Source organism: Flavivirga sp. 57AJ16, assembly GCF_028736925.1.
Classification (GTDB): Bacteria; Bacteroidota; Bacteroidia; order Flavobacteriales; family Flavobacteriaceae; genus Flavivirga.
The window spans coordinates 1-57671 of record NZ_JAQZAT010000019.1; the positions used below are offsets into that span (position 1 = coordinate 1).

At 34.9% G+C, this 57671-nt stretch carries 54 protein-coding genes, 1 tRNA gene and 1 pseudogene (1 of these 56 running past the window's edge); 30 read left to right on the top strand and 26 right to left on the bottom strand.

Annotated elements, in window-relative coordinates; genetic code table 11:
- Both PQO00_RS17265 and PQO00_RS17270 read right to left on the bottom strand, forming a co-directional pair.
- A pseudogene (locus tag PQO00_RS17265) lies at positions 1-446 on the bottom strand (hypothetical protein); the annotation flags it as partial.
- Positions 447-521: 75 nt separating this feature from the next.
- Positions 522-1052 carry an RNA polymerase sigma-70 factor gene (locus tag PQO00_RS17270; protein WP_274186108.1) on the bottom strand — a complete coding sequence of 177 codons (531 nt, stop codon included), beginning with the start codon at positions 1050-1052 and terminating at the stop codon, positions 522-524.
- A gap of 588 nt (positions 1053-1640) precedes the next feature.
- Between PQO00_RS17270 and PQO00_RS17275 the strand changes: the two genes are divergently transcribed.
- From PQO00_RS17275 to PQO00_RS17305, 7 genes are all read left to right on the top strand, one after another.
- Positions 1641-2972, top strand: a complete 1332-nt coding sequence (locus tag PQO00_RS17275; protein ID WP_274186109.1) for a cytochrome ubiquinol oxidase subunit I — start codon at positions 1641-1643, stop codon at positions 2970-2972.
- Between the two features lie 3 nt (positions 2973-2975).
- Positions 2976-4049 carry a cytochrome d ubiquinol oxidase subunit II gene (cydB, locus tag PQO00_RS17280; protein WP_274186110.1) on the top strand — a complete coding sequence of 358 codons (1074 nt, stop codon included), beginning with the start codon at positions 2976-2978 and terminating at the stop codon, positions 4047-4049.
- Between the two features lie 11 nt (positions 4050-4060).
- On the top strand, positions 4061-4357 hold the full coding sequence (locus PQO00_RS17285; RefSeq protein WP_274186111.1) for a hypothetical protein: 297 nt from the start codon (positions 4061-4063) through the stop codon (positions 4355-4357).
- Between the two features lie 475 nt (positions 4358-4832).
- The gene (locus tag PQO00_RS17290) at positions 4833-5162 is read left to right on the top strand and encodes a hypothetical protein (RefSeq protein ID WP_274186112.1); all 330 of its coding nucleotides are present in this window, start codon (positions 4833-4835) and stop codon (positions 5160-5162) included.
- 3 nt (positions 5163-5165) lie between these two features.
- Positions 5166-5468: a hypothetical protein gene (locus tag PQO00_RS17295; protein ID WP_274186113.1), complete on the top strand. Its 303-nt coding sequence runs from the start codon at positions 5166-5168 to the stop codon at positions 5466-5468.
- Positions 5468-7135 (top strand): PepSY domain-containing protein, encoded by a 1668-nt coding sequence (locus tag PQO00_RS17300; protein ID WP_274186114.1) that lies wholly within the window; start codon positions 5468-5470, stop codon positions 7133-7135. The genes PQO00_RS17295 and PQO00_RS17300 overlap by 1 nt, the downstream gene beginning before the upstream one ends.
- A 401-nt stretch (positions 7136-7536) precedes the next feature.
- The gene (locus tag PQO00_RS17305; RefSeq protein ID WP_274186115.1) at positions 7537-8265 is read left to right on the top strand and encodes a hypothetical protein; all 729 of its coding nucleotides are present in this window, start codon (positions 7537-7539) and stop codon (positions 8263-8265) included.
- A gap of 89 nt (positions 8266-8354) precedes the next feature.
- Here PQO00_RS17305 and PQO00_RS17310 read toward each other — a convergent pair whose 3' ends face one another.
- Together PQO00_RS17310 and PQO00_RS17315 are read right to left on the bottom strand one after the other, a co-directional pair.
- Positions 8355-9071 carry a DUF4198 domain-containing protein gene (locus PQO00_RS17310; protein WP_274186116.1) on the bottom strand — a complete coding sequence of 239 codons (717 nt, stop codon included), beginning with the start codon at positions 9069-9071 and terminating at the stop codon, positions 8355-8357.
- Positions 9072-9184: 113 nt separating this feature from the next.
- Positions 9185-11524: a TonB-dependent receptor gene (locus tag PQO00_RS17315; protein ID WP_274186117.1), complete on the bottom strand. Its 2340-nt coding sequence runs from the start codon at positions 11522-11524 to the stop codon at positions 9185-9187.
- A gap of 78 nt (positions 11525-11602) precedes the next feature.
- Here PQO00_RS17315 and PQO00_RS17320 point away from each other — a divergent pair, with 78 nt between their 5' ends.
- The 6 genes from PQO00_RS17320 (at position 11603) to PQO00_RS17345 (ending at position 18367) form a co-directional block, all read left to right on the top strand.
- The gene (locus PQO00_RS17320; RefSeq protein ID WP_274186118.1) at positions 11603-12592 is read left to right on the top strand and encodes an AraC family transcriptional regulator; all 990 of its coding nucleotides are present in this window, start codon (positions 11603-11605) and stop codon (positions 12590-12592) included.
- A gap of 471 nt (positions 12593-13063) precedes the next feature.
- Positions 13064-13618 (top strand): NUDIX domain-containing protein, encoded by a 555-nt coding sequence (locus PQO00_RS17325; protein WP_274186119.1) that lies wholly within the window; start codon positions 13064-13066, stop codon positions 13616-13618.
- A gap of 25 nt (positions 13619-13643) precedes the next feature.
- On the top strand, positions 13644-14318 hold the full coding sequence (locus PQO00_RS17330) for a PrsW family intramembrane metalloprotease (RefSeq protein WP_274186120.1): 675 nt from the start codon (positions 13644-13646) through the stop codon (positions 14316-14318).
- A gap of 431 nt (positions 14319-14749) precedes the next feature.
- On the top strand, positions 14750-15238 hold the full coding sequence (locus tag PQO00_RS17335; RefSeq protein ID WP_274186121.1) for an acetyl-CoA carboxylase biotin carboxyl carrier protein subunit: 489 nt from the start codon (positions 14750-14752) through the stop codon (positions 15236-15238).
- Between the two features lie 42 nt (positions 15239-15280).
- The gene (locus tag PQO00_RS17340; protein WP_274186122.1) at positions 15281-16744 is read left to right on the top strand and encodes an acetyl/propionyl/methylcrotonyl-CoA carboxylase subunit alpha; all 1464 of its coding nucleotides are present in this window, start codon (positions 15281-15283) and stop codon (positions 16742-16744) included.
- Positions 16745-16825: 81 nt separating this feature from the next.
- Positions 16826-18367, top strand: coding sequence for an acyl-CoA carboxylase subunit beta (locus tag PQO00_RS17345; RefSeq protein ID WP_274186123.1), 1542 nt, complete (start codon positions 16826-16828; stop codon positions 18365-18367).
- Positions 18368-19424: 1057 nt separating this feature from the next.
- Here the strand turns inward: PQO00_RS17345 and PQO00_RS17350 are convergent.
- From PQO00_RS17350 to PQO00_RS20360, 9 genes are all read right to left on the bottom strand, one after another.
- Positions 19425-20516: an amidohydrolase family protein gene (locus tag PQO00_RS17350; protein WP_274186124.1), complete on the bottom strand. Its 1092-nt coding sequence runs from the start codon at positions 20514-20516 to the stop codon at positions 19425-19427.
- A gap of 69 nt (positions 20517-20585) precedes the next feature.
- Positions 20586-21116, bottom strand: coding sequence for a GNAT family N-acetyltransferase (locus PQO00_RS17355; protein ID WP_274186125.1), 531 nt, complete (start codon positions 21114-21116; stop codon positions 20586-20588).
- Between the two features lie 10 nt (positions 21117-21126).
- Positions 21127-21747, bottom strand: coding sequence for a DEAD/DEAH box helicase (locus PQO00_RS17360; protein WP_274186126.1), 621 nt, complete (start codon positions 21745-21747; stop codon positions 21127-21129).
- A gap of 183 nt (positions 21748-21930) precedes the next feature.
- Complete coding sequence (locus PQO00_RS17365; protein ID WP_274186127.1) at positions 21931-22509, bottom strand: YceI family protein; 579 nt, start codon at positions 22507-22509, stop codon at positions 21931-21933.
- A gap of 30 nt (positions 22510-22539) precedes the next feature.
- Complete coding sequence (locus tag PQO00_RS17370; RefSeq protein ID WP_274186128.1) at positions 22540-22893, bottom strand: nuclear transport factor 2 family protein; 354 nt, start codon at positions 22891-22893, stop codon at positions 22540-22542.
- A 97-nt stretch (positions 22894-22990) separates the two neighbouring features.
- On the bottom strand, positions 22991-23584 hold the full coding sequence (locus PQO00_RS17375; RefSeq protein WP_274186129.1) for a Crp/Fnr family transcriptional regulator: 594 nt from the start codon (positions 23582-23584) through the stop codon (positions 22991-22993).
- 1 nt (position 23585) lies between these two features.
- Entirely contained in the window at positions 23586-24032 is a 447-nt protein-coding gene (locus PQO00_RS17380; RefSeq protein WP_274186130.1) for a DinB family protein, read from the bottom strand.
- A gap of 101 nt (positions 24033-24133) precedes the next feature.
- Positions 24134-24427, bottom strand: coding sequence for an FKBP-type peptidyl-prolyl cis-trans isomerase (locus PQO00_RS17385; protein WP_337992857.1), 294 nt, complete (start codon positions 24425-24427; stop codon positions 24134-24136).
- The gene (locus PQO00_RS20360; protein WP_337992858.1) at positions 24424-24582 is read right to left on the bottom strand and encodes a hypothetical protein; all 159 of its coding nucleotides are present in this window, start codon (positions 24580-24582) and stop codon (positions 24424-24426) included. Before PQO00_RS20360 ends, PQO00_RS17385 begins: the two co-directional genes overlap by 4 nt.
- 128 nt (positions 24583-24710) lie before the next feature.
- On the opposite strand from PQO00_RS20360, the gene PQO00_RS17390 reads away from it, so the two are divergent.
- Positions 24711-25919, top strand: a complete 1209-nt coding sequence (locus tag PQO00_RS17390; protein ID WP_274186131.1) for a multidrug effflux MFS transporter — start codon at positions 24711-24713, stop codon at positions 25917-25919.
- Positions 25920-26513: 594 nt separating this feature from the next.
- Here the strand turns inward: PQO00_RS17390 and PQO00_RS17395 are convergent.
- The gene (locus tag PQO00_RS17395; protein WP_274186132.1) at positions 26514-28280 is read right to left on the bottom strand and encodes an ABC transporter ATP-binding protein; all 1767 of its coding nucleotides are present in this window, start codon (positions 28278-28280) and stop codon (positions 26514-26516) included.
- 237 nt (positions 28281-28517) lie between these two features.
- On the opposite strand from PQO00_RS17395, the gene PQO00_RS17400 reads away from it, so the two are divergent.
- Both PQO00_RS17400 and PQO00_RS17405 read left to right on the top strand, forming a co-directional pair.
- Positions 28518-30434: a DUF294 nucleotidyltransferase-like domain-containing protein gene (locus tag PQO00_RS17400; protein WP_274186133.1), complete on the top strand. Its 1917-nt coding sequence runs from the start codon at positions 28518-28520 to the stop codon at positions 30432-30434.
- A complete protein-coding gene (locus PQO00_RS17405; RefSeq protein ID WP_274186134.1) occupies positions 30435-31100 on the top strand; it encodes a 3'-5' exonuclease in 666 nt (221 codons plus the stop codon). It begins immediately after the preceding gene.
- A gap of 251 nt (positions 31101-31351) precedes the next feature.
- Here the strand turns inward: PQO00_RS17405 and acs are convergent, their stop codons facing one another.
- The 4 genes from acs to PQO00_RS17425 form a co-directional block, all read right to left on the bottom strand.
- Positions 31352-33259, bottom strand: a complete 1908-nt coding sequence (acs, locus tag PQO00_RS17410) for an acetate--CoA ligase (RefSeq protein WP_274186135.1) — start codon at positions 33257-33259, stop codon at positions 31352-31354.
- A gap of 489 nt (positions 33260-33748) precedes the next feature.
- Positions 33749-35446, bottom strand: coding sequence for a sodium:solute symporter family protein (locus tag PQO00_RS17415; protein ID WP_274186182.1), 1698 nt, complete (start codon positions 35444-35446; stop codon positions 33749-33751).
- Between the two features lie 19 nt (positions 35447-35465).
- A complete protein-coding gene (locus PQO00_RS17420; RefSeq protein ID WP_274186136.1) occupies positions 35466-35720 on the bottom strand; it encodes a DUF4212 domain-containing protein in 255 nt (84 codons plus the stop codon).
- Entirely contained in the window at positions 35707-37095 is a 1389-nt protein-coding gene (locus tag PQO00_RS17425; protein ID WP_274186137.1) for a sodium:alanine symporter family protein, read from the bottom strand. Before PQO00_RS17425 ends, PQO00_RS17420 begins: the two co-directional genes overlap by 14 nt.
- Before the next feature lie 790 nt (positions 37096-37885).
- Here PQO00_RS17425 and PQO00_RS17430 point away from each other — a divergent pair.
- The 3 genes from PQO00_RS17430 (at position 37886) to PQO00_RS17440 (ending at position 41001) form a co-directional block, all read left to right on the top strand.
- Complete coding sequence (locus PQO00_RS17430; RefSeq protein ID WP_274186138.1) at positions 37886-38260, top strand: TfoX/Sxy family protein; 375 nt, start codon at positions 37886-37888, stop codon at positions 38258-38260.
- 28 nt (positions 38261-38288) lie between these two features.
- Positions 38289-39410, top strand: coding sequence for a chromate efflux transporter (gene chrA, locus PQO00_RS17435; protein WP_274186139.1), 1122 nt, complete (start codon positions 38289-38291; stop codon positions 39408-39410).
- Positions 39411-39876: 466 nt separating this feature from the next.
- Positions 39877-41001, top strand: a complete 1125-nt coding sequence (locus PQO00_RS17440; protein ID WP_274186140.1) for a Fic family protein — start codon at positions 39877-39879, stop codon at positions 40999-41001.
- 191 nt (positions 41002-41192) lie between these two features.
- On the opposite strand, the gene PQO00_RS17445 is transcribed toward PQO00_RS17440, so the two are convergent.
- Both PQO00_RS17445 and PQO00_RS17450 read right to left on the bottom strand, forming a co-directional pair.
- A complete protein-coding gene (locus PQO00_RS17445) occupies positions 41193-42140 on the bottom strand; it encodes a phosphoribosylaminoimidazolesuccinocarboxamide synthase (RefSeq protein WP_274186141.1) in 948 nt (315 codons plus the stop codon).
- Between the two features lie 121 nt (positions 42141-42261).
- Positions 42262-43215, bottom strand: a complete 954-nt coding sequence (locus tag PQO00_RS17450; protein WP_274186142.1) for a PhoH family protein — start codon at positions 43213-43215, stop codon at positions 42262-42264.
- Positions 43216-43452: 237 nt separating this feature from the next.
- Here PQO00_RS17450 and PQO00_RS17455 point away from each other — a divergent pair, with 237 nt between their 5' ends.
- The 7 genes from PQO00_RS17455 to dnaN all read left to right on the top strand — a co-directional run bounded on the left by PQO00_RS17455 (position 43453) and on the right by dnaN (position 49271).
- Complete coding sequence (locus PQO00_RS17455; RefSeq protein ID WP_274186143.1) at positions 43453-44289, top strand: S-adenosyl-l-methionine hydroxide adenosyltransferase family protein; 837 nt, start codon at positions 43453-43455, stop codon at positions 44287-44289.
- A 2-nt stretch (positions 44290-44291) separates the two neighbouring features.
- Entirely contained in the window at positions 44292-44588 is a 297-nt protein-coding gene (locus PQO00_RS17460; protein ID WP_274186144.1) for a putative quinol monooxygenase, read from the top strand.
- 23 nt (positions 44589-44611) lie between these two features.
- Complete coding sequence (locus PQO00_RS17465; protein WP_274186145.1) at positions 44612-44761, top strand: isochorismatase family protein; 150 nt, start codon at positions 44612-44614, stop codon at positions 44759-44761.
- A gap of 443 nt (positions 44762-45204) precedes the next feature.
- Complete coding sequence (gene gldF / locus PQO00_RS17470; RefSeq protein WP_274186146.1) at positions 45205-45924, top strand: gliding motility-associated ABC transporter permease subunit GldF; 720 nt, start codon at positions 45205-45207, stop codon at positions 45922-45924.
- Entirely contained in the window at positions 45921-46406 is a 486-nt protein-coding gene (locus PQO00_RS17475; RefSeq protein ID WP_274186147.1) for a hypothetical protein, read from the top strand. The genes gldF and PQO00_RS17475 overlap by 4 nt, the downstream gene beginning before the upstream one ends.
- Entirely contained in the window at positions 46399-48066 is a 1668-nt protein-coding gene (gldG, locus tag PQO00_RS17480; protein WP_274186148.1) for a gliding motility-associated ABC transporter substrate-binding protein GldG, read from the top strand. Before PQO00_RS17475 ends, gldG begins: the two co-directional genes overlap by 8 nt.
- A gap of 86 nt (positions 48067-48152) precedes the next feature.
- Positions 48153-49271: a DNA polymerase III subunit beta gene (gene dnaN / locus PQO00_RS17485; RefSeq protein ID WP_274186149.1), complete on the top strand. Its 1119-nt coding sequence runs from the start codon at positions 48153-48155 to the stop codon at positions 49269-49271.
- A 36-nt stretch (positions 49272-49307) separates the two neighbouring features.
- Here the strand turns inward: dnaN and PQO00_RS17490 are convergent, their stop codons facing one another.
- On the bottom strand, positions 49308-50177 hold the full coding sequence (locus PQO00_RS17490; RefSeq protein WP_274186150.1) for a DoxX-like family protein: 870 nt from the start codon (positions 50175-50177) through the stop codon (positions 49308-49310).
- Between the two features lie 424 nt (positions 50178-50601).
- Between PQO00_RS17490 and PQO00_RS17495 the strand changes: the two genes are divergently transcribed.
- Entirely contained in the window at positions 50602-51828 is a 1227-nt protein-coding gene (locus PQO00_RS17495; protein WP_274186151.1) for a metallophosphoesterase family protein, read from the top strand.
- A gap of 180 nt (positions 51829-52008) precedes the next feature.
- On the opposite strand, the gene PQO00_RS17500 is transcribed toward PQO00_RS17495, so the two are convergent.
- From PQO00_RS17500 to PQO00_RS17510, 3 genes are all read right to left on the bottom strand, one after another.
- The gene (locus tag PQO00_RS17500; RefSeq protein WP_274186183.1) at positions 52009-52347 is read right to left on the bottom strand and encodes a DUF4870 domain-containing protein; all 339 of its coding nucleotides are present in this window, start codon (positions 52345-52347) and stop codon (positions 52009-52011) included.
- Positions 52348-52679: 332 nt separating this feature from the next.
- A complete protein-coding gene (locus tag PQO00_RS17505) occupies positions 52680-53141 on the bottom strand; it encodes a cytochrome c (RefSeq protein ID WP_274186152.1) in 462 nt (153 codons plus the stop codon).
- Positions 53142-53155: 14 nt separating this feature from the next.
- Positions 53156-53995 (bottom strand): universal stress protein, encoded by an 840-nt coding sequence (locus PQO00_RS17510; RefSeq protein ID WP_274186153.1) that lies wholly within the window; start codon positions 53993-53995, stop codon positions 53156-53158.
- Positions 53996-54485: 490 nt separating this feature from the next.
- Here PQO00_RS17510 and PQO00_RS17515 point away from each other — a divergent pair, with 490 nt between their 5' ends.
- The 3 genes from PQO00_RS17515 to PQO00_RS17525 all read left to right on the top strand — a co-directional run bounded on the left by PQO00_RS17515 (position 54486) and on the right by PQO00_RS17525 (position 56989).
- The gene (locus PQO00_RS17515) at positions 54486-54641 is read left to right on the top strand and encodes a hypothetical protein (protein ID WP_274186154.1); all 156 of its coding nucleotides are present in this window, start codon (positions 54486-54488) and stop codon (positions 54639-54641) included.
- A gap of 221 nt (positions 54642-54862) precedes the next feature.
- The gene (locus tag PQO00_RS17520; protein ID WP_274186155.1) at positions 54863-55915 is read left to right on the top strand and encodes a M28 family peptidase; all 1053 of its coding nucleotides are present in this window, start codon (positions 54863-54865) and stop codon (positions 55913-55915) included.
- A gap of 63 nt (positions 55916-55978) precedes the next feature.
- On the top strand, positions 55979-56989 hold the full coding sequence (locus PQO00_RS17525; protein ID WP_274186156.1) for a M28 family metallopeptidase: 1011 nt from the start codon (positions 55979-55981) through the stop codon (positions 56987-56989).
- 297 nt (positions 56990-57286) lie between these two features.
- Here the strand turns inward: PQO00_RS17525 and PQO00_RS17530 are convergent.
- Together PQO00_RS17530 and bshB1 are read right to left on the bottom strand one after the other, a co-directional pair.
- Positions 57287-57362: transfer RNA gene (locus PQO00_RS17530), tRNA-His, on the bottom strand.
- Between the two features lie 115 nt (positions 57363-57477).
- Positions 57478-57671, bottom strand: partial view of a bacillithiol biosynthesis deacetylase BshB1 gene (gene bshB1, locus PQO00_RS17535; protein WP_274186157.1) — the final stretch only. 523 nt of this gene lie beyond the right edge of the window; the window shows 194 of its 717 coding nt (coding positions 524-717); its start codon lies off the right edge, out of view; it ends in the stop codon at positions 57478-57480.

The window sequence follows — 57671 nt, forward strand, 5'->3', positions numbered from 1 at the left end:
CCCGATCGGTAGGGCCGTCCCTTTTCCAGGGCCACCTCGGAACCGTCCGCCAACGTCAGGGTCGCCCTGTCGGTGCCCGTACTTATATGGTTGTCCGCAACAATGGTGCCTACCGTCGGTGCTCCGTTTCTGTCCAGAAGGAACGTGGCGCCGAGCAGGATGGCCACGGAGGCAGCTACCGCAATGTACCGGCGGTCCCTGTTCTTCCTGGCGCGCCTTTCCCTGGCCCTGGCCATGATCGTATTCCGGATCTTCTGCTTGTCCAGTCCATCCATGAGCCGTGAGCGTTCTTCCCTTTTGCCCTTATCGGTTATATTGAGGAGTATGCGCTTTTTATCGTCTTCGGTAAACATATTAAATTCCTCTATATCAATGGGGTCTCCGCCCTTCAACAGCGAGGCGGCGATCTTCTCCGAAAGTAATTTGATCTTATCTAAACGGTCCATGGGCTAAGATATAGCGGTTGTATATTACTATAACGTAAGGGGAGGGAAAGGGAGGGGGTAAAAGTTTGGGGAATCTTATTTTGTCCTTAAGTGCCCCAGGGCCTTCCTCAGCTTTTTATAGGCGGTCTTCTTGTACTCCTTGACCGTATGGACGGATATGCCCATTTTTTCGGCTATTTCCCTGTTGGGGCAATCCTCCATGCTCAGCCTGATGGCCTCGGCACATCTGTCGGGGAGCGACCTTATTGCTTTTTCGATAATACCGGAGGTTTTTATTGTAGTAACTTCCGATAAGAAGTATACTTCGCTTTGTAGGACTTCCAGATCCTGCGGGGTACGGGCCTTGACGTCCCTGGCATACTTGCTCCTCAGTACATCGAGGGACCTGTTCCTGACCGCCGTATAGAAGAAGCCCTCGACCTTGTCCTTATCGGGAAAGGCGGTCCTCTCCGCCAATACCTTCGTAAAGACGTCCTGGACGATGTCCTCGGAAAGCCCCAGGTCGCTGACGTACCTATGGGCAAAAAGGCAGAGCGGGCCACATAGGCGCTCGAAAATGTCCTCGAACTCGTTCTGGGTCAGCCTGTATTTCCTGTCCTGGCGCATTTGTCTGTATAGGGTTTTTGGGCGCGCGTCCTTTTTGAGCGGAACGCACGCGGTACTGTCCTTAGGGGGAACGGATACTTCTTTCTTCCGGGGACCGCGGGTGCCACGGACGGTCTTTCCAAAAGGGCTGCAGGGGGTACGGGACCAAAGGGCCGTGCTCCAATGGTGATCGCCAATCTGGGGCCGGGGCCCGTCAGCAGTCCAAATTATCTTACAAGTTTAAACAAAAATAAACAGGTAAAAAAATTATATTTTTATGGGCCCGGCGATTATTTTGGACAAGAGGGCCTTGGTACACCTATGGCCAGGGTCGTTTGAACAAACGTAAAAAACTGTAATTGACCGAGTTATATGCACAGGCAAGGCAAGGGTCGCCTTCGATGGACCAATGCCCGTTTTAATGGGCCCTGCATGAAATATTTAGGGGCCGTGGGGCTGCAATTTTTTTTAATTTTGCCTATCTTTATGGTGTAAAATCAATATTACAAACCTTAAAAATTTTGCTCGTGCCAAACCCCAAAATGAATGTCTCTTTACTGCACTATTCTTCATATTCGAAGCCATTCACTTTCTTAAAAAACAAATAGTATGGAGGATATGATTTTTTACGATAGACTGCAATTTGCATTTACTATCACTTTCCACTATATATTTCCACAGTTGACCATGGGCCTATCGCTAATAATAGTCTATTTCAAAGGAAAATATTTAATAAAAAAAGTCGAAAGATATAATGATATTGCAAAGTTCTTGATGAGGATATTTGCTGTTAATTTCACCATGGGGGTTATTACCGGGATTCCCATGGAGTTTCAATTTGGAACCAATTGGGCCAAATTCTCGGAACTTACAGGAAGTATTATAGGTCAGACCTTAGCCATGGAAGGCCTGTTTTCCTTCTTCCTGGAATCCTCTTTCCTGGCTCTTTTTATTTTTGGAGAGAAACTCATGGGACAAAAATTACACTTTTTAACTGGTTTTTTAGTTTTTCTGGGGTCTTGGGGAAGTGGTTGGTTTATATTGGCTACCAATGCCTGGATGCAACATCCTGTGGGTTATGAAATATTGGATAACGGCAAATTTGTTCTAGAAAATTTTTCTTCCCTTTTTAGTAACCCCTGGCTGCTTCCCGCTTTTTTACATAATCAGTTTGCTTCTGTTGTAACGTCTTCTTTTGTTGTAGCTAGCATAGGGGCTTTTTATATCTTAAGGAACAAAAATTTAGAATATGGCAAACTGCTTTTAAAAACGGGTGTTGTTTTTGGATTGGTATCAAGCATCCTTTTGGCTTTCCCAACTGGGGATTGGAATGCTAAAAACGTAGCCAAATACCAACCGGCATCATTTGCTGCCATGGAAGGTATTTTTGAAACGGAGGAAGCAGGAGCTGAAATTATTCTAATTGGCCAACCCAATATGGTTGAAAAAAAATTGGATAATAAAATTGCCGTGCCAAATATATTAAGCTTTTTAACCTACCAAAAATGGGACAAGCAAATTCCTGGAATGGACAAATTTAGCCCGGAAGAACTCCCCGACAATATCCCGGCGCTTTATTACTCGTATCATATCATGGTAGGTTTAGGTACTATTTTTATTGGTATTATGGGCTTGGCAGGATTCTTTTTATGGCGAAGAAAACTTTTCGACATGAAGCCTTTACTTTGGTTCATCATGTTTTTAGTGCCTTTTCCGTATATCGCCAATATAACAGGGTGGTATGTTGCAGAGTTGGGCAGGCAGCCCTATTTAGTTTATGGCCTACTAAAAACGAGCGAAGGGATCTCCCCTACCGTTTCTTCGGGAAATACCTTATTTACACTATTGGGTTTTGTCGCTATATATCTATTACTGGGTCTATTATTTTTAATATTGGTCGGTAAAACGATTCATCAAGGCCCTAAACACCAAACACATTAAATTATGGAAATATTTTGGTTTATCATCATCGCTATTGTATTAATTGTATTTTTTGTGTTGGATGGTTACGACTTTGGAGCTGGCATCATTCATTTATTTTATGCTAAAACAGAAAAGGACAAAGAGGTTATTGTTAAGTCTGCCGGATTGTTCTGGGACTCCAATGAAGTTTGGCTGGTCGCTGCTGGAGGGATGCTCTTTATGGCTTTCCCAACATTTTACGCCTCTGTTTTTAGTGGTTTTTATCTGCCTTTAATGATTGTTTTATGGTTAGTTATATTTAGGGCCATAGGATTGGAACTTAGAGGCCAGTTTGATTATGAAATGTGGAAAGATATTTGGGACAAGGCTTTTGGGGTTTCGAGTTTCCTATTAGCATTGTTTTTTGGTATTGCTTTGGGCAATATGGTAAGGGGCGTTAATTTAGGAGGTGTCGAGAACGGTCTGTCTACATATGAAGCGCATTATTTTTTCCTGCCATTATGGAGCTCTAATTTTAGTCCTTTAAACGAGTCCCCAGGTGTGATCGATTGGTTTACGATTATTATAGGTTTAATTACGTTGGTTACTTTAGCCATCCACGGTGCCAATTGGATTATTTTAAAAACTAACGCCTCTATAAACAATCAGCTTAAAACGGTTATTTTAAGATTAAATATAGCCCTATCGATATTAACGGTATTTTCTTTAATGGTCTGGCAAACAATCAATCCGAATTCTTTAGATAATTTTATGGAGAGCCCTTATCTAATCATATTTCCTATCATTTATATTTCTGGGCTAATGGGCTTGTTTTTTATCAAAAAATTAAAAAAAGACATTTATGGTTTTGTATGCTCCACCTTGCTGATACTTGGGGGAATCTCTTCTTCCTTGGCATCTATATTTCCGGCCATGCTGCCTTCAAACAACACGGTAAATGAATCGTTAACCATTTACAATACCGCTGCGCCCGAATATGGATTGTCCGTGGCCCTTAATTGGGGCATTATTGGCTTTATTCTTCTGTTTATATATGTGATTATTCAGAAAAGACTCATGGGAGGAAAAATCGATACTATGGACTATGGTCATTAATACATATGCTTATGACAGATACTTTAATATCCCTAATAAGTATTTTAACTGGGATTATTGGGGGCCATATTACAGGCTCTATTTTTAAGGTATATTCATTAGGAACTATAGGCAATACCATCGCCGGTGTTTTTGGCTGTATCTTCTTAATTAAATTTTTAGGCGGGTTGGGCTTTGGTCCCAAATCGATCGTTCAATCTGGAAATGTTCATTTGGGTCTGCTTGTTCTAAATCTTTTTGTGTCTTTTATGGGTGGTGCTATGGCAGTGATTTTAATCCAGAAATTAAAAACCAGGATGAAACGTTAAGTTTTTATAAACTACTTTTAGGACAAAGCTATGAGGTAGTAAATTCCGAAAAAAGAAAAATGAAGCAATCCGAGCATTTTAGGTTTTCCATCTTTCTCTCTTCCTTTATAATAAGCCTTAATTTCTGGGTCGTTGTTTAAAGCAGCCATGGCCTACAAGTGTAATTGTTTTTTAAGGGCTCTATAATAACTTCATTCTCAAATAAATAAATATTTTATTAAAAAAAAACATAAAATATTATTCTATTTAGAATCATTCTTAATAAATTTGCGGATAATACACTTATTATTCTTATTTAGAATAGATAAGAACGCTATTTTTTAGTACAAGAAAAGAATAACTATAAATGAACAATTAATCCCTGATCATTCTCACTTTGCTATGGCCTTTTTCTTTTGCTCAAACTGGAACTGTAAGAGGAATTATTATAGACAACACACAAATACTTAAGTTGGGGGATGATTAAAAATATGATATGATAACAAGCAGTATATTATTCATTTTTGTTGGAAGTTTTTTTCTGTACAATGCATCAGAAAAAGTAGCAGCAAACGATGGCTTAAGAATTCAAAAAAGGATGCGCTCTAAACCTAAAATTTCAAAAGTCCTAGGGCTAGTATCATACATTTTGGCATTAATAATGGCTATAATATCTTTTGGTACCACTTCTGGAATATTGTTTTGGCTGTTATCATTGGTTTTAATTTTAGGGCTCACCGTGATAATGTCCCCTTTAAAGAAAGGACTTTATAAGCCTGTTTCTGTTTTGCTTTTCACCTTATTAATATTCGAATTATTTTTTTAAACTATGCCGGCAAATCTTAAATATTTAAATAAATCACCATGGCAACAATTCGCTAAAATCTCTGCAGGTATTTTAGGCGGTTATATTATTACTGCGCTTTTCCATATGTCCTTAGCACTTTGGTTGCCAAATCCACAAGGTATTTTAATTAGCTTTATATTCACTTTTTTTATTGTTTGGTGCACTTTACTAACGATTCCTTTTTTATTTAATAATGGCTGGAAAGCTTGGCTGCTTTATATGGGTATTATAGCTATCCTTTTGGGGGTCTACATTTTAGGAAATCAACACAACCCCTTTATATAATGAGCAAAAGAAATTATAATGTGTTCTTTAATACACATACTGTTAGTGGTATCGTAATTAGCGTCGCCCTATATATAATCTTTTTTGCGGGGGCTTTTGCTTTATTTAAAGATGAAATAGCCATTTGGGAAGATGGCAGCCCCATCCACCATATTGAAAGAAAGGATATTAATTTCGACCATATTTTAAAAAAGCTAGACCATAAACATAAATTAACAGGAAGGGATCTCCAATTATATTTATATAAAAAAAACGATAAGATCAGCATTTCTATAAGTGCCAGTAAAGACACCTTGGCCTCCGAAAAAGCAAAGCAAGGCCACTTTTTTTATGCTGATATAAATACGGTTGATACAAAAACATATTCAGAACAATATTCCTTAGGGGAGTTTTTATATCGTCTACACTTTTTTGCGCAATGGCCTAGATTCGGGATATATCTTTCGGGTTTTGTTGCCTTATTTTTCTTATTCGCTATCGTAACAGGTGTTATTGTCCATTGGAAAAAAATCATCCCTAACTTTTATACTTTCAATCCGCGAATAGCTTTAAAAAGGGTTTGGACTGATGCGCACACGGCTCTTGGAATTATCGGGCTTCCTTTTCAATTCATTTTTGCCGTCACAGGTGCCTATTTTTGTTTAAGTGTCTTAATATTGATTCCTGCCAATGCTTTATACAATAACAACCAAGCTAAATTAATGGAGGTCTTGCGTCCAGAAAGTCAAAACTATGAATGGATAGCTACAAGCCAAAAAGAGATTCCCAGTTTTAATGAATTTGCAAAAAAAGCAGCAATGCAATGGGATAACTTTCACTTAACAAGAGCGTATATTAAAAATTACGGGGGCTCCAATATGAAATATATCATAATTGGCGAGCTTCAAGCTAGTGAGCGTTTTATAAGTACTGGCCGTATTATATTTGATGCTTACGCAGGAAATATATTGGAAAAAAAATCACCTCATGAAGGTGTTTATACAGAAGATGTACAACATGTTATAAGACGTTTGCACTTCGCAGATTTTGGTGGCTTGCCTTTAAGAATCGTTTATTTTATTTTAGCACTCATTACCTGTTTTGTCATTATTACCGGTGTTTTAATCTGGATCGAAGCGCGTAACAAAAAAAGTATGACCATTAACCAAAGGCTATATACAGCTAAAGTTGGTCATATCTATTTAGCGATTTGTTTATCCATACTTCCAGTAACAGCATTGGCATTTTTATTTGTAAAACTTTCTAACGGTTATTTTGAAGATAAACAAACAGCCATATATTGGTTTTATTTCATATCATGGCTGTTTGCTATTCTATTTTTCAGATTTAAAAGGGACAATTACTTTACGAATAAATACTGTTTGTTATTTGGAGCCATTTTAGGTTATTTAATCCCTCTTACTAATGGGTTTATATCTGGTAATTGGTTTTGGGCAACCCTTGCACAACATCAATTTGATATTTTATTAATTGATGTTTTATGGATGCTCATTGCTTCCTGCTCCCTACTCTTCTATTTTAAAATTCAACCAAAAAATAAAATGCAAAGTGCTTTTAACAAAAATCCCATAGATTATAAAAATATTAAAGCCCTAAAAGCAGCAGAAGCTAAAGCGATAAGTAAAAAAAACGCGTTTAAAGATCCCAGAGCAAGCCTTGGAACCTGAAAATAGACTCCAGGGTCGAGGGATATTAAACCTGAGCCCCGATAAATACTAAAACATTTACCCTGAACTCATTTCAGTAAGTTCGGTACAGATAAGTTTTGCACATAAAGTAGAATGTCCCTACCATGACAAAAGCATGGACTAATAAAAGCCATCTACTTCATACAGAAAATAAACCACTATGGATTGGAAATCCATAGTTTTTAAACAAGCATGAAATTCTATTTTTGGTATAGTGTCATCCCGACGGAGCAAAGCGACGAGGAATCTCATAATTTTAATTTTATGATGTGATTCCTCTGCATTCGAAATGACAAAATACTCTTAAAATTTTATAGAAACTAAAGTAACTGCAATGAAATTGCAGGGTTTTAACCTTTAATACCAATTTGAATATAAATATGATCACTTTTTATGCTTCCCCTTCAGAAATCACTGTACAACACCGAATAACCGAGCACGTATTCAATCGTTTTGGAATAGATGCTAACAATACCTGCCAAATTATTGAAAACACGGCATTAACAGAGATAAACCCCGATTTTTTAGTTGCTATCCTAAATGTATTTTGTAATTATGAAGACGTTGACATTAATTTATTTTCAAAATATCCGGTTCCTGTCGTTGTAGACTACTTAGTACGTTCTCATAAGTATTATATGGAAAAGATATTACCGGAAATTGGGCAAAGTATTGCTATTTTACTTAGTAATTACCCTAAATCGCACCCACTACTGGAAAATTTATATAAATTTTATTTTAAATATAAGGTTGATTTACAAGAACATTTTAACGAAGAAGAAGATACATTGTTTTTGTATGCAAATAGTCTATACAAAGCTAGATTCTTTAAAAAAGAGATTTCTTTTTTTATAGAATTTTTACAGAAAAACTCTATTGATGATTTTGTAGAGACACATTCCGACACCGTTGAAAACCTATCAAATATAATAAACGTTCTTTTGCAATACGAACCACCAAAAACCAATAGATCTTCTTTTAGAATACTGCTTGAAAAATTAAAGAACTTTGAATATGACTTAAATATTCACGCATTTATTGAAGATAGAGTATTAATAACGAAACTCTATAATTTAGAGAAAAATATAAAGCTAGAAGTTAATAATTAAGCACAAAAAAGCATTAAATTAAATAGCCCTGAATATAAAAATTCAGGGCTATTTTGTAAATTATAGAGGAAAAAGACAACCAACTGTCCCTATAAAATACAGTATGTTACACAATGCCAAATAAACTCATAATCTTCTCCCTTATATTTACCGGGCACTTCTTCTTTAGTTGTTGTTTCTATTATATATTTTGTTTCCCATGGTAATTTAAAAGATACCAAGCCATTATCGTCCGTTTCTAAAGTTTTAGACCACAAATCGGACACATAAATCTTCACTTCGTTTTTTGCTAATGGCTTATTTTTATATAATACCTGAAGCTTTATTTCTTTTTTGTTTTCTGAAACGTCTTTCAAGGTTATTCCTTTACTGTTCAAAACTCTTGTTTGGCCTCCAGCATTCCCAACATTTACTTTAGCTACTGCATGGTAATGTGTTTTAAAAATACCAAAGTCGTATTGTGTATAATCAATAACATCGATTTTATCATTATTCAAAATAATAGTATAAGTTCCTTTTGAATCGGGCGTGAAAGTACCTAAATAGTAATTTTCTGTTGGGGTGACTTTTATCTGTGTTTTATTACCGGCTGCATCGACTACCCAAAGTTTAAAATCTTTTACTTTTGGAAATGCTTCTCCTTTTACTTCTTCAATAACTCCATAAGTATACTCTCCATAATATACCTTTACTTCTTGTTCTTTACCAATGGTCCCATTAGGATTGGTTTCTATCCATAAATAATGCGCAAAAGTTTGTGTTGTTGCGAATACGATGAATGCGATTGTTAAAATTGATTTTTTCATTTTTTCTTTGTTTTAAATTGTAAAAACAGCCTTCCTGTTTGGATAAGAAGGCTGTAAAAATTAAACTAACTCAATTATATTTCAAACTAACTCACTCAATTATGAAATATATCTTAAAACTTGTAGGTCAATGTTATTCTTCCGTTAATTCCAGGTTCAGATTGCCAGTATAAATAGCTCCCATAATTAGCACCAGAATACAAATATTCGTCTAAAATATTATTTAGATTTGCTTGTATCCTAAAGGTTTTATTCTGCCAAGATATACCGCCATCTAATCTAAAATAATCGGGCAAATCAGTTTTATTATCTGCTCCCCAGGCCCAACTAGAACGATCTACTTGATACTGGTAACCTAATGACACCCCAAGACCGCTTAATTTTGAGTGAGAGGCAAAATTATAATTTAACCAACCATTCGTAACATGCTTTGCATGCCCTGCTACTCTATTTCCCACATTATCTGGGTTAATATCTTTTGTAACCTCTACATTGGTATTTGCATAATTTAACACAGCATTTAATTCTGGGGTGATCTCTCCTTGAAGGTCAAATTCAATTCCTTTAGATTGTACCTCGCCTAATTCTATAACATATCTATTATCTCCAGGATCTGCAAATGCAATATTTTCTTTAGTTATTTGATAGACTCCCAACGTTGCCTTTAAACGCCCATTAAAAAAGATTTTCTTAAGACCTCCTTCAAGGTCTATCGCTTCAACAGGGTTTACTGCCTCTTCATTACTTGTTCTTCCATTTTGAGGTAAAAACGATTGATCGTATAAAGCATACACCTTTAATGAAGGCAAGACATCGACACTTAAGCCAATTCTAGGTGTAAATTCGGTATCGTTTTCATTTTTACCCACTGTAGATAAATTGGTATATCTACCAGCAAGTGTTAACCTTACCTTATCATTGGCAAAACCTACTTCATCTTGTAAATAAACAGATCGGTTTATAAAACCATTATAGGGCGTCCCACCATTTCTATGCCTAACGTTAGAAGTATCAAAGCTCGGTGTGCCCGTATTACCATAAACTGGGTTATAAATATTAAAAGGTGTGCTGGAGTCTACTACAAAAGGGGCTTGTTCAAAATCTGCCCAATAATTTTTATCTGTATAATCAAAACCAACTAAGATCTTGTGATTGATCCCGCCCGTATTAAATTTACCATGAACATATGTTTGGAAATATTTACCTAAAGATAAGGCATCCCAATCATATACATAACGTGTAGCATCACCTGTCTCTGTAATACTTGCCCAAGCAGAATTACCATCTTGTTCATATCTTAAATAAGCAAACTGAGTTTCAAAACTCCAATTTTCAGAAAATTCATGCTTAAAATTAGTAAATGAGGTAAATTGATTAATATCTGTTTCGGGGTAATTCGTATCTACAAATTTAAAGTTCCTGTCTAAGCTTCCAAAACCATCGGCTACTGGAGCAAATATATATGCAGAACCAATAAGGCTTTCTGCCTTTTCTATATTTGCCTCGGTTGTTAAAGATGTTTTTTCTGAAAAATTATATGTTATACCCGGTGCAATAGCAAAACGCTCTACATCTTCATCACCTCTATGTGAATCGCTTGTTTGATACATGGCATTAAAACGGTACAATAATTTTCCATTTTCAGTTAATTTACCTCCAAGATCTAAAGCGCCTCTATAAAAATCGAAACTACCGGCAGTAAGAGATATATTAGCTATTTTATTGGCTACTGGTTTTTTAGTAACTACATTATAAAAACCACCAGGTTCACCAGCAGAAAGCATAAAACCAGAAGGTCCTTTTACAAACTCAACGCTTTCCACAAGACTAATATCTTCGGATAATGGTCCCCAGGTATCGGATACATTAAAACCATTTCTAAAAGCTGGTAACCTAAAGCCTCTCATGTTTACACGCGCAAAATGTCCCCAGTGCTCTAACATAGTGACACCACTAACGTTTCTTATAACACCATCCATGATACTGGTTACTTGTTGATCCATAAGTAAATCACTGTTTATAACCTGTACATTTTGTGGAAGGTTCACTATTTCGGTTTTTAAACGGAGGGATCTTGATGGTGTTTTTACGCTATATTTATTTTTTTTATGCCCTTCTACAAAAATTTCATCCAATTTTTCTTCATCCTTCTGTAAAGTAATCGCTGGAAGCGTTGTAGTTTGGTTCTTTTTGACCAATACTAAAACCTCTTCAGATCTATAGCCAACAAAAGAAACTTTAAGTGTATAGTTACCTGGTTTTATATTTTCAATTAAATAATCCCCAGAGCTATTTGTCATAGTTCCCTTGTTTGCTTTTTCAATTAAAATATTGGCATTTTCAATCTCATTCCCTTGTCTTGAAATGACCTTTCCTTTAATTTTTCCAACCTGCCCATATGACCATGTTGTTGAAAAAATAATTATTAATAGTGGTAGTAATTTTTTAATCATTATTTTTGTTATTTATATTTAGTCTAAATAAATTTAATGCAAAAATAGAATGGTTTTTCTATAAATAAATGACGTGATTTGAAGAAAAAAAGACGCAATACAGAAAATTATGAACTTATAAATTTAACAACATTAAAAACAAATTTAAAAGAACATATATCTGAAGGTATTTATAAAATTGAAGAAAATGGGCTTATAGAGATAAAACGTCATGTGATACCAAAATATGGCAAAGGAACGATTATTGAATTTTATTTTAATAATGTTGTCGTTTCTATAAGTAGGTATAGGTTAAACCATGATTTTATAATTTTTAACCAGGAAGAAAAAAATAAACTACAATTATCCTTTCTACTAGAAGGTGAAAAAATAATAGGTTTAAACAATTCAATCGAAGAACTTCCTTATGAAAGTCAAGAGTGCTACATGGCATATATTAAAACGTATTCTGGATACAATAAGGTATCAGGAAATAAGCCCTTTAAAGAAATCAAGATTACTTTATCGGAATCATTTCTCATGCAACATGGGATAGATAAAGACATTAAGTTTAAAAAATTAACCGATAACAATTTAATTATTCCAGTAACAAACGATTTATTTTCAGTTTTATCTGATTTAGAAACAAAAAAGATAAAAGGAATTTCACAAAAAATATATTTAGAAGCTAAAGTATTGGAGATCCTAGCCATCCAAATTGATAATTATAGAAATATAAATCTTAATAATTTAAATGCTCAGCACAATAAACATATAAAAAAGCTATATAAGCTTAAACAGTTTTTAAAGAATAATTTGGATAAAAATTACACCATTAATGAATTGGTAAAACAAGTTGGACTAAATGAAAATGTACTGCGAAGTGAATTCAAGAGAGTATTTGAATCTACCATTTCTAAATATTTTGTTGAAGAAAAAATGATTAGAGCTAAATACCTCTTAGAAAGTACAGAATTACCGATATATGAAATAGCTGAGTGTGTTGGATATAAAAATGCGACACATTTTACTGCTGCTTTTAAAAGGTTTTATAATGAAACACCTAAAGGATGTAGAATTAAAATATGAGTTTGGTCAACGTGAGTTCTATGATATAAGTTTTATTGAAAAGAATCAAATGAACCACTTGAAATACAGTCTTTTTTAAATACCTGTTTACCAATTTGTAATATATCGAACTGACGTTACATATTACTAATCTTTATAATGATGATTTCTTTCTATTAATTCTCAATAAACTTTAGTAGTTTTAACCTAAATTAAAAGTGAACCCCTAGGGCAAGCCCTGGCCCCTGAAAATCGACCCTAGGATCGAGAATTAATCTGGGCAAAGGGATTCGCCTGTCACGACAAAGGCGTGGTTCAACGATCTGTTTTGAATGCATTGCTTCGCAACTTTTCAAAACAGAGTTTTTCTGCCATGCTATAAGCGTAGACTAACAAAACCTATGTATGCTGTTACAACATCAGAAATATGTATTTGAAATTTCTCGAGAAATCATCTATTTAAATATAGTCCATCTACAAAATTTATAATATATGGACGAATACATAGATATAGTCACTAAAGAAGGAAAGCCTACTGGAAAATCCGAATTAAAATCTATAATTCATCAAAAAGGCTTTTATCACAATACAGCCCATATTTGGTTTTATACCAAAAAAGGAACCATCTTATTATCTCAACGTTCCGCAAAAAAAACGATTTGTCCATTGCTATGGGATGTATCTGTTGCCGGTCATGTAGATACAGGCGAAACTATAAAACAAGCGGCGATAAGAGAAACCAGGGAAGAAATTGGACTGTCCATTTCTGAAAATGATTTAAAGGATATAGGTGTTTTTGAATGCTTTCAAACCTATGAAAATGGTATTATTGATAATGAATTCCATAATACGTTTATTTGTGAGTTGAAAGTTCCTATTTCAAAATTATCCCCTCAGGAAGAAGAAGTTGAAGCGCTTAAATTAGTTTCCTTTGCCGATTTTAAAGCACTCATTAAAAATATTGGAAATAACGACAATCACTTTGTCCCTTCAAACAAACCATACTACAAGTCGGTATTACAAAACATCATTGAAATTATAAATTAACCCCTTATTTAAACACCTTTACAAAATGAACTTATTACTTATGGCCATTGCTCCTGTACTCATCATTATTATATATATCTATTTTAAGGATAAATATGAAAAAGAGCCCAAACGCTTGCTTTTTTATAACTTTCTTTTAGGAGCAATAGTCAGTGTCGTAATAACAACTATTTTATATTATGTATTTGATATCGTCTTACCTCTTCCTAACGACACCAGTATTTTTCAACAGTTCATTAAAGCATTTTTTGTTGTTGCTTTAACCGAAGAATTTAGTAAATACATCATTGTTCTCTATTACGCCCAAAAAAACAAAGAATTCAACGAGCCTTTTGATGGCATAGCTTATACCGTTATGGTATCTATGGGTTTTGCTGCTACAGAAAACATTTTCTATATACTAGAGGGCGGTTATCAAACAGCCTTAATAAGAGCTTTTACTGCAGTTCCTGCACATGCAACATTTGGAATCCTAATGGGCTTTTATATAGGAAAAGCAAAATTTTCGAAGCATAGAATTGGTTTAAACCTTATCGGTTTGCTGGCTGCTACTATATTTCATGGGGCTTACGACTTTTTCTTGTTTATAGATTTTGTACCAGGTGTATGGATAGGTGCATTTATATCACTTCTTATTGGAATCTTTCTCTCCCAAAAAGCCCTCAAGCGCCATCAAATAAATTCAAATTTTAATGTTTGATACGTTTTTTTAAATCACTTCATGACTTATCTCATAAATTAGGTGCTATCTTTTTGCTAGTTTAGCATAGCGTCGTTATGGTTATACCAAATGAATTTTAAAATGATAGGAAATAAATTTAAAATATATTTTCTTTAGATGTGATAAAAAACATATGCATAGCCTAGTTATGGTTATGGTTATGTTTTTTATTGAAATTTAAAGGAAATTGTAATCGAAGATCCATGAACACCAATTATAAAAATAAATGATAGTGAGCTAAACGGATTTAACCAGTTATTTTGAAGTTTTTTTGGTATTATACCATTTTCACTTGAGAATACGTGAAACGATTTATATGTACTATTTAAATCCAAATGGGATAAGCTTTACAAAACAAAATTTGGTATATAAAATTCATATATTTACTACAAATTAATTCAAAAACACCAATGAGTGACACTTTCAAAACTTCCGTAAATAACACTTTTGATTTTGAAATTAAGCATAGTGATATCTCAAATCTTGACGCTATACAAACTTCAGGATCAAAATTTCATGTTCTTAAACAAAACAAATCGTATAAAGCTGAAATTATACGATCCGATTTCAATAAAAAATTATATGAAGTAAAAGTTAACAATAATACATATAATATTAACATTTCAAATGATTTAGACATTTTAATAAAAGAAATGGGATTTGCCATGGGATCTACAAAGCATATAGATTCTGTTAAAGCACCTATGCCCGGACTTATTCTAGAAATAAATGTAAAAATAAATCAGAAAGTGAAAGAAAATGACCCTCTTTTTATTCTTGAGGCCATGAAAATGGAAAATATCATTACATCACCATGCGATGGAATTATCAGGTCCATTTCTGCAAATAAAGGGGATGCCGTAGAGAAAAATCAACTCATCATAGAGTTCGACGCATAATACGTATTCAACAATGTGTATTCGTAGTTCAATTTATTTATTATGAAAAAAATACTAGTAGCTAATAGAGGCGAAATTGCCATAAGGGTTATGAAAACTGCTCAAAAAATGGGCATAAAAACAGTCGCTGTATATTCCGCCGCAGATAGAAACGCCCCACATGTAAAATTTGCAGACGAAGCCGTATGCATTGGGGAAGCACCATCTAATCAATCTTACCTTAAAGGTGATAAAATCATTGAGGTTGCCAAACAACTTCATGTAGACGGGATACATCCGGGATATGGCTTTTTAAGTGAAAATGCTGGTTTTGCAGAATTATGTGAACAAAATAGTATCGTTTTTATTGGTCCAAGATCTAAGGCCATTAAAATCATGGGGAGCAAACTAGCCGCAAAAGAAGCTGTTAAACATTATAATATTCCTATGGTTCCTGGAATTGATGAAGCGATAACAGATGTTGCCAAAGCTAAAACCATTGCTAAAGAAATAGGGTTCCCCATACTTATTAAAGCATCAGCTGGGGGCGGTGGAAAAGGCATGCGAATAGTAGAAAAAGAAAGCGATTTAGAATCTCAAATGAATCGAGCCATTAGTGAAGCGACTTCTGCTTTTGGAGACGGTTCTGTTTTTATTGAAAAGTACGTAACCTCTCCACGTCATATAGAAATTCAGGTAATGGCAGATAGCCATGGAAGTATACTGCACTTTTTTGAACGTGAATGTAGCATCCAACGTCGTCATCAAAAAGTAGTCGAAGAAGCACCATCATCCGTTTTAACTCCAGAATTAAGAGAAAAAATGGGAGAAGCTGCTATTAAAGTGGCCAAATCTTGTGATTACCTAGGTGCAGGAACTGTCGAGTTTTTATTAGATGCAGAACATAACTTTTATTTTTTGGAAATGAATACCAGGTTACAGGTAGAACACCCCGTTTCTGAATTAATTTCTGGTGTTGATCTGGTAGAGCTTCAAATACTTGTGGCCCGTGGTGAAGCCCTTCCATTAAAGCAAAGTGATTTAAAAATTAACGGACATGCCTTAGAATTACGTGTTTATGCCGAAGATCCATTAAATGATTTTTTACCTAGTGTTGGACATTTAGATGTTTATAAACTGCCTTCCGGGGATGGTATTCGCGTTGATAATGGTTTTGAAGAAAATATGGATATTCCTATTTATTACGACCCCATGCTTTCTAAATTGATTACTTATGGAAAAACAAGGGAAGAAGCTATTCAACTTATGATAAAAGCTATTGATAATTATCACGTGGAAGGCGTTCAAACAACCCTTCCTTTTGGGAAATATGTTTGCGAACATGAAGCCTTTCGTTCTGGAAATTTTGACACCCATTTTGTTAAAAATTACTATGCGCCCGAAGCTCTAAAAGAAGAAACAGAAAAAGAAGCTGAAATTGCGGCTTTAATTGCTGTTAAACAATATATAGAAGACCAAAAACTATTAAGAATACCTAATAATGGTTATTCCGCATTCCCTTACTGATCACAATTGAAGTTTGATGCTGAACGCCATAAACAATAAAATAGATTCTGTGCCTAGCGCAGAACAACAAAGCACTAACCTATGGATTCAAAAATAAAGAAACTAAACGAACATATGGCTTTAGCCTATTTAGGCGGGGGCCAAAAACGTATTGATAAACAACACCAAAAAAAGAAGCTCACAGCTAGAGAACGTATCAATTATTTTATGGACGAGGGCTCTTTTGAAGAGATTGGTGCTCTAGTCACTCATAGAACTACGGATTTTGGTATGGAAAATGACATCTATTTTGGTGATGGGGTCATTACCGGCTATGGCACCGTAAATGGTAGATTAGTATACGTGTATGCACAAGACTTTACCGTTTTTGGGGGTGCTTTATCTGAAACCCATGCTGAAAAGATATGCAAAATCATGGATCTAGCTGTTAAGGTTGGCGCTCCGATCATTGGACTAAACGACTCTGGTGGCGCACGTATTCAAGAAGGTGTTCGGTCTCTTGGTGGCTACGCAGATATATTTTATAGAAATGTACGAACCTCTGGGGTAGTCCCCCAAATTTCTGCTATTATGGGCCCTTGTGCCGGTGGCGCTGTCTACTCCCCTGCCATGACGGATTTTACAATAATGGTAGAAAACACAAGCTATATGTTTGTAACAGGTCCAAACGTTGTTAAAACGGTTACCAATGAAGAAGTCACTAGCGAAGAATTGGGCGGCGCCCATACGCATGCTTCAAAATCCGGTGTTGCACATAAAACCTCCGCAAACGATATTGAGTGTTTGGAAGATATAAAAAAACTATTGAGCTACTTGCCTCAAAACAATACAGAAACGCCTAAAAAATGGCATTATGAGCTAAAAGATGAAGTCAGAGACGTTTTATCGGACATAGTGCCAGACAATCCTAATAAACCTTATGATATGCATACTGTTATCTCTGGCATTATTGATGATGGCTCTTTTTATGAAATTCATAAAGACTATGCCGAAAACATCATTGTTGGTTTTGCAAGACTTGGTGGACGAAGTATTGGTATCGTTGCCAATCAACCCCTATTTTTAGCAGGTGTACTAGGGGTAAAAAGCTCAAAAAAAGCAGCACGTTTTACACGGTTTTGTGATTGTTTTAATATCCCGTTGTTGGTACTGGTAGACGTTCCCGGCTTTTTACCGGGTACCGACCAGGAATGGAATGGCATTATTGTTAATGGGGCAAAATTATTATATGCCCTGAGCGAGGCCACCGTGCCTCGGGTAACTGTTATTACAAGAAAAGCCTATGGTGGTGCTTACGATGTTATGAATTCTAAACACATCGGGGCCGATTTAAATTATGCGTGGCCAGGAGCAGAAATTGCTGTTATGGGAGCAAAAGGCGCCAGTGAAATTATATTTAAGCGAGAAATTGCTGCTGCTGATAATCCTGCTGAAAAATTGGCAGAGAAAGAAGCCGAATATGCAGATAAATTTGCTAACCCATACAAAGCTGCAAGACGCGGCTTTATTGATGAAGTCATTTTACCCGAAAACACACGAAGAAAGCTTATTAAAGCTTTTTCTATGCTAGAAGACAAACATGTTGACACGCCTAAAAGGAAACACGGAAACATACCTTTATAATACCATTTCTAATTTAAAAGGAGCCTGAAAACAGACTCCTTTTTAGCAATCTTGTAATATCCTCATGCAAGGCATATTACCATTTTCACAGGAAAAGCCATACAGAAACAGCTTTTCATGCTCCTTTTATACCAAATGAATTTTAAAATGATTGGTAATAAATTTGAATTATATTTTCTTTAGATGTGATAAAAAACATATGCATAGCCTAGTTCAATGTCATTAAGTTAAGGGAATTTGTTCTTTATTTGTCACATTGATTGTACTTCGTCTGCCTGCCCGTCCGGCAGCTACGGAGTACCCACAAATCATGATCTTCTGTCGCAGCCACAGATAAAAAGAACTCGCCTTATGTCCCTTGCTTTCTGTATAGGTTTGCCGTACCAGCCTCGCATACCGCTTTTTATAGAGCGCTCAGGTCTCTCTGCTAGCTGTTGGAAAAATACCATAGGGCTGTCCCCGACCTTTCGGAAGGGGACCGAGCGTTTAAAAATAGTCCGGTGGACTATTTTAGCGTAGGTGCCAGACTGCGCGAAGGACTAAAAAGCTTCGAGGAACAGGAGCATTGGCGTTGGACATTGCGGTGGGGCGACGCGAAGTTTTGGGCCCGGTTCTTCTCTGGCGACAGCATGAGAAGAAATCCCTCTCGAAAGGGCGTCTTTTCTTTTGTTACTTTTCTTTGGACGAGCAAAGAAATCGAAGATTCACGAACACCTATTTATCAAATAAAATCAGTGAGCTAAAAGTAAGTAAAAAAGGAAATAAGCTTTTGTTCTTTATATTGAAAAAAAATGTGGGTACACCGTAGGTCCGGCAGGCGGGCGCTCAGCATAAACTAAAGTCGAAATGCTAATAAAAACTAGAACTCCAATAGGTCTTCGACTGCGCTCAGACTGACATTATGGCCTTAACTTAATGACATTGAGCCTAGTTATGGTTATGTTTTTTTATTGAAATATAAAGGAAATAGTAATCGAAGATTCATGAACACCAATTATAAAAATATAAGATAGTGAGCTAAACGGATTTAACCAGTTGTTTTGAAGTTTATTTGGCATTAATTTGGAAATAAGCTTTTATCTAATCCTGGAACAAGGCGCAATGCATTTTTATAATAGACTTTTTTTAACACATCATCAGGTAAATCCATACCATACATTGGCCAAAAGGCATGATACTTTTTATGGTATGGAAAGTATTCATCTTTACTCTCTAAAACTCTAAAATAAGTAGGAAACTCTTCGGGTTTCCAACTATCCTTTCCAAACAAAATACGATCTTGATATTTTATAAAGAATTCTTTAGCAAATCGAGGCTGTCTACCTAATTCTGCTATAACAGCTGCAATTCCAACATTCATATTGGGTATATCGTCCAATAACCTGCCCAATGTACCCAAATCGTTTGCATACCATCCCATATGGGCATTAATAAATATGGTTTTAGGGTGATTTTTAAACATACTATGTTGTTCCCCTATAATCTGCTCCCACGGAGCTGGGTTAGTAGCACTTCGTTTTCTACGCGGATGCGTTTTTAATTCCAACCAGCGCTCATTATCTGCATCAAAGTCATCCCAAAAAGGCTTGGGATCTGCAGCATGGATAAGTACCGGTATTCCCAATTCCCCGCATTTGGCCCAAATGGGGTCTAATCGAGCATCATTAATTGCTACTCTTTCCCCATGAACATCTTGATCCCTTAACCCTAAGCTTTTGTACACTTTTAAGCCACGTGCACCATTCTTAACATCACGTTCTAATTGATTTACGATTTCTTCTATCCATCCTTTTTTTCCAACATTCCCATTAAAACTAATATTTGCAAATACCACAAAACGATTTGGATAATGATCATGAATGTTCTGTACAGACTTCTTTAAATCGTCACCTGTACGTCCACTTAAATTAACCATAATGCTCATATTTAGAGTATCCATAGCCTTTATTACGGGCGTTAAATCTTGATTTGCCATGCTATATTGATGACCGTGTACATCAATAAAGGGAAATTTTGCACGATTTATAACATGCCCAGGAACGACCAGTGTCGATTGGGGGTTATAATTTTCGAATGAAATATCTTGAGCTGTTATACAGCATGAAAAGAGCACAGCAAATAAAATGAAGATAATTTTTTTGGTAAGCATTTATCAATGGTTTAATTCACCATAAAAATATATATCTTCTCTTATCCAAACTAGTATTTTATGATGGGTTTAACTAAAAACACGTCCGTAGTAATCTAAATCTACAATGGCTCCCTGAGTTGTTTTATAATCCATTCTTATGGTGCCTTCTAATATAAAGCCATTTTTCTTGGCTACGGCTATACTACCCTTGTTGCGACTATGGGATCGGCATAATAATTTCTTAAATTGATGGACTTCAGAAAGGTGCGCTATAACTTTCCCTAATGACTTTGTAATGACTCCTTGTCCTTCGTAATTGGCATCAATAAAGTAACCGATTTCTGTTTTTGGAATACTCCAATCTATATTCTTTACATCGATAAAGCCTATAAAAGCATCTGTTTTTAAATCGCTTATTACAAAAGGGAAATAACTTTTATTTAATATCTTCTGTTCAATTTCGCGGCAATAATTTATGGTGTCGTCAAGCGTTTTTGTTTTAGAAACGGTACCTGCAAAAAAATCTTCTAAGCGTTTTCTATTGCTCTCAATAAGATTAAAAAACTTTTCGCTCTCACTTGTTGCTAAAGAAGCAATTTTAAAATTTCTAAATGTCATAGCCGTTTAACTATTGAAGTGATTTAGCATTGATAACTTGAGCATTGTACATAAATGATTCTTTCCAACGTTCAAAACGTTTATCAAACGCTGTTGAAAAAATCAAGTACTGGCATTTCCCTATACTTTCCGGTGTTCTTGTTACCTCTGTAAAATGATGACCTCTAAACAAAAACTCAGCATCCTCGACAATACACATTTGCAGCTTGTTTAAATTAATACCATTTAAGAAAAATATTCTGTTTAAACGCTTAGGTGTGGCAATAACAATATCGGTTCCAGTATATATTTCATCTCGCTGTATATCAATGTCATGTTCTTCATAAGCACAATAGACCCTTAAATCCGTGCCCCTTTTAAATAAATTGAATTCCAACTCTAGTGCTAACGCTGCCTGTTTATCCTTAACAAAAATTAAAGCACGGGGCGCATCCTCAAATGCCGATTTTAATCTTTGAACAACGCTTATTACCATACTCGTTGTTTTACCAGAACCATTAGGGGCTATAGCAAATAAACTAGCACCTCCTTTTATTTTCGATAAGATCTGTTTTTGAAATGCTAATGGTTCATCAAAACCTTTATGCGCCATGGTATCTTTTAGAGGGGGAATGAGTTTTTTAAATGACATCGTTTTTTCTTTGTATGAGAACAAAGATAGTATGAAATGCCATTAATAAAAGGATAAAATAAAAAGCACTCATAATAAATGAGTGCCCTTTCTTGCTATTAACCATCCATAATAAAGAATTCCTTGAAACGAACTATTCTCAAAAGCAAGCCATTGGAGTAAGCTTCAAGGAATTCTTTTCGATTAAAATTCTAAATCTGATGTTAAATCAAATTCGTCATAAATAGCTTTATCTTTTAAGTTCTCGAAAAAACTAGTTGATTTATACTCGATACCATATTTTGTTCTATCAACTTTTAAGGCAGCTGTTGCTTTATTTCCATAAACAGACATCGTAAATGTAATTGGATTTGTTTTACCTTTTATGGTTAGATCTCCAGTAACCGAATAAGCATTTTTCCCAGTTGATTTTACATTGGTAAATACTAATTTTGCTGTTGGATAGGCAGCTACATCAAAGAAATCACCAGCTTTTAAATGACCATCCAACTTTCCTTTGTACTCCCCTTGCATATCGGTAGTATTTATAGTTGTCATGTCCATAACAAACTCGCCTCCCACTAATTTAGCTCCCTCAAAGTTTAAAAATCCAGATTTTATAGCAATAGTCCCTTCATGGGACCCAGTTACTTTATAACCTTTCCAAACCACTTTACTTTTATCTACTTTTATCTCCTTTTTGTTTTTGTCTATTACCGTAAAGGACAATGTAAATAATGCTACTATTGTTAATACTACTAAATTTTTAATTGTGTTTTTCATTTTGTTATTTTTAATTGTTTTTGATTTAATTTATGATCCGTAATAAAATTTTTCTTTAATTATTTTTCCATCTTTCCAATCTTGTACTGCGACTTGTGTATAATTTTTTATGCCCCAATCTTTATGCGTATAGTCAAAATGCCATTCTACCATAGTTGTGTTTTCGCCCACGGTAACTTTTATTGGCTGAGCAGCTCTAAACTCGGTGATCGACGCAAAAAACGCTTCTTCTCTTTTTCTGTTTGCTGCTTTACCAACAACTTCCGGATTATCATTTTCTTGCATAATAACGGCTTCATGATAAAATTCATCAAACGCCTCTAAGGCTTTTCCTTGAATAATCATATCGTTTACTGTACTAATATTTTCTATTAATTTATTCATAACATATTGTTTTATTATTATGATACAAATGTCAAAAACATCTTTTTAATAGAAAACAATATAGCTTATCAAAAAATGTTAATCTAGTTTAACTTTTTTATTGTTCAAATATAAGTTCACTCTTAATTTTACTTAAAAACTCCTTGGTAATCCCCAAATATGAAGCAATCATATATTGAGGAATCCGTTGTTCTATTTTGGGATACTGATTTCTAAAATAAATATATCTGTCTTTTGCCGATAGGCTAAAACTTCTAACAATACGTTTTTGTGATGCTATAAATGCCTTTTGTATAATTTGTCTAAAAAAACGTTCCAACTTTGGAATGGCGGCATATAAATCTTCAATAACATCATAAGAAAACATGATCAGCTCCGTATTTTCTATGCATTGAACATTATAATCGGCAGGGGTTTGCGCAATAAAGCTTCCCATATCTGCAGTCCACCAATCTTCTATAGAAAACATAACGATATGTTCCTGTCCTTCATTATCCATATGAAACATTTTTGTACAACCCGATATTACAAAGCATTCGTATTTACAAACATCTCCCTGTTGAACAATAAACTGACCTTTTAAATATTTTCTATAAGTTACCTTAGAGAGAAGTATGGCTTCCTCTGCTTCTGTTAAAGAAACATACCTGCTAATATATTCTAATAGTGCCCGACCTTTTTCTTTAATCATATTATGAATCCATTAAACGTTTATGGTAATTTATTTGCCCTAAATGATACGATAAATGAGTTGTTAAATGAACCAAAAAATATTCGGTACTCATAGGTTCCTTAAAAAGGACTAATGGATATTGTTTTTCTAAATCTGCGGCTGATAATTTCTCCAAGACATTTTCAACTAAATCAATGGTATCATCTACTTGCTGTAACAATTCTGTTTTCGAGACATTCTTGAGTGAAAACTCAAGATCTCTTTGCCTTATATAACCAGAATGGCCAAGTATGGCTCCTATAAAATGATTAAGGTTACCAACAATATGTAAACATAAATTACCTGCCGAATTGGTAATTTCCTTATCTACAAGCCACAAATTTTCTTCGTTCTTATAGCCCTCTATTTCAATCTTAAGTTTATTAAGATCTCTAGTAAAAATTTCAACCAAAGTTTCAGTAAGCATATTTTATTGATATTTTAGTAAGATAAGTGGACGAATAATTAAATTATTTTTGTTTTTAAAAAATACGGTTAATCTTATCGAACGCATTTAGTATATCCTCCCTAATTTACAGAAATGAGATTAATATCAAAAATAAGAACAGCGCCTCCAGGAATACTTCCTCTTCCAGAATGACCATAAGCCAAATGAGATGGTATTAAAAGTTTACCGTTTCCTTCTTCTTTAAAATATGTCATACCTTCTGTCCAACCTGATATAACTTGCTGTAAACCAAACGAGATCCCTTCTGCATCACTTTGATCAAAAACAGTGCCATTGGTAAAGTAACCTTTATAGGCTACTGTGACATTAGACGTTGCATTAGGCTTAACTCCTGTCCCTTCAGTATCAATCACATAATAGAGTCCTGTTTCACTTTTTTAGCAACTAAATTATTTTCAGCAATATAATCGGTGATTTCTTTATCATTTAAAGCCGTATAATCTTTTTCATCATCATTACTACAAGAAGCAAAAAGACATAAAACCATAACAAGTACCACGTATTTCATAATTTACTTTTTTGATGTAAATATAGCAAACACCTATACCTTACATATCATAAAAAAATCATAAAAATTATGAATATTGTAACACTAGAATTTAAGCTTTACAACTTTATATAAACTACTTTTGCCTCATGCAAAAACCAAACAATAAATTCAAATTAGAATTTGTAGCATTAATGGCATCACTCATGTCTATTGTTGCTTTATCAATAGATGCGTTATTGCCAGCGCTTCCAAAAATTGGAAGTTCTTTAGGTATTACCAATGTAAATGACAACCAGTTGTTAATTACTATGATTTTTTTAGGATTGGGATTTGGTCAGCTTATTTTTGGTCCTTTATCAGATAGCTTTGGCAGAAAACCAATAGTATATATAGGGTTTATTGTATTTATAATTGCCAGTATTATTTGTGTGACTACCAAAAGTTTTGAACTAATGATTATTGGTCGCATACTTCAAGGTATCGGGTTATCTTCTCCAAGAACTTTAAGCATCGCTATTGTAAGAGACTCTTATAGTGGTAATTATATGGCCAAAATCCTATCTATTGTTGTGATGGTTTTTATTTTAGTTCCAGTAATAGCTCCAACATTAGGGCAGTTTTTGCTCAATTTTTATAATTGGGAGTCTATTTTCTATGTGAATTTAATTTATGGGCTTTTAGTCATGCTTTGGTTTTGGAAACGGCAACCTGAAACCTTACCAAAGGAAAAACGCATAAAATTTACATCGCACCAATTCATCGATGGTGCCAAGGAGTTTATAAAATATAAAGATGCTGTGGCTTTCACGCTTATTTCTGGTTTTATAACGGGATCGTTTATGGTATACCTAAGTACCTCTCAACAAATTTTTCAAGAGCAATATAACTTAGCGGATATGTTCCCTTATATTTTTGCAAGCTTGGCGATATCTATTGGACTGGCAACTTATTTAAATAGTGTTTTTGTTGTAAAATACGGGATGTGGCGTATTGGATACTTAGCGACTGTAGCCTATGCTATTATCTCTGTTTTGTATATCGTTTTATTTTGGTCTGGAGACAATCCAAGTATCGGAATCTTAATAAGCTTTTTTGCTTTGCAATTCTTTTCGGTTGGTTTTATTTTTGGAAACTTAAGAGCTTTAGCCATGCAACCCTTAGGCCATATCGCTGGTATAGGTGCCGCTATTAATGGCTTTGTTTCTACAATTATGGCCGTACCCATAGCAAACTATATTGGTAGTTTTGTTAAAGATTCTGTATTACCGCTATTTATTGGTTTTTCAATTTTTGGTGTATTGTCTCTTTTAACTTTTATTCTTTTAAAAAGCAAAAAAACACCCTCTACTGTTTAATCCCCTGTAATGCCATTTACAATTTGAATGCTGTATAAACTCATTTAAAGGAATACTTTCACGACAGACAGACGTTATTATATCGTATTATAATTGAACTGCTTCCCCTCTTTAGCAGAACTACCGTGAGTATACATCTTTAAAAAAGACACGAATGGCACAAATTCACACGAATCCAATACTTTATGGTATAGATTGGACACAGCATGAATATGAATCCCTAGACTATATAGGCTTGAAATCTGTCAATAGTCTGAATAATTTGTGAAAATTTGTGCCATTCGTGTCCAATCTTTTTTTTGTGCATTATTTGTGTACTCACAGTAGTTTAGCAGAAGCGGGATGAATTTTTCGACCTTAGGAAAAGAAAGGGGTGTTTGACGAATTAAACATGTAAAGAACACTTTAAAAACAAACCCTCCGGCTGTATGTTACCATATACAGCCTCCTCCCATTTTAGCTAAAAAGGGAGGAACATGTCTCGGTCAAGCCATTGGTACAAAGTAGAAACTAATTAACCTGGAGTGATTATTTGTATTATTTGTGGGTACACCGTAGCTTACCGACTCAGGCAGGCCCGGGGAATTCTTTAGATTAAATCTTGGCTTGATACGTGTATAAATCATAATATCTGCCATTTAAGGCAATCAACTCATCATGTGTACCTCGTTCTACAATATGCCCAGCTTCAATGACTAGAATTTGATCTGCTTTTCTAATAGTACTCAATCGGTGGGCAATAACGATAGTGGTCCTGTTTTTAATTAATTCCCCTAAACTCTTCTGGATCAAAGCTTCACTTTCTGTATCCAGACTAGAAGTTGCTTCATCTAAAATAATAATTTTTGGATCTGCTAAAATAGCGCGTGCAATGGCCAATCGTTGTCGCTGACCTCCAGATAACTTGACGCCTCTTTCTCCAATTAAAGTTTCCAGACCATCCTCAAAACGATCTGTGAACTCATTTACGTAGGCCGCTTTTACAGCATTTTGTAATTCAGCCTCTGCGGCATCTGGTCTTGGGAACATGATATTTTCCCTAATAGTGCCCTCGAATAAAAACTCATCTTGCAGAACCACACCTAAATACTGGCGGTAGGTTTTTAATTTTACTTTAGACAGGTCTTGATTATCTATAGTTACCTTTCCTGATTTCGGATTTAAAAACGAAGCGGACAAACTTGCTATGGTCGATTTACCCGACCCCGAACTTCCAACTAAAGCCGTTGTTGAACCTGCTGGCGCTTTAAAACTAATATGATGTAATACTTCTTTACCTTCCTCATAAGAAAATGATACATCGTTAAAAACAATATCGCCCTTTATGGTTTCCAGTTGAATGGTTCTTTCCTTATCATCTTCTTCTGCAGTCATATTCATAAGCTCTTCTGTTCTATCCAAACCTGCTAAAGCTTCTGTTAACTGACTTCCAATATTGCTCATCTGTACTATAGGCGCGATCATAAATCCTAAAATGAGCGTAAAGAACAAAAACTCACCGGTGGTCATCTCACTTTGCATCATATAGTAACCTCCTATTGCCATAATTCCTGTGGTAGCAACACCTATTAAAAAAGTTGAAGAACTGGTCATTATAGCTGTAGCCGTTAAGCTCTTCTTTACATTTTGAAATAACCTGTCGACCCCTTTTTCAAAAATCCTGTTTTCCTGTGTTTCGGCATTAAAGGCCTTAATGACACGAACACCAGCCAAAGTTTCGGTAAGCCTCCCTGTAACTTCTGCATTTATTTTACCTCGTTTTCTAAAAACAGGTCGAATATATTTAAAGGCCCTAAGGGCAACATATCCAAATATAGAAAGCGGTACAAATACAAAAAGTGTCATCCACGGATTCAGTTTTATTAAAATAACCAAAGACACAATGGCCGTAAAGGAGCCGCCTACCAACTGCACCAAGCCTGTACCAATAAGATTTCGAACCCCTTCAACATCGCTCATAATACGCGATACCAAAGCACCCGATTTGGTGTTATCGAAAAAACCAATAGGCAATGAGAGGACTTTTTTCTGTACTTGCACCCGTAATTCACTAATTAAATATTGGGCTTGCACACTCAATATCCGTGTTAGTAAAAACGACGTAAGCGCTTGTACTAAAATAGCACTTAAAACAATGGCTATTAAATTATATAACAGCCCCATATCTTTACTTGGCACGACCTCGTCCAACAATACTTTACTTTGCCAAGGCAAAACTAAACCTGCCAAACTTCTAATAACTATTAAAACCAAACCAATAAACACCAAGTTACGCCTTGGCCATATAATGGTCTTAAAGGCTTGCGACATAGTTACTTTATTTTTGGTTCTGGTTTTTGGAGTGTTCTTGAGGTGTTGCATCGAAATGATTTTAATCAATAATACCTAGTTGAGTATAAGTATAGATTGCTAAATTAACTAATCTTTATTACGATTCATATTTAATAAGATCCAATTATAAAGCTAATAGATTTATTATATTCGTACACTCATTATATTGTTGGTAATTGCCACGAATCAATGGATACAATAACTAATAAAGTATATACCCCAAATAAGCATAGATATTAAAAATACTTATGAGCAAAAGAAAAGTTTATGAAGAACTCTATAGCTGAACGTGTTGTTGATTTTTTAAATGGCTATCCGCCTTTTTACATGCTTTCTAATAAAACTTTATTAGAAATTGCTACAGAAGTTACCATTATTTATTTAGAAAAAGGAGATACTCTATTTAAAAAGGATGATACTTGTCACAATAATTTTTACATAGTACGGGACGGCGCCATCAATCTATATTACACCCATGATGGTGTTAAAAACATTATGAATATCCATGACACTGGTGATGTTTTTGGTTTGCGCCCACTTATAACTAAAGAACCGTATAAATTAACCGCTACTGCTAATGAAGAATCTATAGTCTATGCCATACCCATTGCTGTTTTTCAATCTGTGACAGATTACAATACCCAGATTCAGAAATATTTAATTACAGCGTTTGCATCTAATGCTTACGATCCCTATTCAGCAGAAATCGCTGGTAAAATTTTTGTTGATTATTTACCCAATAAGTCTCAAGACATGGTAAATTTCCAAACAGCAAACTATACAAAATCCCCTATTATCTGTACTATGGAGTCCTCTTTAAAAGAGGCCGCAAAAAAAATGAGTACGCACAAAATTGGCTGTATCGTGGTGGTTGATAATGAAAAAAAACCAGTTGGCATTATTACCAATAGCGATATTAAAAATAAAATAGCTACAGGACTATTCCCTATAGAGACCCCCGTAACCGATATTATGAGTTCCCCTGTTATAACAGAAAAAAAAGGTTTAACCATAGCGGATGGACAAATGCAAATGATAAAACATAGTATTGGGCATTTGTGTATTACTAAAGACGGTACCGTTAATTCTAAACTTATTGGCGTTTTAACCCACCACGACGTTTTGGTGACCTTAGGTAATAGTCCTACCGTGATACTTAAGGAGATAAAAAGAGCCAAGCGAACTAAAAAACTACGTGCAGCCAGGCTTAAGGGAAACTCTTTATTAAAAAGTTATATAGAACAAAACATACCCATTTCCCACATTATAAATGTGATTTCCCAAATTAACGATGCCGTTACTGTTCGAGTTATTGAATTAGCTCTTAAAAAAATGCCCACTGTGCCTCCTGTGGCCTTTTCTTGGCTTGCCTTAGGAAGTCAAGGACGTAAAGAGCAGTTACTTTTTACAGATCAGGATCATGCTCTGGTATTTGAAGATGTACCGAAAGAACACTATGAAGAAACCCAAAACTATTTTTTACAACTTGCCAAATTGGTGACCAAATCCTTAAATAAAATTGGATTCGAATATTGTAAAGCCGATATGATGGCTAGCAATCCTGAATGGTGTAAATCTTTAACAGCATGGAAAACTCAATTTAAAAATTGGATTTTAAAACCTGATGAAAAAGCCGTTTTATTATCTTCTATATTTTTTGACTATAACTGTGTTTATGGAAACAAACAATTGGTTAACGACCTTACGGATACCATTTTTGCAACTTTAGAAGAAACGAATCTATTTTATAAATTTTTAGGGCGTGACGCCATTAAAAGCCCCTCTCCCCTTGGTTTTTTTAAACAATTTTTAGTAGAACAAAATGGGGATCAAAAAGAGCTTTTCAATATTAAAAGTAGAGCACTAATGCCCCTTATTGATGCGGCCAGATTACTCATCTTATCTAAACAAATAAAAGGGGTTAACAATACCAGTGAACGTTTTGAAAAATTAGCAGAGCTCGAACCTCAAAACAAGGAATTACACGAATCCTGTTCTTATGCCTTTAAAGCACTATCCAAATTTAAAACCAAGCAAGGCCTGTTACATGGTAATTCTGGTAAATTTATAGATCTGGAAACCTTAACTAAGGAAGAAAAACTAAAACTTAGACGGTGCTTTAAGCCTATCCAAAAAATTCAGGAAACTTTAAAAATCAGATTTGACTTAAAAAACTTTATTTAAATGATTTTAAAATGGTTTCATAAAAACAAAAAAGACTACCCGGATTTTTGGATGGATTATATGGATAGCTTTAAAAATTTTAAGAAAAGTCCGATTGAAGAAACCCGCTTTATCGCCTTTGATACCGAAACTACTGGTTTTGATAAAAAAAATGATAGAATCCTGTCTATTGGAGCTGTGACTTTTATAGGTAAATCCATTCATGTAAATGATAGTTTGGAACTCTATTTAGAACAAGAAATCTTTAACCCGGAAACCGTTAAAATTCATGGGCTAATGAAAAAAAACGCTTTAGAAAAAGTGACCGAACTTGAAGCTATTAAACTATTTTTAGCCTATATAAAAAATGCCGTTTTAATAGCACATCATGCTAATTTTGATAAAAATATGGTGAATGAAATGCTGGCAAGACATGGCCTTGGGAAACTACAGAACAGTTTTATTGATACGGGTCATTTATTCTATAAATCGAAACATATTATTTATCGAGAGCATTTAAAAAAACATGACACATTAGACGATTTATGCAAAGAGCTTAATGTTCCAAAAGTAGATAGGCATACCGCTAATGGGGATGCCTTAATAACAGCTATTGTTTTTCTAAAAATTCTATCGCGACTGGATAAACGCAAAAACCTGCAATGGGAATATTTATTGAATGAATAGCTCCATAGTCTTTTATATAGTCAAACCAAGGTAAAATGTCGTTCGAAGCTTTTTTTTAAATCAGAAACAATAGTATCTTATCGATTGTTTTTTCAGTTATTTTAGACCTGTCAGGTTTTAAAACCTGACAGGTCTTCTGGGTTGTAAATAAAAATGATTTTTTATAATGATTTAGCTATAACTTCAATGATACCTGTCCTTAATGGTTTTTCTTTATGAATGCCTCGTGAGCTTGCTCCGAGGTCGTATACCTAAAGCGCATTATCCATAATATCCTGAACCACTTCCGGATTTAAAAGTGTGCTTGTATCCCCTAAGTTACTAGTGTCTTTATGAGCAATTTTTCTCAAAATACGTCTCATAATTTTACCGGAACGTGTTTTTGGTAGGCCTTTTGTAAATTGAATCTTGTCCAGTTTTGCAATAGGACCGATATGTTCGGTAATAATCTGATTGATTTCTTTACGCAAATTATCCTGGTCTCTCGTTTCACCTACATCCTTTAAAATGACATAACCATATAAGGCATTTCCTTTTACATCATGTGGAAAGCCTACAATGGCAGATTCCGCAACTGCTGGATGTTCGTTAATAGCATCCTCAATAGGTGCTGTTCCTAAATTATGACCAGATACAATAATGACATCGTCCACACGTCCCGTAATCCTGTAATAGCCTACATCATCCCGTAGCGCACCATCTCCCGTAAAATACATGTTTTTATATGCTGAAAAATATGTGTCCTTATAACGTTGATGATTTCCCCAAATGGTTCGTGCCATACTTGGCCATGGGAATTTTATACATAAACGGCCATCTATTTGGTTTCCTTTTAATTCGTTTCCATCTTCATCCATTAAAGCGGGCTGAATACCAATAAACGGTAAGGTGGCATAGGTTGGCTTTGTTGGTGTTACAAACGGAATGGGCGTAATCATAATACCGCCTGTTTCAGTTTGCCACCAAGTATCGACTATAGGGCTTTTCTTTTTACCAACATTGTCATTATACCAGTGCCATGCTTCTTCGTTTATCGGCTCTCCTACAGATCCTAAAACTTTAAGCGTTGATAGATCATATTTTTCAACCAATTCTAAACCTTGTTTAGCCAAGGCACGAATAGCAGTTGGAGCTGTATAAAATTGATTCACTTTATGCTTTTCTATAATCTCCCAAAAGCGTCCAAAATCCGGATAACTCGGTACGCCTTCAAACATAATCGTAGTCGCTCCATTTGCTAAGGGACCATAAACGATGTAACTATGCCCGGTAATCCAACCAATATCGGCAGTACACCAATAGACATCATCTTCTTTATATTGAAACGCATTTTTAAATGAATAAGCCGTATAAACCATATAACCGGCAGTAGTATGTACCATCCCTTTAGGTAGCCCGGTTGAGCCTGATGTATAGAGTATAAATAAAGGATCCTCAGCATTCATAAGGGCTGCCTTACAGTCTGTTGAAGCTGCGTCTAGAAGTGGTTGCAACCATTTATCACGACCAGATTTCATATCAATATCGGAATGAATACGCTTAGCTACCAAAACCGTTTCAACACAGGTACATTCATTTAAGGCTTCATCAACAATCCCTTTTAAATCAATTGTTTTGGCGCCTCTATAAGATCCATCACTGGTAATAACCATTTTACAATCACTATCATTAATTCTTGTTGATAATGCTGTTGCCGAAAAACCTGCAAATACTACCGAATGGATCGCCCCTATTCTAGCACATGCCAAAACTGCAATAGCCAATTCTGGGATCATTGGTAAATAAACACATACACGGTCCCCTTTTTTTATGCCTTGGTCTTTTAACACATTGGCAAACTTATTAACTCGTTGGTGCAATTGGGTATAGGTAATATGCTCAGCATCTTCTTTCGGGTCATTTGGCTCAAATAAAATAGCCGTTTTATTACCACGAGTTGCTAAATGTCTATCAATACAGTTTTCAGTAATATTTAACTGTGCTCCTTCAAACCATTTGACTTCAGGCTTAATAAAATCCCAACTAAGTACATGATCCCATTTTTTTTGCCACATAAAATGCTCTTCTGCAACTTCTTCCCAAAAATTTTCTGGTTCTCTTACCGATTTTCTATAAACCTGATAGTACTCTTCTAAATGCTTTATGTGATAATTACTCATGTGTATTGTTTTAGTTTTGGTGTATAAAAATAGAAAAAATAAGTCATAATTTATCACTTATCCATAAAAAAGTGCTCGAGCACATTTTTTAACATTTAAGTATAAAAATACCAAATGGATTTTAAAATATGGTTAATAATTCATTTATATCGCACACATATTTTATAATAAAACAGCGATGTCGCTTAAGCTTAATGTCATATTCCTTAAACAAATTCAGCAGATGTTGCAGGATGGCAAGTAGATCTCATTTTCACCTTCATATAGTTGAATCAAGATAAAATAGAATGAGCAGACCTGACAGGTTTTAAAACCTGTCAGGTCTCTTAAACTTCTACAAAACACAAGTACAGGCTATGTCAAATCATTATGATTTAGCTATATCATAGCTAATTATTAAAGTTTAATTCCAGCAACTTATTTATAAAATCAATATTATAATTAAAAAATAGACGAAGTATTCAATGTGACAAAATAAAATAAACGACTTCAATGTGTAGCTTCCCCTGCTCCACTCGGGATTCTAATATTTTCCACAATATCCTGTACTTCTTCAGGAGGTGCTGGTGTAAACTTCATGATCGTTATGGACACAACAAAGTTTAAAATCATAGCTACAGTACCAAATCCTTCTGGAGAAATACCAAACCACCATGCACTCTTATCCGGCACCACATCATCAAACCAACCTAGTTTGTATTTAATCATATACAATAACATAGAAGTAATCCCTACAACCATACCTGCAATAGCCCCTTCTTTATTCATACGTTTATAGAAAACACCTAAAATAATAGCGGGGAAAAAAGATGCTGCGGCGAGCCCAAAAGCCAAAGCGACAACTGCGGCCACAAAACCTGGTGGATGAATCCCAAAATATCCCGCTACACAAACGGCACCAACTGCCGATAAACGTGCAGCAACTAATTCTCCTTTTTCTGAAATGGAAGGTTTTATAACCTTTTTAATTAAATCGTGGGATACCGAAGCAGAAATAACCAATAATAAACCTGCTGCAGTAGATAAAGCTGCTGCCAAGCCTCCTGCTGCCACTAATGCAATCACCCAACCTGGTAAATTTGCGATTTCCGGATTTGCCAGTACCATGATATCCCTATCAACAACCAGCTCATTTTTAGAGGCATCTGCTACATATTGAATCCTACCATCATTATTCTTATCAGTAAACGTAATCAACCCTGTTGTTTCCCATTTTTTAAACCATTCTGGAACACCGCTATATGGTTGGTTTGATACGGTTTCAATCATATTTGTTCTGGCAAAAACAGCCACTGCTGGGGCTGTTGTATATAAGATAGCAATTAACAATAAAGCAATTCCTGCAGACTTACGGGCATCTTTAACACGTTTTACGGTGAAAAAACGAACAATGACATGGGGCAAACCTGCTGTTCCTACCATAAGCGCTAGCGTTATCGCAAAAACATCGATCAACGATTTAGAACCCTCTGTATATTCGGTAAAACCAAGCTCGGTACTTAAGCCATCTAGCTTATCTAACAAATAGGTTCCAGAACCATCTGCTAATTTGCCTCCAAAACCTAATTGCGGAATCGGATTTCCTGTCATTTGAATAGATATAAAAATGGCAGGCACCATAAAAGCAAAAATAAGGACACAATATTGAGCTACCTGAGTATAGGTGATTCCTTTCATCCCCCCCAAAACGGCATAAAACAATACGATGATCATCCCAATAATAACACCTGTATTAATATCAACTTCCAAAAAACGGGAAAATACAATACCAACACCTCGCATTTGCCCAGCAACATACGTAAAGGACACTAATAAGGCACAAAACACAGCGACAAGCCGTGCCGTTTTTGAATAATATCGATCGCCTATAAAATCCGGCACCGTAAATTTTCCAAATTTTCGTAGATAAGGTGCTAACAGTAAGGCCAGCAATACGTAACCACCTGTCCACCCCATTAAATAAACAGCACCATCATAACCGGCAAAAGATATAATCCCCGCCATAGATATAAAAGATGCCGCACTCATCCAATCGGCTGCGGTTGCCATACCATTTGCCAATGGGGATACACCGCCACCTGCGACATAAAACTCTTTTGTAGAACTTGCTCTAGACCAAATAGCAATACCAATATAGATGGCAAACGTAATACCGACAAAAATATAGGTCCAATTTTGAACGTCCAATGGCGCAACCAACATCATACTACTCATCATAACCATATTTTTTATCAAGTTTATTCATAAGACGAACATATACAAATATGAGGATGACAAACACATACATAGATCCTTGTTGTGCAAACCAAAAGCCTAGTTTAAAGCCTCCTAATTTAATGTTATTAAGAACGTCCTTAAATATAATTCCTGCGCCATAAGACACTAGAAACCATACCAACAATAGTATAAGCACATATCTTATGTTTTCTTTCCAATAGGCTTTCGCGTTACTTTTCGTCATGATTATTTTTGATTAATTGGTTACTATATTTTTTAAATTCCTTAACAACCTTAGACCCCAAAATTAATGTTGCTATCATGGTTGGAACCGCCATAAGGGCAAAAGTGCCATCAATTAAATTTAACATCACACTAAAAGGGGCCGTAGCAGCTAATATAATGCTTACAATATAAATGTAATTATAATAGTGTTTTTTCTCTGCACCTATTAAAAACGACATACATTTTGTACCATAGTATGCATAAGAAAATAATGAGGACACACTAAAGATCAAAACACAAAGCATGAGTAAATATTTACCATAAACGGGCATAGCATGGGTAAATGCAGCCGCTGTTAAACTAACGCCATTATCTGAGGTTGTTTCCCAAACACCTGTTACTAAAATAGCCAAAGCTGTTAATGTACAAACAACCAATGTATCTATAGCGGGGCCTAACATGGCCACTAAACCTTCACGCACGGGTTCATCCGTTTTTGCTGCACCATGTGCCATGGGGGCTGTTCCTATACCAGCTTCATTCGAAAAGGCACCACGACGAATTCCCAATAAAATAAGTGCTCCAAGTACGCCTCCTAAAAATGGTTCGTCTGTAAAATGATTAGCGGTAAAAGCATCAGTGAAAATCATCATAAAATATTTAGGAACCACCTCATAATTAGAAATTAAGATAAATAAGACCAGCAGAAAATACAATAACACCATAGAGGGCACCATTTTAGAAGCGGCATGACTAATACGTTTTAATCCACCAAGAATAACTACCGAGGTCGACGAGACCAAAACCAAGGCAATGATGAGATTAGACCTTAAATCAACGGCAACGCCATTTGGTATTAATATAATATCATTTATGGCCTGTGTTAATTGATTCACATTAACTACAGGTAATGCGCCTATCATTCCAAAAAAACTAAACACAATAGCTAAAGGTTTCCAATGTTTCCCCAGGCCTTCCATAATAAAGTACATAGGGCCTCCTTGTAAGTCGCCTTTACTATCTTTTCCTCGATACATAATGGCCAAAGTGGAAGTAAAAAACTTGGTCGACATCCCAACAATAGCACTCACCCACATCCAAAACATCGCGCCAGGACCACCTACAGAAATCGCTACCGCTACACCTGCAATATTGCCCATACCTATCGTAGAAGAAAGCGCAGTCGTTAAGGCTTTAAAATGACTAATCTGCCCAGGATCGTCAGGATCGTCATACTTACCCCGTAATACTTCAATAGCATGACCAATAAACCTAAATGGTAAAAACCTTGACAGTATTAATAGGTACAATCCGCCTCCAATAAGCAGTACTACTAAAGGCAATCCCCAGGCATAATCTGAAAAAGATTTAACAATTTGTTCCAATCGATTCATAATTCCTTGTTAGTTGAATTTATAAATGTATTAAAACTATGTCGATTAATAATGATCGTTATGAATACCTTTTGAATGAACCTACCGTGTATATACCTTTTTAAAAAAGACACGAATTGCACAAATTTTCACTAATGAGAATGTTTAAAAAGTCTTTATAATTTGATATGTCAGGTTGAGTACTTCGATAAACTCAGCATAGGCTCTGTCGAAACCTATTGTTGATTATCAGTGATTTAAAACATTTCGACTTTAGTTTATGCTGAGCGCCCGCCTGCCGGACGGTCAGGGAGCCGAAGTAAATCAATGTGACATAGCCTTTACTTTTTAGACCTTTAAGCCTATGCAGGCTGGGAGTTCGTGTTCGTTTTGAGCCAATCACGCCATAAAGTATTGGATTCGCATTAATTAGTGTCATTCGTGTCCAAACTTTTTATTATTCAATATTTGTATGAATACGATAGTTGAAAGAACGGGGTGTGACCTATCGCTTTTAGGATAATCTCGCAAAGACGCAAAGGAAATATCGCCAACTATTATTGATATACTGTTTATTGATATACTGTTTATTGATAATTGAATTCGTAAATCTCTTAAAGTATGTCGGCTGGTCATTACCGCAATGGGCTCTTTTTAAATCAATCGGGCTTGATAAACCTCTGAATGTTGTGTGGGTCTCGCAAAGACGCAAAGGAAATACTGCTAACTATTATTGAATTATATTTATTGCTAGTTGAATTCACAAATTGTATTAAATTTACTCTAAGTTCAATATTTAAAACAAACCCCGATGGCTTACGACGAATATTTAGCAGATAGAATACGGCAACAACTCCTGGAAAAACGAGCGGTCTTTACGGAACTTAAAATGATGGGAGGTTTATGTTTTAAGGTCGATAATAAAATGCTTTGCGGGATTCACTTAGATAAAAAATACGGGGATCATTTATTAATGGCCCGTGTTGGCGAATCTGTATATGAAGCGGAGCTTGACAAACCGGAATGTTTGCCCATGGACTTTACGGGGCGCCCCATGCGAGGGTATATTTTTGTAACACCTGATGGTTTTGACACTGAAGACGACTTGTCGTATTGGTTGGATTTATGCATTGCTTTTAACCCATTGGCAAAGGCCAGTAAGCCAAAGAAGAAGAAAATCAAATAATACGCTATATATCCTTGAACATCACAACATGTCCAAAAAAACGAAACCCATAGAAATTGCCAAACTATTTTTAAAATTAGGCAGTATCGCATTTGGTGGCCCTGCTGCTCATATAGCTATGATGGAAGATGAGGTGGTTAAGAAAAGAAAGTGGATGACACAAGAACACTTTCTCGATCTTGTTGGTGCCACCAACTTAATTCCAGGGCCTAACTCTACGGAAATGACCATGCACTGCGGACATGAACGCGCTGGGTGGAAAGGTTTATTAGTCGCTGGAATTTGCTTTATTTTTCCAGCGGTTGTTATTACTTCTGTATTGGCGTACCTCTATCAGGAATATGGTCAGTTACCAAAAGTAGAACCTTTTATTTATGGTATTAAACCTGCGGTTATTGCCATTATTTTAATGGCAGCTTTCCGTCTTGGCAAAAAGGCCATTAAAAATACAGAGCTAGCTATCTTAGGTAGTGCCACCTTAGCGGCCTGTGTATTTGGAGTCAATGAAATAGCAGCACTTTTTGGTTGTGGCTTACTGGGTTTAGCACTTTATTTTATCAAAAAAAAAAGCAGCAACTTAAACAGTTTTATACCGCTTTTAATATTTCAGGCAACGGATCCATTAAAAATAGGGGGGCTAAAAATATTTCTTACCTTTTTAAAAGTGGGTGCTATTTTATACGGCAGCGGTTATGTGTTATTTGCTTTTCTCGATACCGAATTGGTTGCAAACGGATGGTTAACAAGACAGGCACTCATTGATGCGGTTGCCATCGGACAGATCACACCGGGCCCTGTTTTATCGACCGCTACATTTATTGGCTGGCAAATGCATGGTATTTGGGGTGCCATGGCTGCAACCATTGGGATTTTTCTTCCTTCCTTTCTTTTCGTCTTCATCTTAAATCCTTTGATTCCCAAAATGCGGAAATCAAAAATCATGAGGGCGTTTTTAGATGCCGTTAACGTTGCGGCTGTTGCCTTAATCCTTACTGTCTGCATCAATATGATAAAAGATACGGTTACAGATTGGCGAACTGTTTTAATAGCAGTCGTTAGTTTAGTAGTCATTTTTGTTTTTAAGAAACTAAATAGTGCTTTTATTGTTTTGGGTGGCGCGGTGTTTGGGTTTTTGTTGAGTTTGATGTAAAACCCACTTAAGTATTAACACAGTATACAATACTAACAAAATAGCAGTAAAAGCAGGAGATAAAGATTCTCAAAAAGTTATTGAAATATTACAAAAACCCATATTTACAAAAGGATGCTTGGAGTTACAACTGGCAAAGGGTTTTATAAATACCCTAACCCTGCTTATAAAAGTGAAGGCTTTATTAAAATGTCCAGAATGTTCGAAAAATTAAAACGTGCTACAACAAAACGTATAAAATTTATAACAAATTTGTCTAAGATTTTGGCTGCAGTCTATTTTTTCTATTCGGTTTGTATTTACTAAGTTAGGCCCTTGAAACACGCAACTAATCTTATACAAATATGTTGCCTGTAAGCAAAAAAATGACAGTGCGGAGATTAATAGCTGTAATCTAAGCATATTTTACGGGAAATATTTCTTTTGCGGAGAATAAGCAGTATATTTACCGCATAATTTGCGTAGAATGAAAATTTATATACACGAAAAAGAAAACTGGACTGACTTTACTTGGGACCATAAGAAAGTGATGACAAAACTAGGTGAAGCTAGAAATCAACAAGGCAGGCTTCTTGGGAAAATGGAATCCCTGGGCTTTGATTTACAAAATGAAGCGGTATTGAACACCTTAACTTTAGATGTTATAAAATCATCTGAAATCGAAGGCGATTTTTTAGAAATAGAACAAGTACGTTCTTCAATTGCTCGAAGACTAGGAATTGAAATTGCAGGCTCAGTAGAATCGGATCGCCATGTTGAAGGTATAGTTGAAATGATGCTTGACGCTACGCAAAGATATAACTTGCCTTTAACTAAAGACAGATTGTTTGGGTGGCATGCAGCACTGTTCCCTTCAGGTTGGAGTAATCTTTATAAAATCACAGTTGCCGACTGGAGAAAAGACACGACTGGTCCTATGCAAGTTGTGTCAGGACCTATGGGAAAAGAAAAAGTTCATTATCAAGCTCCGAGTTCTGACAGAATAGAACCAGAAATAATAAAATTTCTGGAATGGTTTGAAAACGAGCATGAAATAGACTTGGTTCTTAAAGCAGCTATTGCTCATTTATGGTTCGTAACAATTCACCCATTCGACGATGGAAACGGACGAATTACAAGAGCAATTACAGATATGACATTGACTCGTTCTGACAAAAGTATCAGGCGGTTCTACAGTATGTCTGCGCAAATTAGAGTTGAAAGAAAACAGTACTATGAAAAACTTGAAAAAACACAAAAAGGAAATTCAGATATAACAGAATGGGTTTTGTGGTTTTTGCAATGTTTAATAAATGCTATTGACTCCACAGAAGAAACTTTATCGAAAATATTTCATAAAGCAGAATTTTGGAAATTACATTCCATTACAATTCTTAATAACAGGCAACAAAAAATAATAAACAGAATGCTTGATGGATTTGACGGAAAGTTAACAACTTCGAAATGGGGAAAAATCAACAAGTGCTCTCAAGATACAGCTCTTCGAGATATTCAAGATTTGATTAAAAAAGATATCTTAAAAAAAGAAGCTAGTGGTGGACGAAGCACTAGTTATGAATTGAAAGAACTGCCTGACCATAACGAAGTATAAAAAACAATAGTCGAGATAGTAGTAATATCAAGGGTTGTTGCCCACTTCAACTTTTCCCTAAATTAACAGTAAAGCACTATGCATCCGACTACTACCCTTACATCAACCGTTGTAATAAATACCATTCCTCGAAACGTTATTTCATTAGCAATACATCAATCATACCAAAGCACAACACACAAAGAAAAGTTCTACCCCAAATACCCCAACACATTCCCTTCAATACGTTCCTGTATATTAGAAACATCTGCTTTTACAAAGGTTTCGCCCGTAATATTCTCGTAAAGCTCTATATAACGCTCACTAACAGATTCAATATAATCATCGCTCATAAAAGGCACCGTCTGTCCTTCCAATCCTTGAAAGCCATTGCTTATTAACCATTGGCGTACAAACTCTTTAGAAAGCTGTTTCTGCGCTTCTCCTCTATCCTGACGTTCTTGATAGCCATCTGCATAAAAATAACGAGAAGAATCCGGGGTATGTATTTCATCAATGAGTACAATTTGTCCGTCCTTGGTTTTTCCAAACTCATATTTAGTATCTACTAAAATAAGGCCTCGGGATGCCGCAATGTCACTGCCACGTTGAAACAGTTTACGCGTATAATCTTCTAACACCACATAGTCGGCTTCCGAAACAATCCCACGTCTTAGAATATCCTCACGAGAGATATCCTCATCATGATCCCCTTGTTCCGCCTTAGTTGCAGGTGTAATAATAGGCTCTGGGAACTTATCGTTTTCTTTCATGCCTTCTGGCATAGGCACACCACAAAGCAAGCGCTTACCAGCTTTATATTCGCGTGCTGCATGCCCGGACATATACCCACGTATCACCATTTCCACCTTAAAGGGGGCACATAGATGGCCTACGGCTACATTAGGGTCTGGTGTCGCCGTTAACCAGTTAGGGACTAAATCTTCGGTCGCAGCCATCATTTTGGTCGCAATCTGATTTAAGATTTGCCCTTTATATGGAATCCCTTTGGGCATCACAACATCAAACGCAGAAAGTCTGTCGGTTGCAATCATGACCAATTCATCATCATTGATATTGTATACTTCCCTTACTTTTCCTTTGTAAACACTCTTTTGGTTTGGAAAATTGAAATTGGTATCTATTATGGTGTTACTCATAGCCCTCTCTGTCTTTCAGATAGCTCTCCCTAAGGGAGAGAAACTCTTTTTAAATTAATATTTATGTTATTGTAATCCGCTAATTTTCCCCTTTGGGGAAATGTCCAAAGGACAATAGGGATTAGGATCTGTTCTCTATCCCTTCATAAGCCTCAATCACCTTTTTAACCAGTTTGTGACGAATCACATCTTTATCATCTAAAAATACCATCCCTACACCATCTACATTTTTCAAAATCAACAACGCTTCTTTTAACCCCGAAATGGTACGACGCGGTAAATCTATTTGCCCGGGATCGCCAGTCAATAAAAACTTGGCGTTTTTGCCCATACGGGTTAAAAACATTTTCATTTGTGCATGTGTTGTGTTTTGACCTTCATCTAAAATCACAAAAGCGTTATCAAGCGTTCGCCCACGCATAAATGCCAATGGTGCTATTTGAATGGTGCCTTTTTCTATATAGCTTGCCAACTTTTCGGGAGCGATCATATCACGTAATGCATCGTATAATGGTTGCATATAAGGGTCCAATTTTTCCTTTAGATCGCCTGGTAAAAAACCTAAATTCTCACCTGCTTCAACGGCTGGACGGGTTAAAATAATACGCTTAACTTCCTTATTTTTTAGTGCTTGAACTGCCAACGCAACACCCGTATAGGTTTTGCCCGTACCAGCAGGGCCAATAGCAAAAACCATATCGTTTTTACGCATAAGCTCTACCAACTTACGCTGATTTGCCGTTTGCGCTTTTATAAGTTTACCACCAACCCCATGCACGATAACTTCACCACTTTCTTTTGAGGTGGTATAATCGTCGCTACTTTGGCTTGTTAAAACGCGCTCAATAACATTCTCATCCAGCTTATTATATTTTGCAAAGTGCTTTAAAAGCATCGTGATTCTACGGTCGAATTCCTCTAATAGTTCCTCATCACCAAAGGCTTTAATTTTATTACCCCTTGCGACAATTTTGAGTTTAGGAAAATACTTTTTTAAAAGTGCTATATTGGCATTTTGTGCTCCGAAAAATTCTTTTGGAGTAATTTCTTCAAGTTCGATTACAATTTCATTCAAAGGCGTGGATTTTATTTTTGCATTTCATCAGATTTTAAATGAAAATAATATTTAATCGATGAAATGATTTCATTAGTTTTATTCAGTTTTTCTTATTTCTTTAAATACGTCTTCATGAACCTACATTTTTCATGCAAAACATAAAATGAAAACGAAAATTTTATGTAGGTTTGTTAAAACTCAAAAATACATAAATTTGGGTGACCAAACGCTAAAAACATATCAACAATTTTGCCAATGGCGATAATAACATTAACTACCGATTTTGGTGAAAAAGATCACTTTGCTGGCGCAACAAAAGGGGCCATTTATAGCGAACTTCCAGATGCTAGGATTGTTGATATCTCTCATTCTATTTCGCCTTTTAGTATTCCTGAAGCGGCTTATATAATCAAAAATGTGTACAGTAGTTTTCCTAAAGGCACAATACATATTATTGGTATTGATTCTGAAATAACCCCAGAAAATAAACACATTGCCGTAAAACTGGACGATCATTTTTTTATTTGTGCAAATAATGGTATTATGAGCATGATCTGTGCAGAAATTTCTCCCGACAAAATTGTAGAAATTAATATCCATGATAAAATACAAACAAGCTTTCCCGTTCTAGATGTATTTGTAAAAGCGGCATGCCATATTGCACGCGGAGGCACTTTAGAAATTATTGGAAAAACTATTGATGAGATAAAACCTATTAAGAACGTTGTCCCTTATGTAAATGATGATAAAACGCAAATTATTGGTAGAGTTATTTATATAGACAACTACGGTAACGTGATTACAAACATTAAAAGAAGCTTCTTTGAGGCGATACAGAAAGGACGTGATTTTGAGATTTCGGCAAGAAACAATAAATTTAAGACCATTTATGAAAAATACAGTGATTTTGTTAATTTCGAAATAGAAGAAAGCAAACGGAACGATGAAGGCCGAGGGCTAGTGGTTTTTAATTCCGGTGATTTTTTGGAAATTGCCGTCTACAAAAGTAATAGCAGTACCGTTGGTAGTGCATCAACGCTTATGGGGCTTGACTTAATGGATACTGTAAGTGTTAATTTCATAAAAGCATAAGCATGTTTGTTAGAATTGTAAAAATGGGGTTTCACGAACAAAATACCGAAACCTTTCTAGCTCATTTTAAAGCTAATAAAGAAAAAATAAGACATTTTAAAGGCTGTCGATTATTAGAGCTTTATAGAGATAAAAACGACCCATCCATCTTTTTTACCTATAGTTATTGGGAAACTGAAAACGATTTAGAACATTACAGACAATCTGATGTTTTTAAAAATGTTTGGGCCAAAACCAAACCTTTATTTAATAGGCCTCCCATGGCGTGGAGTGTTGATAAATTAGAATCTTTAATTTGAATGTCCGAAAAATAGAGAGGAATATGCACCATAAAGCACTACTGATGATCGATATGCAAAAGGGTTCCTTTACTCCGGAAACGCCCCGATATGATACGGATGGTGTTGTAAACAGGATTAATTGTTTGGCCAACAAGTTTAGGGCTTCAGGAAACCATGTCTTTTATATTTAGCACGATGGCACTAAACATCATGATTTTATTCCCAATACAGAAGCATGGGAAATACTATCAGAATTAAAGATCTCTAAAAAAGATAAAACACCCTCCTTAATCCTCCCAGGGAGGAATCCTAAACTTTTGAAATCGTTCCCTTGAGGGGATTTTAAAGGTGTTTTCGAAGCAATTCTGTTTAAATAAACAACTTTTCACATCAAAACCCATGTTCAAATGAAAGTACCTGCCGGCAGGCAGGAAATCACTAATTTTCACTACCATCCAAAAACATGTACTCAGCTTCCTACCTGCCGGCGAGGCAGGGACTGGGTCGTCTAAATAAGGGCATGGATAAATTTGTTAGGGTGATCCTTCAAATAAAAAAATATAATTTTATAGATTAGCGCGTCACTTTAGTCGATCTTTAAGGGGCATTGAAAGTGGCGCACAAAATAAAAGACATGTTAGCTATACTAAAAAAAGAAATAAACACATTTTTCGCATCCCCCATTGGTTATTTGGTCATTGCCATCTTTTTGGTCTTAAATGGGCTATTCTTATGGTTATTTAAAGGTGAATTTAATATTCTGGATTCTGGATTTGCAGATGTATCCCCTTTCTTTCTATTAGCGCCTTGGATCTTAATATTCTTAATCCCTGCGGTTACCATGCGCAGCTTTTCTGATGAAAAAAAACAAGGCACTCTTGAACTCTTGCTCACAAAACCAATAGCCCATATAAACATTATTTTAGGAAAATTTTTTGGTGCCTTTATTTTAATTTTAATCGCACTTTTACCAACCTTGCTTTATGTTTACACCGTCTACCAATTAGGAAGTCCTATTGGCAATTTAGATATGGGCAGTACCCTTGGTTCTTATTTCGGGCTATTATTTTTAATCGCAGCGTATATAGCTATTGGGATATATGCTTCTTCCCTATCAGACAATCAAATTGTATCCTTTATCATAGCGGTTTTTATTTGTTTTCTATTTTATATAGGTTTTGAAGGTATTGCAGGTTTTGTTTCAAGCGATTTTATAGAACAATTAGGAATGAGCGTACACTATAAGAGTATGAGCCGTGGTGTACTTGATACGCGCGATATCCTATATTTTTTAAGCGTTGCTATTTTCTTTTTAATGTTAACCAAAGTAAATATTAACAAAGAAAACAAATGATTTTAACGCCTTTGTTTGTTGTTTTTTTAGTACTTGTTTTTGCATTAGTTTGGTTATTTGCCATGACCATAGACAAACGCAAATGGGTTCGTTTATTAATAAGTTTGGTATTAACGCCTTTAGCTTATTTTTATGTATTTTACCCCCTACTTAATATTTTTAGCAGTTACCATCATCAAAAGCATTTTAATGTAGAAGCATGGAAGGATAAACCAGCGTTACGTTATGAAATGAGTCAAGAAATACTTGATAAAAAGTTGTTTCTTAGCAAAAATAAAAAAGACATAGAAACCCTTTTAGGGAAAAGCGAATGGTTTGGCTGGAATGATAGCCTAAAAACAACATCATCCAATAAATGGAATTACAATTTAGGTTTTAAACCAGGTGCTTTTAATAATAGACAGGAATGTATAGAAATTATATTCAATAATAATATCGTTGAAAGTGTTAAACAATATCAATTAAAAAAGACCTTTGAATAAAAATATTAAACATATAACCATACTCTTAGTTGCCATAATTGCAATCCATGTTTTAAGCAGCAAAATTTTTAAACGTTTTGATTTAACCGTAGATAACCGTTATACGTTAAGTGCATCTGCCATAAATATTATAAAGGACATTGAATCGCCTATTGTAGTAGATGTATTTTTAAGTGGTGATGATTTTCCTTCGGAATTTAGACGCCTTCAAAAGGAAACCAAACAATTACTTGAAGAGTTTTCTGCAAAAAACAGTCATATTCTTTTCAATTTTATTAATCCGTTAGAAGACGAATCCACTCGAGAACGAAACATACAACAACTGGCACAACGTGGATTAACGCCCATGCAATTAAGTGTACAGGAAAGTGGAAAGGCGACTCAAGCCGTCATATTCCCATGGGCTTTAGCTAGTTATAACAACCAAACGGTTATTATCCCTTTAATCAAAAATAAAATAGGGGCATCACAACAAGAATTGGTTACTAATTCGGTACAGCATTTAGAGTATGCCTTCTCCGATGGATTTAGCAAGTTAACAAAGCCCAAACGTAGAAAAATTGCTATTTTAAAAGGCAATAATCAATTAGAAGACAAATACATTGCAGACTTTGTTAAAAAACTTGGAACGTATTATTTTATTGCGCCTTTTACTTTAGATAGCGTTGCAAGCAAGCCGCAAAAAACACTTAAGGACATACAAGCCTACGACTTAATAATTTCGGCCAAACCTACCGAGGCCTTTACCGAAAAAGAAAAATTGGTGTTAGACCAATTTACCATGAATGGTGGCAAAAGTTTATGGCTTGTGGATGCAGTAGCTATGGAAAAAGATAGCCTGTATAATGATACAGGTCATAATTTTGCGGTAACCAGAGATTTAAATTTAACCGATTTCTTTTTTAAATATGGTGTTCGTATCAATCCGTTAATAGTAAGTACGCTCTACTCTGCTCCTATTACATTGGCCATTGGGGAAGGTAGCGAGTCGCAATTTCAACCTTTGAGATGGCCCTATTCACCATTAGCGGCCTCTAACAGCAATCATCCCATTGTTAATAATTTAAATTTAGTAAAATTCGATTTTGCCAACCAAATCGATACGCTTAAAAATGACATTAACAAAACGATTCTTCTAAAAACGGCGCCTTTAACAACACTAGAAGGGACTCCAAGGGAGATCAGTTTGGATTTAGTGACCAAAAAGCCTGATCCTGCACGTTTCAACAAGGGCCCTCAAACATTGGCGGTTTTATTAGAAGGTGAATTTACCTCAATTTATAACAATCGTATAAAACCCTTTCAGCTTCCGGAAGAAAAGAATAAAAGCCTCTCCACTAAAATGATCGTTATCGCTGATGGAGATGTTATTAAAAATGACGTTATAAAAAATAACCCACAAGAATTAGGTTTTGATCGTTGGACAGGTAAAACTTACGGCAATAAAGAATTTTTGTTAAATGCGGTTAATTATTTATTGGATGATGATGGACTTATAAACATTCGGTCTAAAGAAATTGCCTTGGCATTTCTTGATCAACAAAAAATAGCAGCACAAAAAAGCAAGTGGCAGCTTACAAATATCGCATTACCATTGGTATTGTTAACGGTCTTCGGATTAGGGTTTAATTACTTCAGAAAGAAAAAGTATGCTTCCTAAATGTTAATAAGTTTGTTTCCAATTTTAGTCTGTATCGAATATATTTGTAAATAAGCTTTATTAAAATTTTAACCCAGTATAAATACATGAAATTTATAGTATCCAGTACCTATTTACTAAAACAATTACAAGTTTTGGGGGGTGTTATTAATAGCTCTAATACCTTACCTATTTTAGATAATTTTTTATTTGAATTAGACCATACTAAACTGACTGTTTCGGCGAGTGATTTAGAAACCACTATGGCATCGTCACTTGACGTTGAAAGTGATAGCAAAGGCAGTGTTGCCATTCCCGCTCGTTTGTTATTAGATACTTTAAAAACATTTCCTGAGCAACCGCTTACATTTGTTGTAGAAGATAATAACATCGTTGAGATCAGTTCTAATCATGGTAAATATGCACTGGCTTATGCCGATGGTAATGAGTTCCCAAAAGCAGTAGCTCTTGAAGACCCAAGTAAAACGGTTGTCACTGGAGATGTATTGGCCACAGCGATTAGCAAAACTATCTTTGCAGCTGGAAATGACGATTTACGCCCTGTAATGAGCGGTGTGTTTTTTCAATTCTCGACAGAAGGTTTAACCTTTGTTGCTACAGATGCACATAAATTAGTAAAATATACACGGGAGGACATTAAGGCAAACCAAGTTGCAGAATTTATCATGCCCAAAAAACCTTTAAACCTTTTAAAAGGTATTCTGGCTGCCAGTGAAGATGATGTGACTATTGAGTATAACGAATCAAACGCAAAATTCACATTTGAAAATTCTGAATTAATTTGCCGCTTAATTGATGGGAAGTATCCGAATTATGAGGCGGTTATACCAAAAGAAAACCCTAATAAATTAACAATTGACAGAACCCAATTTTTAAATTCTGTAAGACGTGTGAGCATATTTTCGAATAAAACAACACACCAAATACGTTTAAAAATTGCTGGTGCAGAACTTAACATTTCGGCAGAAGATATAGATTACAGCAACAAAGCAGAAGAACGTTTAACCTGTGATTATCAGGGTGATGATATGCAAATTGGTTTTAACTCCCGTTTTTTAACTGAAATGCTTAATAACCTAGGTTCAGACGAAGTACAATTAGAAATGAGTATGCCAAATAGAGCAGGTATCCTAACACCTGTAGATGGGCTTGATGAAGGGGAGTATATAACCATGCTGGTTATGCCAGTTATGTTGAATAGCTAATAATTTAAAAGATCATAAAATCTATATAAACCACGGTTACATAGCCGTGGTTTTTTCTTTCATTCTAAATAGTACCATTAAGGGAATGAGACCGTGAGGTAGTCTATAAATTACTTGATACAGGCTAGAATGTATGGATTCCCAAAAGAAATCGAAATAAAACCCAGATACTATTCTGGCAAACGATGTTAGCAGCCCCCATACCATAGCATATATCAATACATACTTAACGACTCTAGGAAAAAAAATAAGGATGGCCACTAAAATATCTAAAACCCCAGCTATCAATAAAAATGTTTTTGCAACTTCTTCAGAAAAGCCTGTAATACTAATGGTCATGTCTAAAAAGTGTCCTGATACTGGGTAATAACCAATCGCATACAAAGCATGCGCAACAAAAACAACGGCTATCAAAATCTTAAGGATTAGATCTAGGTATTTTTTTACAAAAGATCTCTTATAGTAAACTAAAAGTACAGGGATACTAAACTGCAAACTGTACTCGAAAAATTGACTAAAACGATAAAACTGCTCTTTCATTAATAAATATGCCAGTATAAACAGGCCCATAGAACCTATAAGTAAAATAACTTTATGTGCTCGATTATTATAACGAAAGATCAATGCTATAATAGCAGCTACAGCATATACCGCTCCAAAAAAGAAGGTCAGACCTTGAATGAGGTTGTCTACAGAAACACTTGTAACATAGTCATCCCATGTTATCTTTAAAATGCTTTCTACAAAAACCTTTAGCAATTGTTCATCCCAAAAAAAAGCTCTAAAAGGAGCATCCCAGAACAGATGCTGATATGCTCTACCAAGAAAAACAAAAAAAACAGAAAGTTTTAAAATTGTTAAAGAAGTAACATGTAGCTTATTATTCCTTTTTAATTTAAAATCCATTTATATTTCATTCAAGTTATTAAACTCAAATCAAAAATAGAACATATATTTACATTTCCATGGATCAAATAGAAAATTAAATTTTAATATTGAACTCATCTTGACTTTTTGTTTTTAACCGAAATCGAAGATTCATGAACTCCTATTTATGATAATAAGAGTTAAGTGAACTAAAAAGTTAAGGAAATTTGTTCTTTATTTGTCACATTGAGCACAGCTAATAAAAACTAGAACTCCAATTGGTCTTCGACTGCGCTCAGACTGACATTACGGCCTTAACTTAATGACATTGAGCATCGCTACGGATAAGAAAAGTAACAAAATATGGGTGGATTTTAGCCATTCCTGCCTGCCGGCAGGTTTTAGGAAACAGAAAAAGTCAAGATGAGTTCATTACATAAAAAATTAAATTATATATAAAATCATGAAAAATCTAATAGTGCTTATTTTCTTAATTGGGTACACTTCCCTTTTTGCTTCAAACGATAAATACCGTTTAATGCTAAGAGACAATCCCGCAACTACTATTGTAATTGGCTGGGATCAAATATCAGGTGATTCACCTACGGTGTACTATGGCACTACAGATTTTGGTTCTGATCATTTAAAATATGTAAAGAGTCATACCCCCGACAGAGTTGTGAAATTCAGAGGTATGAACAATCATTTCGCTCGTTTAAAAAACTTAAAGCCAAATACCGCTTATTTTTTCGTTATTAAAGATAGTGAAGGTGTTAGTGAACGCTTTTGGTTTAAAACAGCTCCGAAGAATAAAGAAAAACTATCATTGATCTCTGGTGGTGATTCAAGAAATAAACGAAAAAGTAGACAAAATGCTAATTCGTTAGTTGCCAAATTAAAACCACATGCCGTTTTATTTGGAGGTGACATGACAGCATCAGACAATAATGAACAATGGATCAATTGGATGAACGACTGGCAGCTTACTATAGCTTCAGATAATAGAATGTTCCCTATTATAGCTGCAAGAGGTAATCATGAAAAGGAAGACAACTCCATTCATAATTTGTTCGACACGCCATCTGATAAAAATTATTATAGCATTAGTTTTGGTAATAACTTTTTAAAAGTATTCACACTTAACACAGAGATCTCAATAACAGGTGGTCAAACAAATTGGTTGAAAAATGACCTATCTGTGAGTAAAAAAGTAAAATGGAAGATAGCGCAATATCACAAACCTATGCGTCCCCATGTGGCTGGTAAAAAAGAAGGTCATTATCAATATGCCAATTGGGCAAATTTATTTTACAAGCATAGCGTACAATTGGTTGTAGAATGTGATGCACATACCGTAAAAACCACTTGGCCAATAAAACCTTCAACAAATTCTGATAGTGAAGAAGGATTTATCAGAGACGACAAAAACGGTACTGTTTATGTTGGGGAAGGCTGTTGGGGAGCTCCAATTCGTAAAAATGATGATTCAAAAAGTTGGACCAGGGATTCTGGAATGTTCAACCAATTCAAGTGGATCTTCGTATCCAAAAAAAACATAGTATGTCGAACTATAAAAACCGATAGTGCTGCCAATGTTACTGAGCTTTCTAATGATAATCCTTTTGAAATACCCCGGAATTTGGAAATATGGAACCCTTCAAATGGTTCTGTGGTAAAAATTGACAATTAATAAATATCGTTCATTAAAATACCAAGCAGTAGCAGTATTAATGAATAAAAAAAACGCCCACCAAAAAGTGGGCGTTCAATTTATCTCATGCTAACAACTTAACTAATTAATAAAATCTAGAGATAAAGGATATTTTAAGCTAACTATTATTCGTTCTCTTTATAGTTTTTTTATCAATTTTTAATTCACAAAATTAAAAGACAAAGGATATGTTGACACCTCTCCTCTACTTGCCTTAACGGCATTTACAATAGGAAATACTATAGAAATAATACCTAGAATTATAAGGCCCAAAAAACCTAAGCCAAATAGTAATATTAAAGGAATACACATTAAACAGTAAACAATTAAACTCAACTGAAAATTTATAATGTTTTTGCCGTGCGCATCCATTTGATAAATTTTTTCTCTTTGTGTAAGCCATAACACTAATGGTAACAATAAACTACCAAAACCAGTAATTAAAGTTATCAACTGACTTAAATGGGTAATGACTAAAAGTTGATTGTCCTGTCTCATGATGGTGATTTTTTGATTGATACTTATATGACGCATTATTTTAAATAATGTTACACCATGTTAGAAAGTTATTTCAAGAAATAAGTTTACTCCTACAAGTCCGATATTTAAAACATCAAGTGATAAAAGCTATTGCAATAATTAATATCTTTAACAATCATATTTTAGTAAAAGAGACTAAAGCACTCATAAATTTTTTATTACCCATTTCTTTTTTATCTAACAATTCAGTTAAAATATCATGGCTGTTGATAAAATACTTTAAAGCTTCTTGATGATGATTAAGTTCTTTTTTTAATATAGAAATTGATTCTTTTATAAACAACTATAAATCATCTTCTCATATTTCCTCTCATCCGGTTATAATGTTCTTCAAACCATTCAGGTTGTTCAATTTCATTGTCAAACATATAGTCCGCTATTTGTTTTATATCATCTTCTAAATAAGGCAATTTTTGCATGACTCCAAACCGCCTTACAGCTCCAAACATTTTTGCATTTTTCTCATTCGGGTTTTTAATCCAGCTCTGCATATCGTTTATAAACTCTTCTTTTGATGTGTCTTTAGATATATAACGTTTTTTAATAGCAATCATTGGAGGTCCCAACCTTTCATCTTCAGTTTTAGTAGCATCATGACATAAATAACAATGCATTTCCATAAGTTTTTTTCCTGGATGCTCCTGATGGGTTTTGCTATAAGATTTGGTTAAAGTTTTATTATTTTCATCTTTAGAATTTTTACAACTTGTAAAAATAAAAATGAATACTATTAAAAATATAAATATTTTCATTACACATATTTTAGTTAATTATTTTTCATTACCAAAAAAGGGACGTCAATGCTAAAAGCAAAAGTTTCGACCAAGTGTTTGTTAAATAAGCGTTCCAAGAAAGAATGTTTCTCACCAATCATACATAGCATTTTTATATCATTGTTTTCAATATACTTATGTACTGTTTGATATATATCTTTAGTTTTTACATCAATATAATCATGAATAGGGTTCGCAAAACTCGAATTAAAGAAGTCTACATGTTTCCTTTGATCCTGCTCTAAATAATTTTCGTCTGCTACATGTAAAACATGTAGTTTAGAATTGCTTAATACTACTAAATCCATAAGAGGTTTTAGGATCTCACCATTAAATGATATGGCATTATTAACAATAAATGCGACCTTACTTAAATTTAAGAAGACGCAATTATCTGGAATTGCAAGCACTGGAGCCTTACAACGCTGCATAACCCGAACCGTATTGTTCCCAAAGATTACTTTTTGCAATCCCGAAGCTCCTTTTGTTCCCATAATAATCAAATCGACCTGATTTTTCTCGGAAACCTGATCAATAGAGTCAATAAAATTATCATAATCAACTATGGAGTGAAAATGGTGTTTATCATTTTTATAACGCATTTCCACTTTAGAAATAATATTTGCCAAGGATTTTTTAGCAGCATCAATTATAGTGGTATAAATAGTTGATGATGACGAGAGCTTCATCATATCATCAGAAATAAATGATGATGCCTTATGTACATTAAGCAAATAAAAATCACATGCTACATCTTTAAATAATATCAGGGCAAAATCGATAGAATTCATGGAATTTATAGAAAAATCGGTTGGCAACAATATTGTTTTCATTGTAGTAAGCAAATAGGATTGATTGTAAGTAAACATACCATAAATGCTTAAAAAAAACTATGACAAATGTCAGTTGTGATTAATTACTTACATCAAGAATAAAAATTGACAAAAAAATGCAAAATATCGTGTTTTCGGCACAATAAATGCATGTAACCTTAAAGTCGTGCGCTTATGTATTTGGTTGCTTTTTTCCCACAATAATTAGCCTTACGAAAAATAATATCATGGATCATAATAAAAAATTAAATCAGTAATCGATTTATACCAATTCTAATTTAAAATGAAGTGGTTTAAACTACCCAGTCAAGCTGAGCACATGTTTTTTGATTGAAGCGAAAAATAGTGATTTTATTCCCACATAAAGGCTTTTTTGCACTGCATAGCATCGCTACGGAGTAATAAAAAGATAAAATGTGGGGATAAAAGGGCATTTTGCAGCCAATTATAAAAAGTTTAAACCACTTCAATATTAAAATATACAATACAAATGAAAAAACCCTTTGCTTTTTTAGCAATTATCGCCTTAGTTTTAGCAGTAATATTATTAGGGCTTCTCATTTATAATTTAGCTATTATACCCGGCATTATAGGATTAGCATTTGGGCTGATAGCATTTTATTTGTCAAAAAAAGTGACCACATAAAAACAATTCAATTTACATGCTTACTAACCATTATAGCATTAGCAATAATTGAAGATAAAAAAGAAAAACTAAAAGCCTATAAATTTAGTCCTTACCAGTAAGTAATTTCTCCTTTTTTTATATATATTCGTATTTTATAGATTAGTACATACCAAAAGTTTTCCCGCCCTTGAAAATGATTTGACTGTAACTTACATAGTAAAATCTGAATTAATAAACGTATGAAATTCTTTTATATACTATCAGCAATTGTATTAGTAGGTACTTGCTCCACGCCAAAGTACACTACAAAAATCCGAAATCTTAAAGAGAGTATTCAGATAGTTGATAGCATTCATACTATTAATTATGCAAATACTATTACCGCTAAAGAATTAAAAACACTCTTATATAAATTTTCTTCAGATGAGTTTGAAGGCAGAAAAGTTGGCGAAAAAGGGCAAAAATTAGCAACTGAATTTTTAAAATCGTACTACATAAATGAAAAGATAGCATCTCCTTTTGGAGGCGATAATTATTATCAAATTATCCCTAAGAGTTTCTTTTCGAGGGGCATTAATAGTTCTGAAAACGTTTTAGCTTATATTGAAGGAAGTGAAAAACCTGATGAAGTCATTATAATATCAGCACATCTGGATCATCTCGGTATTTCTGATGATGGACAAATATATCATGGCGCAGATGATGATGGCTCTGGTACTGTTGCCATTATGGAAATGGCACAAGCCTTTAGCTTAGCTAAAAAGGAAGGTCATGGTCCCAAACGGAGTATCTTATTTTTACATTTTACCGCAGAAGAAATAAGAAAACAAGGTTCTGAATTCTATACACTCCACCCTGTATTCCCTTTAAGCAATACCATTGTGAACTTAAATATTGATATGGTAGGAAGAGTTGACGAAAAACATAAAAACAATAAAGATTATATATACCTAATAGGTTCGGATAAACATAGTAAAGAACTGCATTATCTATCAGAAAAAGTAAATAACACTTATTTTAATATAAATTTAGATTATAGGTATAATGTCAATTTAAAAAAACACAAATTCTATTCACGTTCAGATCATTATAATTTTGCTTTAAAAGGCATCCCCGTTATTTTTTACTTTAATGGAGAACATAATGATTACCATAAACCTTCGGATACTCCCGATAAAATAGATTACAATCTATTACAAAGACGTACAAAACTCATATTTGCTACCGCATGGCAAATTGCTAATCAAGAACATCGTATTGTTACCGATGAATACAATGAACTGTTAAAATAGACTGAAAAATTGTTATTCTATTAATTCATTTTTGTAATATCGCACCAAATTTATTTTTATAAAATGAAAAAATTAGCAATTCTTCTATGTGCTACTTTATCTGTAGTTGCATGTAGTTCCTCACAAAACAAAAAAACTTCAAAACGCTCCAATCTTGTCACGGATTTTGCGAAAACGATTACCGCAGCCGAATTAAAGGAAGCGCTTTACACTTATGCTTCAGACGAATATGAAGGCAGAAAAACTGGTGAACCCGGGCAAAAGAAAGCTGTTGAATTTATTAAAAATTATTATATGTCTGCGGGGATTCCTTCTCCCATTGCTAAAGATGATTATTTTCAAGAAATTCCTGCTTCCTATTTTTCCAAAAATATAAAGGCCTCTGAAAATGTTTTAGCGTATATAAAAGGCACTGAAAAACCCGATGAAGTTATCGTTATTTCGGCACACTTAGATCATATTGGTATCTCGGGAAATGGAGATATAAATAATGGTGCAGACGATGATGGGTCTGGAACCGTCGCTATTTTAGAAATTGCAGAAGCTTTCAAAATAGCTTCAGACAAGGGATATGGTCCAAAACGTTCTATATTATTTTTACATGTTACGGGCGAAGAGATAGGACTCTTTGGTTCTCGGTATTATACAGATGAAGACCCTGTTTTTCCTCTAGCAAACACAGTGGCCGATTTAAATATCGATATGATCGGTCGTGTAGACCAAAAGCATGAAGGAAAAGATAATTACTTGTATTTAATCGGGTCTGATAAGTTGAGTAAAGAGTTACATGATGTTTCTGAAGCTGTAAATAAAAAATACTTTAAATTGAAATTTGATTATACCTATAATGATGACAATGATCCAAATCGGTTTTATTATAGGTCTGATCATTACAATTTTGCCAAACATAATGTTCCCGTTATTTTTTATTTTAATGGGACACATGCCGATTACCATAGACCATCGGATACACCTGATAAAATTAATTATGCGTTTTTAGAAACACGGGCACGTTTAATTTTTCATACGGCTTGGGAATTGGCTAATAGAAAGGAACGAATCAAGCTAAATTAACGTGAGTTCGATTTAAAACAAGGGAGTTTTTAACAATAAATCACTAATAAAACGATTTGTCGCCTTTAGTACTTCAACTCCGCTCAGCATAAACTAAAGTCGAAAGGTCATTAAAACCAACTATTTAAATGGGTTTCGACAGAGCCTGTGCTGAGTTTACCGAAGTACTCAACCTGACAATCAATATTAAATTATTGATAGTCAGATTAATAACATTATGCTTACATCGAACTCACGTTAAATTAAAATAATAGTAACAAAAAAAGCCTTTCAATTCCTTGAAAGGCTTTTATTTTTGGGTGGAAGACCGGATTCGAACCGGCGACCCTTGGTACCACAAACCAATGCTCTAACCAACTGAGCTACAACCACCATGTAACTTGCATTTTGTAATGCGTGTGCAAATGTAATTGATTTCAACCTTTTCTACAAAGACTTTTTTTAATATTTTGCATTGAAATCAAAAATAAAATTTCAAAAAATTATAACTATTTAATATCGAATAAACTATCAACTACCATATGGCGCTCAACCGTAAAACCTTCTGCATGTTCAACACCTACCAACCTTCCTAAATCTCTAGCTCTATAAATGATACTATCTGTAAAGTTCTTACTGGAGATAGGTGTTTCTGGTTCTTTACTGCTCCTATCATAAAACTGGGTTTTATAAGCGTATACCG

Bases quoted from the DNA above. Each gene is read 5' to 3' on its own strand.
- PQO00_RS17310 (WP_274186116.1), bottom strand. From the start codon at position 9,071: ATGAAAAAATCAATTTTAACAATCGCATTCATCGTATTCGCAACAACA.
- PQO00_RS17315 (WP_274186117.1), bottom strand. From the start codon at position 11,524: ATGATTAAAAAATTACTACCACTATTAATAATTATTTTTTCAACAACA.
- PQO00_RS17510 (WP_274186153.1), bottom strand. From the start codon at position 53,995: ATGAAAACAATATTGTTGCCAACCGATTTTTCTATAAATTCCATGAAT.
- PQO00_RS17345 (WP_274186123.1), top strand. From the start codon at position 16,826: ATGGATTCAAAAATAAAGAAACTAAACGAACATATGGCTTTAGCCTAT.
- PQO00_RS17425 (WP_274186137.1), bottom strand. From the start codon at position 37,095: ATGAATCGATTGGAACAAATTGTTAAATCTTTTTCAGATTATGCCTGG.
- PQO00_RS17440 (WP_274186140.1), top strand. From the start codon at position 39,877: ATGAAAATTTATATACACGAAAAAGAAAACTGGACTGACTTTACTTGG.
- PQO00_RS17365 (WP_274186127.1), bottom strand. From the start codon at position 22,509: ATGAAAAACACAATTAAAAATTTAGTAGTATTAACAATAGTAGCATTA.
- PQO00_RS17500 (WP_274186183.1), bottom strand. From the start codon at position 52,347: ATGAGACAGGACAATCAACTTTTAGTCATTACCCATTTAAGTCAGTTG.
- PQO00_RS17360 (WP_274186126.1), bottom strand. From the start codon at position 21,747: ATGTCATTTAAAAAACTCATTCCCCCTCTAAAAGATACCATGGCGCAT.
- PQO00_RS17445 (WP_274186141.1), bottom strand. From the start codon at position 42,140: ATGAGTAACACCATAATAGATACCAATTTCAATTTTCCAAACCAAAAG.
- PQO00_RS17285 (WP_274186111.1), top strand. From the start codon at position 4,061: ATGACAGATACTTTAATATCCCTAATAAGTATTTTAACTGGGATTATT.
- PQO00_RS17340 (WP_274186122.1), top strand. From the start codon at position 15,281: ATGAAAAAAATACTAGTAGCTAATAGAGGCGAAATTGCCATAAGGGTT.
- PQO00_RS17525 (WP_274186156.1), top strand. From the start codon at position 55,979: ATGAAAAAATTAGCAATTCTTCTATGTGCTACTTTATCTGTAGTTGCA.
- cydB (WP_274186110.1), top strand. From the start codon at position 2,976: ATGGAAATATTTTGGTTTATCATCATCGCTATTGTATTAATTGTATTT.
- PQO00_RS17395 (WP_274186132.1), bottom strand. From the start codon at position 28,280: ATGCAACACCTCAAGAACACTCCAAAAACCAGAACCAAAAATAAAGTA.
- PQO00_RS17375 (WP_274186129.1), bottom strand. From the start codon at position 23,584: ATGATTAAAGAAAAAGGTCGGGCACTATTAGAATATATTAGCAGGTAT.
- dnaN (WP_274186149.1), top strand. From the start codon at position 48,153: ATGAAATTTATAGTATCCAGTACCTATTTACTAAAACAATTACAAGTT.
- PQO00_RS17295 (WP_274186113.1), top strand. From the start codon at position 5,166: ATGCCGGCAAATCTTAAATATTTAAATAAATCACCATGGCAACAATTC.
- PQO00_RS17400 (WP_274186133.1), top strand. From the start codon at position 28,518: ATGAAGAACTCTATAGCTGAACGTGTTGTTGATTTTTTAAATGGCTAT.
- PQO00_RS17390 (WP_274186131.1), top strand. From the start codon at position 24,711: ATGCAAAAACCAAACAATAAATTCAAATTAGAATTTGTAGCATTAATG.
- PQO00_RS17495 (WP_274186151.1), top strand. From the start codon at position 50,602: ATGAAAAATCTAATAGTGCTTATTTTCTTAATTGGGTACACTTCCCTT.
- PQO00_RS17300 (WP_274186114.1), top strand. From the start codon at position 5,468: ATGAGCAAAAGAAATTATAATGTGTTCTTTAATACACATACTGTTAGT.
- PQO00_RS17505 (WP_274186152.1), bottom strand. From the start codon at position 53,141: ATGAAAATATTTATATTTTTAATAGTATTCATTTTTATTTTTACAAGT.
- PQO00_RS17350 (WP_274186124.1), bottom strand. From the start codon at position 20,516: ATGCTTACCAAAAAAATTATCTTCATTTTATTTGCTGTGCTCTTTTCA.
- PQO00_RS17370 (WP_274186128.1), bottom strand. From the start codon at position 22,893: ATGAATAAATTAATAGAAAATATTAGTACAGTAAACGATATGATTATT.
- PQO00_RS17380 (WP_274186130.1), bottom strand. From the start codon at position 24,032: ATGCTTACTGAAACTTTGGTTGAAATTTTTACTAGAGATCTTAATAAA.
- PQO00_RS17405 (WP_274186134.1), top strand. From the start codon at position 30,435: ATGATTTTAAAATGGTTTCATAAAAACAAAAAAGACTACCCGGATTTT.
- acs (WP_274186135.1), bottom strand. From the start codon at position 33,259: ATGAGTAATTATCACATAAAGCATTTAGAAGAGTACTATCAGGTTTAT.
- PQO00_RS17325 (WP_274186119.1), top strand. From the start codon at position 13,064: ATGGACGAATACATAGATATAGTCACTAAAGAAGGAAAGCCTACTGGA.
- PQO00_RS17475 (WP_274186147.1), top strand. From the start codon at position 45,921: ATGATTTTAACGCCTTTGTTTGTTGTTTTTTTAGTACTTGTTTTTGCA.
- PQO00_RS17420 (WP_274186136.1), bottom strand. From the start codon at position 35,720: ATGACGAAAAGTAACGCGAAAGCCTATTGGAAAGAAAACATAAGATAT.
- PQO00_RS17355 (WP_274186125.1), bottom strand. From the start codon at position 21,116: ATGACATTTAGAAATTTTAAAATTGCTTCTTTAGCAACAAGTGAGAGC.
- PQO00_RS17465 (WP_274186145.1), top strand. From the start codon at position 44,612: ATGCACCATAAAGCACTACTGATGATCGATATGCAAAAGGGTTCCTTT.
- PQO00_RS17305 (WP_274186115.1), top strand. From the start codon at position 7,537: ATGATCACTTTTTATGCTTCCCCTTCAGAAATCACTGTACAACACCGA.
- PQO00_RS17455 (WP_274186143.1), top strand. From the start codon at position 43,453: ATGGCGATAATAACATTAACTACCGATTTTGGTGAAAAAGATCACTTT.
- PQO00_RS17460 (WP_274186144.1), top strand. From the start codon at position 44,292: ATGTTTGTTAGAATTGTAAAAATGGGGTTTCACGAACAAAATACCGAA.
- PQO00_RS17490 (WP_274186150.1), bottom strand. From the start codon at position 50,177: ATGGATTTTAAATTAAAAAGGAATAATAAGCTACATGTTACTTCTTTA.
- chrA (WP_274186139.1), top strand. From the start codon at position 38,289: ATGTCCAAAAAAACGAAACCCATAGAAATTGCCAAACTATTTTTAAAA.
- PQO00_RS17275 (WP_274186109.1), top strand. From the start codon at position 1,641: ATGGAGGATATGATTTTTTACGATAGACTGCAATTTGCATTTACTATC.
- PQO00_RS17430 (WP_274186138.1), top strand. From the start codon at position 37,886: ATGGCTTACGACGAATATTTAGCAGATAGAATACGGCAACAACTCCTG.
- PQO00_RS17515 (WP_274186154.1), top strand. From the start codon at position 54,486: ATGAAAAAACCCTTTGCTTTTTTAGCAATTATCGCCTTAGTTTTAGCA.
- PQO00_RS17290 (WP_274186112.1), top strand. From the start codon at position 4,833: ATGATAACAAGCAGTATATTATTCATTTTTGTTGGAAGTTTTTTTCTG.
- PQO00_RS17520 (WP_274186155.1), top strand. From the start codon at position 54,863: ATGAAATTCTTTTATATACTATCAGCAATTGTATTAGTAGGTACTTGC.
- PQO00_RS17330 (WP_274186120.1), top strand. From the start codon at position 13,644: ATGAACTTATTACTTATGGCCATTGCTCCTGTACTCATCATTATTATA.
- PQO00_RS20360 (WP_337992858.1), bottom strand. From the start codon at position 24,582: ATGAAATACGTGGTACTTGTTATGGTTTTATGTCTTTTTGCTTCTTGT.
- PQO00_RS17270 (WP_274186108.1), bottom strand. From the start codon at position 1,052: ATGCGCCAGGACAGGAAATACAGGCTGACCCAGAACGAGTTCGAGGAC.
- PQO00_RS17335 (WP_274186121.1), top strand. From the start codon at position 14,750: ATGAGTGACACTTTCAAAACTTCCGTAAATAACACTTTTGATTTTGAA.
- gldF (WP_274186146.1), top strand. From the start codon at position 45,205: ATGTTAGCTATACTAAAAAAAGAAATAAACACATTTTTCGCATCCCCC.